General features: G+C 69.3%; 60 protein-coding genes (2 of these 60 running past the window's edge). 34 read left to right on the forward strand and 26 right to left on the reverse strand.

The features are described 5' to 3' along the window. On the forward strand, window positions 1-169 hold the final stretch of the coding sequence (locus ACTWQN_RS06630) for a glutathione-independent formaldehyde dehydrogenase (RefSeq protein WP_443202419.1). The gene continues 965 nt to the left of window position 1, outside the view; the window shows 169 of its 1,134 coding nt (coding positions 966-1,134); its start codon lies beyond the left edge, outside the window; its stop codon occupies window positions 167-169. A gap of 59 nt (window positions 170-228) precedes the next feature. Here ACTWQN_RS06630 and ACTWQN_RS06635 read toward each other — a convergent pair whose 3' ends face one another. Next, window positions 229-780, reverse strand: a complete 552-nt coding sequence (locus tag ACTWQN_RS06635; protein WP_443202420.1) for an SDR family NAD(P)-dependent oxidoreductase — start codon at window positions 778-780, stop codon at window positions 229-231. 28 nt (window positions 781-808) lie between these two features. On the opposite strand from ACTWQN_RS06635, the gene ACTWQN_RS06640 reads away from it, so the two are divergent. Beyond that, window positions 809-886, forward strand: a complete 78-nt coding sequence (locus tag ACTWQN_RS06640; protein ID WP_443202509.1) for a TetR/AcrR family transcriptional regulator C-terminal domain-containing protein — start codon at window positions 809-811, stop codon at window positions 884-886. Window positions 887-1,071: 185 nt separating this feature from the next. Further along, the gene (gene upp / locus ACTWQN_RS06645; RefSeq protein WP_443202421.1) at window positions 1,072-1,695 is read left to right on the forward strand and encodes a uracil phosphoribosyltransferase; all 624 of its coding nucleotides are present in this window, start codon (window positions 1,072-1,074) and stop codon (window positions 1,693-1,695) included. 252 nt (window positions 1,696-1,947) lie between these two features. On the opposite strand, the gene ACTWQN_RS06650 is transcribed toward upp, so the two are convergent. After that, on the reverse strand, window positions 1,948-2,538 hold the full coding sequence (locus ACTWQN_RS06650) for a TetR/AcrR family transcriptional regulator (protein WP_443202422.1): 591 nt from the start codon (window positions 2,536-2,538) through the stop codon (window positions 1,948-1,950). 54 nt (window positions 2,539-2,592) lie between these two features. Here ACTWQN_RS06650 and ACTWQN_RS06655 point away from each other — a divergent pair, with 54 nt between their 5' ends. The 3 genes from ACTWQN_RS06655 to ACTWQN_RS06665 all read left to right on the forward strand — a co-directional run bounded on the left by ACTWQN_RS06655 (window position 2,593) and on the right by ACTWQN_RS06665 (window position 4,479). Further along, window positions 2,593-2,799 carry a type II toxin-antitoxin system VapB family antitoxin gene (locus ACTWQN_RS06655; RefSeq protein ID WP_443202423.1) on the forward strand — a complete coding sequence of 69 codons (207 nt, stop codon included), beginning with the start codon at window positions 2,593-2,595 and terminating at the stop codon, window positions 2,797-2,799. A gap of 14 nt (window positions 2,800-2,813) precedes the next feature. After that, window positions 2,814-3,194 (forward strand): type II toxin-antitoxin system death-on-curing family toxin, encoded by a 381-nt coding sequence (locus ACTWQN_RS06660; RefSeq protein ID WP_443202424.1) that lies wholly within the window; start codon window positions 2,814-2,816, stop codon window positions 3,192-3,194. 112 nt (window positions 3,195-3,306) lie between these two features. Then, window positions 3,307-4,479, forward strand: a complete 1,173-nt coding sequence (locus ACTWQN_RS06665; protein WP_443202425.1) for a glycosyltransferase family 2 protein — start codon at window positions 3,307-3,309, stop codon at window positions 4,477-4,479. 113 nt (window positions 4,480-4,592) lie between these two features. Here ACTWQN_RS06665 and ACTWQN_RS06670 read toward each other — a convergent pair whose 3' ends face one another. The 5 genes from ACTWQN_RS06670 to ACTWQN_RS06690 form a co-directional block, all read right to left on the reverse strand. Then, complete coding sequence (locus tag ACTWQN_RS06670; RefSeq protein ID WP_443202426.1) at window positions 4,593-4,931, reverse strand: hypothetical protein; 339 nt, start codon at window positions 4,929-4,931, stop codon at window positions 4,593-4,595. Between the two features lie 339 nt (window positions 4,932-5,270). Further along, a complete protein-coding gene (locus ACTWQN_RS06675; RefSeq protein ID WP_443202427.1) occupies window positions 5,271-5,723 on the reverse strand; it encodes a flavodoxin family protein in 453 nt (150 codons plus the stop codon). Window positions 5,724-5,725: 2 nt separating this feature from the next. Further along, the gene (locus tag ACTWQN_RS06680) at window positions 5,726-7,363 is read right to left on the reverse strand and encodes a phospho-sugar mutase (RefSeq protein ID WP_443202428.1); all 1,638 of its coding nucleotides are present in this window, start codon (window positions 7,361-7,363) and stop codon (window positions 5,726-5,728) included. 177 nt (window positions 7,364-7,540) lie between these two features. After that, window positions 7,541-8,350, reverse strand: coding sequence for a purine-nucleoside phosphorylase (locus ACTWQN_RS06685; protein WP_443202429.1), 810 nt, complete (start codon window positions 8,348-8,350; stop codon window positions 7,541-7,543). 41 nt (window positions 8,351-8,391) lie between these two features. Continuing rightward, the gene (locus ACTWQN_RS06690) at window positions 8,392-8,817 is read right to left on the reverse strand and encodes a nuclear transport factor 2 family protein (protein WP_443202430.1); all 426 of its coding nucleotides are present in this window, start codon (window positions 8,815-8,817) and stop codon (window positions 8,392-8,394) included. 101 nt (window positions 8,818-8,918) lie between these two features. On the opposite strand from ACTWQN_RS06690, the gene ACTWQN_RS06695 reads away from it, so the two are divergent. Continuing rightward, the gene (locus ACTWQN_RS06695; RefSeq protein WP_443202431.1) at window positions 8,919-9,500 is read left to right on the forward strand and encodes a TetR/AcrR family transcriptional regulator; all 582 of its coding nucleotides are present in this window, start codon (window positions 8,919-8,921) and stop codon (window positions 9,498-9,500) included. Between the two features lie 4 nt (window positions 9,501-9,504). Here the strand turns inward: ACTWQN_RS06695 and ACTWQN_RS06700 are convergent, their stop codons facing one another. Next, window positions 9,505-11,184, reverse strand: coding sequence for a serine/threonine-protein kinase (locus tag ACTWQN_RS06700; RefSeq protein ID WP_443202432.1), 1,680 nt, complete (start codon window positions 11,182-11,184; stop codon window positions 9,505-9,507). 448 nt (window positions 11,185-11,632) lie between these two features. On the opposite strand from ACTWQN_RS06700, the gene mbhE reads away from it, so the two are divergent. The 11 genes from mbhE (at window position 11,633) to ACTWQN_RS06755 (ending at window position 22,141) form a co-directional block, all read left to right on the forward strand. Then, entirely contained in the window at window positions 11,633-13,993 is a 2,361-nt protein-coding gene (gene mbhE / locus ACTWQN_RS06705) for a hydrogen gas-evolving membrane-bound hydrogenase subunit E (protein ID WP_443202433.1), read from the forward strand. Continuing rightward, entirely contained in the window at window positions 13,990-14,535 is a 546-nt protein-coding gene (locus ACTWQN_RS06710) for an MnhB domain-containing protein (RefSeq protein ID WP_443202434.1), read from the forward strand. Before mbhE ends, ACTWQN_RS06710 begins: the two co-directional genes overlap by 4 nt. Continuing rightward, on the forward strand, window positions 14,532-14,948 hold the full coding sequence (locus tag ACTWQN_RS06715) for a Na(+)/H(+) antiporter subunit C (protein ID WP_443202435.1): 417 nt from the start codon (window positions 14,532-14,534) through the stop codon (window positions 14,946-14,948). The genes ACTWQN_RS06710 and ACTWQN_RS06715 overlap by 4 nt, the downstream gene beginning before the upstream one ends. Further along, a complete protein-coding gene (locus ACTWQN_RS06720; protein WP_443202436.1) occupies window positions 14,945-16,480 on the forward strand; it encodes a Na+/H+ antiporter subunit D in 1,536 nt (511 codons plus the stop codon). Before ACTWQN_RS06715 ends, ACTWQN_RS06720 begins: the two co-directional genes overlap by 4 nt. 1 nt (window position 16,481) lies before the next feature. Then, window positions 16,482-17,018: a Na+/H+ antiporter subunit E gene (locus tag ACTWQN_RS06725; protein ID WP_443202510.1), complete on the forward strand. Its 537-nt coding sequence runs from the start codon at window positions 16,482-16,484 to the stop codon at window positions 17,016-17,018. 2 nt (window positions 17,019-17,020) lie between these two features. Continuing rightward, on the forward strand, window positions 17,021-17,287 hold the full coding sequence (locus ACTWQN_RS06730) for an MrpF/PhaF family protein (RefSeq protein ID WP_443202437.1): 267 nt from the start codon (window positions 17,021-17,023) through the stop codon (window positions 17,285-17,287). Continuing rightward, window positions 17,284-17,631, forward strand: coding sequence for a monovalent cation/H(+) antiporter subunit G (gene mnhG / locus ACTWQN_RS06735; protein ID WP_443202438.1), 348 nt, complete (start codon window positions 17,284-17,286; stop codon window positions 17,629-17,631). The genes ACTWQN_RS06730 and mnhG overlap by 4 nt, the downstream gene beginning before the upstream one ends. Before the next feature lie 199 nt (window positions 17,632-17,830). Further along, complete coding sequence (locus tag ACTWQN_RS06740) at window positions 17,831-18,094, forward strand: hypothetical protein (protein WP_443202439.1); 264 nt, start codon at window positions 17,831-17,833, stop codon at window positions 18,092-18,094. Between the two features lie 480 nt (window positions 18,095-18,574). Next, window positions 18,575-19,834: a M20 family metallopeptidase gene (locus tag ACTWQN_RS06745; protein ID WP_443202440.1), complete on the forward strand. Its 1,260-nt coding sequence runs from the start codon at window positions 18,575-18,577 to the stop codon at window positions 19,832-19,834. 228 nt (window positions 19,835-20,062) lie between these two features. Continuing rightward, a complete protein-coding gene (locus ACTWQN_RS06750; RefSeq protein ID WP_443202511.1) occupies window positions 20,063-21,307 on the forward strand; it encodes an amidohydrolase in 1,245 nt (414 codons plus the stop codon). Window positions 21,308-21,469: 162 nt separating this feature from the next. Then, entirely contained in the window at window positions 21,470-22,141 is a 672-nt protein-coding gene (locus ACTWQN_RS06755; RefSeq protein WP_443202441.1) for a hypothetical protein, read from the forward strand. An 11-nt stretch (window positions 22,142-22,152) separates the two neighbouring features. Here the strand turns inward: ACTWQN_RS06755 and ACTWQN_RS06760 are convergent, their stop codons facing one another. Next, window positions 22,153-23,628: an FGGY family carbohydrate kinase gene (locus ACTWQN_RS06760; RefSeq protein WP_443202442.1), complete on the reverse strand. Its 1,476-nt coding sequence runs from the start codon at window positions 23,626-23,628 to the stop codon at window positions 22,153-22,155. Between the two features lie 158 nt (window positions 23,629-23,786). On the opposite strand from ACTWQN_RS06760, the gene ACTWQN_RS06765 reads away from it, so the two are divergent. After that, the gene (locus ACTWQN_RS06765; RefSeq protein ID WP_443202443.1) at window positions 23,787-24,500 is read left to right on the forward strand and encodes an HAD family hydrolase; all 714 of its coding nucleotides are present in this window, start codon (window positions 23,787-23,789) and stop codon (window positions 24,498-24,500) included. A 34-nt stretch (window positions 24,501-24,534) separates the two neighbouring features. Beyond that, entirely contained in the window at window positions 24,535-25,968 is a 1,434-nt protein-coding gene (locus ACTWQN_RS06770; protein WP_443202444.1) for an FGGY-family carbohydrate kinase, read from the forward strand. A 20-nt stretch (window positions 25,969-25,988) separates the two neighbouring features. Here ACTWQN_RS06770 and ACTWQN_RS06775 read toward each other — a convergent pair whose 3' ends face one another. Continuing rightward, a complete protein-coding gene (locus ACTWQN_RS06775) occupies window positions 25,989-26,786 on the reverse strand; it encodes a nuclear transport factor 2 family protein (protein WP_443202445.1) in 798 nt (265 codons plus the stop codon). Window positions 26,787-26,850: 64 nt separating this feature from the next. On the opposite strand from ACTWQN_RS06775, the gene ACTWQN_RS06780 reads away from it, so the two are divergent. Then, the gene (locus ACTWQN_RS06780; protein WP_443202446.1) at window positions 26,851-27,840 is read left to right on the forward strand and encodes a helix-turn-helix transcriptional regulator; all 990 of its coding nucleotides are present in this window, start codon (window positions 26,851-26,853) and stop codon (window positions 27,838-27,840) included. Window positions 27,841-27,843: 3 nt separating this feature from the next. Here the strand turns inward: ACTWQN_RS06780 and ACTWQN_RS06785 are convergent, their stop codons facing one another. Beyond that, window positions 27,844-28,632, reverse strand: a complete 789-nt coding sequence (locus tag ACTWQN_RS06785; protein WP_443202447.1) for a DeoR/GlpR family DNA-binding transcription regulator — start codon at window positions 28,630-28,632, stop codon at window positions 27,844-27,846. A gap of 81 nt (window positions 28,633-28,713) precedes the next feature. Further along, on the reverse strand, window positions 28,714-29,166 hold the full coding sequence (locus ACTWQN_RS06790) for a gamma-glutamylcyclotransferase (RefSeq protein WP_242184557.1): 453 nt from the start codon (window positions 29,164-29,166) through the stop codon (window positions 28,714-28,716). Window positions 29,167-29,489: 323 nt separating this feature from the next. Here ACTWQN_RS06790 and ACTWQN_RS06795 point away from each other — a divergent pair, with 323 nt between their 5' ends. From ACTWQN_RS06795 to ACTWQN_RS06805, 3 genes are all read left to right on the forward strand, one after another. After that, entirely contained in the window at window positions 29,490-30,893 is a 1,404-nt protein-coding gene (locus ACTWQN_RS06795; protein WP_443202448.1) for an NAD(P)H-quinone dehydrogenase, read from the forward strand. Between the two features lie 158 nt (window positions 30,894-31,051). Continuing rightward, window positions 31,052-31,459 (forward strand): thiol-disulfide oxidoreductase DCC family protein, encoded by a 408-nt coding sequence (locus tag ACTWQN_RS06800; protein WP_443202449.1) that lies wholly within the window; start codon window positions 31,052-31,054, stop codon window positions 31,457-31,459. A 225-nt stretch (window positions 31,460-31,684) separates the two neighbouring features. Beyond that, the gene (locus tag ACTWQN_RS06805) at window positions 31,685-32,713 is read left to right on the forward strand and encodes a tetratricopeptide repeat protein (RefSeq protein ID WP_443202450.1); all 1,029 of its coding nucleotides are present in this window, start codon (window positions 31,685-31,687) and stop codon (window positions 32,711-32,713) included. A gap of 25 nt (window positions 32,714-32,738) precedes the next feature. Here the strand turns inward: ACTWQN_RS06805 and ACTWQN_RS06810 are convergent, their stop codons facing one another. Next, complete coding sequence (locus tag ACTWQN_RS06810; RefSeq protein WP_443202451.1) at window positions 32,739-33,104, reverse strand: flavin reductase family protein; 366 nt, start codon at window positions 33,102-33,104, stop codon at window positions 32,739-32,741. 132 nt (window positions 33,105-33,236) lie between these two features. Next, entirely contained in the window at window positions 33,237-33,398 is a 162-nt protein-coding gene (locus ACTWQN_RS06815; RefSeq protein ID WP_443202452.1) for a hypothetical protein, read from the reverse strand. Window positions 33,399-33,921: 523 nt separating this feature from the next. Between ACTWQN_RS06815 and ACTWQN_RS06820 the strand changes: the two genes are divergently transcribed. After that, window positions 33,922-35,097, forward strand: coding sequence for a macrolide family glycosyltransferase (locus ACTWQN_RS06820; protein ID WP_443202512.1), 1,176 nt, complete (start codon window positions 33,922-33,924; stop codon window positions 35,095-35,097). Window positions 35,098-35,247: 150 nt separating this feature from the next. On the opposite strand, the gene ACTWQN_RS06825 is transcribed toward ACTWQN_RS06820, so the two are convergent. The 3 genes from ACTWQN_RS06825 to ACTWQN_RS06835 all read right to left on the reverse strand — a co-directional run bounded on the left by ACTWQN_RS06825 (window position 35,248) and on the right by ACTWQN_RS06835 (window position 37,453). Beyond that, the gene (locus tag ACTWQN_RS06825) at window positions 35,248-35,652 is read right to left on the reverse strand and encodes a protein-tyrosine phosphatase family protein (RefSeq protein WP_443202513.1); all 405 of its coding nucleotides are present in this window, start codon (window positions 35,650-35,652) and stop codon (window positions 35,248-35,250) included. Window positions 35,653-35,792: 140 nt separating this feature from the next. Further along, window positions 35,793-37,079: an amidohydrolase family protein gene (locus ACTWQN_RS06830; protein WP_443202453.1), complete on the reverse strand. Its 1,287-nt coding sequence runs from the start codon at window positions 37,077-37,079 to the stop codon at window positions 35,793-35,795. Next, window positions 37,076-37,453 carry a MerR family transcriptional regulator gene (locus ACTWQN_RS06835; RefSeq protein WP_443202454.1) on the reverse strand — a complete coding sequence of 126 codons (378 nt, stop codon included), beginning with the start codon at window positions 37,451-37,453 and terminating at the stop codon, window positions 37,076-37,078. Before ACTWQN_RS06835 ends, ACTWQN_RS06830 begins: the two co-directional genes overlap by 4 nt. Before the next feature lie 212 nt (window positions 37,454-37,665). On the opposite strand from ACTWQN_RS06835, the gene ACTWQN_RS06840 reads away from it, so the two are divergent. The 7 genes from ACTWQN_RS06840 (at window position 37,666) to ACTWQN_RS06870 (ending at window position 43,873) form a co-directional block, all read left to right on the forward strand. Next, window positions 37,666-38,988, forward strand: a complete 1,323-nt coding sequence (locus tag ACTWQN_RS06840) for an L-fuconate dehydratase (protein ID WP_443202455.1) — start codon at window positions 37,666-37,668, stop codon at window positions 38,986-38,988. Next, window positions 38,985-39,734 (forward strand): SDR family NAD(P)-dependent oxidoreductase, encoded by a 750-nt coding sequence (locus tag ACTWQN_RS06845; RefSeq protein ID WP_443202456.1) that lies wholly within the window; start codon window positions 38,985-38,987, stop codon window positions 39,732-39,734. The genes ACTWQN_RS06840 and ACTWQN_RS06845 overlap by 4 nt, the downstream gene beginning before the upstream one ends. A gap of 14 nt (window positions 39,735-39,748) precedes the next feature. Continuing rightward, a complete protein-coding gene (locus ACTWQN_RS06850; protein WP_443202457.1) occupies window positions 39,749-40,075 on the forward strand; it encodes an L-rhamnose mutarotase in 327 nt (108 codons plus the stop codon). Beyond that, entirely contained in the window at window positions 40,072-41,061 is a 990-nt protein-coding gene (locus tag ACTWQN_RS06855) for an aldo/keto reductase (protein ID WP_443202458.1), read from the forward strand. Before ACTWQN_RS06850 ends, ACTWQN_RS06855 begins: the two co-directional genes overlap by 4 nt. A 206-nt stretch (window positions 41,062-41,267) precedes the next feature. After that, on the forward strand, window positions 41,268-42,032 hold the full coding sequence (locus ACTWQN_RS06860; protein WP_443202459.1) for an arginase family protein: 765 nt from the start codon (window positions 41,268-41,270) through the stop codon (window positions 42,030-42,032). Window positions 42,033-42,635: 603 nt separating this feature from the next. Next, window positions 42,636-42,914: a DUF302 domain-containing protein gene (locus ACTWQN_RS06865; protein ID WP_504230361.1), complete on the forward strand. Its 279-nt coding sequence runs from the start codon at window positions 42,636-42,638 to the stop codon at window positions 42,912-42,914. A 326-nt stretch (window positions 42,915-43,240) separates the two neighbouring features. Beyond that, window positions 43,241-43,873 carry a maleylpyruvate isomerase N-terminal domain-containing protein gene (locus tag ACTWQN_RS06870; RefSeq protein ID WP_443202461.1) on the forward strand — a complete coding sequence of 211 codons (633 nt, stop codon included), beginning with the start codon at window positions 43,241-43,243 and terminating at the stop codon, window positions 43,871-43,873. Window positions 43,874-44,037: 164 nt separating this feature from the next. Here the strand turns inward: ACTWQN_RS06870 and ACTWQN_RS06875 are convergent, their stop codons facing one another. From ACTWQN_RS06875 to ACTWQN_RS06885, 3 genes are all read right to left on the reverse strand, one after another. Next, a complete protein-coding gene (locus tag ACTWQN_RS06875) occupies window positions 44,038-44,982 on the reverse strand; it encodes a nucleoside hydrolase (RefSeq protein WP_443202462.1) in 945 nt (314 codons plus the stop codon). A gap of 288 nt (window positions 44,983-45,270) precedes the next feature. Then, window positions 45,271-46,776, reverse strand: a complete 1,506-nt coding sequence (gene glpK / locus ACTWQN_RS06880) for a glycerol kinase GlpK (protein ID WP_443202463.1) — start codon at window positions 46,774-46,776, stop codon at window positions 45,271-45,273. 33 nt (window positions 46,777-46,809) lie between these two features. Next, complete coding sequence (locus tag ACTWQN_RS06885; protein ID WP_443202464.1) at window positions 46,810-47,559, reverse strand: MIP/aquaporin family protein; 750 nt, start codon at window positions 47,557-47,559, stop codon at window positions 46,810-46,812. Between the two features lie 335 nt (window positions 47,560-47,894). Here ACTWQN_RS06885 and ACTWQN_RS06890 point away from each other — a divergent pair, with 335 nt between their 5' ends. Together ACTWQN_RS06890 and glpD are read left to right on the forward strand one after the other, a co-directional pair. Further along, entirely contained in the window at window positions 47,895-48,722 is an 828-nt protein-coding gene (locus tag ACTWQN_RS06890; protein WP_443202465.1) for a DeoR/GlpR family DNA-binding transcription regulator, read from the forward strand. 91 nt (window positions 48,723-48,813) lie between these two features. Then, complete coding sequence (gene glpD, locus ACTWQN_RS06895) at window positions 48,814-50,556, forward strand: glycerol-3-phosphate dehydrogenase (RefSeq protein WP_443202466.1); 1,743 nt, start codon at window positions 48,814-48,816, stop codon at window positions 50,554-50,556. Between the two features lie 355 nt (window positions 50,557-50,911). On the opposite strand, the gene ACTWQN_RS06900 is transcribed toward glpD, so the two are convergent. The 6 genes from ACTWQN_RS06900 to ACTWQN_RS06925 all read right to left on the reverse strand — a co-directional run. Beyond that, on the reverse strand, window positions 50,912-51,709 hold the full coding sequence (locus ACTWQN_RS06900) for an ESX secretion-associated protein EspG (protein WP_443202467.1): 798 nt from the start codon (window positions 51,707-51,709) through the stop codon (window positions 50,912-50,914). Further along, on the reverse strand, window positions 51,706-52,563 hold the full coding sequence (locus ACTWQN_RS06905; RefSeq protein WP_443202468.1) for a PPE domain-containing protein: 858 nt from the start codon (window positions 52,561-52,563) through the stop codon (window positions 51,706-51,708). The genes ACTWQN_RS06900 and ACTWQN_RS06905 overlap by 4 nt, the downstream gene beginning before the upstream one ends. Before the next feature lie 5 nt (window positions 52,564-52,568). Continuing rightward, entirely contained in the window at window positions 52,569-52,943 is a 375-nt protein-coding gene (locus tag ACTWQN_RS06910) for a hypothetical protein (protein WP_443202469.1), read from the reverse strand. Between the two features lie 291 nt (window positions 52,944-53,234). After that, the gene (locus ACTWQN_RS06915) at window positions 53,235-53,906 is read right to left on the reverse strand and encodes a DUF3558 domain-containing protein (protein ID WP_443202470.1); all 672 of its coding nucleotides are present in this window, start codon (window positions 53,904-53,906) and stop codon (window positions 53,235-53,237) included. A 46-nt stretch (window positions 53,907-53,952) separates the two neighbouring features. Further along, window positions 53,953-54,327 (reverse strand): DUF1707 SHOCT-like domain-containing protein, encoded by a 375-nt coding sequence (locus ACTWQN_RS06920; protein ID WP_443202471.1) that lies wholly within the window; start codon window positions 54,325-54,327, stop codon window positions 53,953-53,955. Between the two features lie 129 nt (window positions 54,328-54,456). Continuing rightward, window positions 54,457-54,820, reverse strand: partial view of a dicarboxylate/amino acid:cation symporter gene (locus tag ACTWQN_RS06925; protein WP_443202472.1) — the 3' portion only. The gene runs 968 nt beyond the window's last position; 364 of the gene's 1,332 nt are visible here — the last part of the coding sequence; its start codon lies off the right edge, out of view — the gene reads right to left on this strand; its stop codon occupies window positions 54,457-54,459.

The raw sequence follows: 54,820 nt of genomic DNA on the forward strand, positions 1-54,820 counted from the left end.
GGCCAACGTGAAGAAGTACAACCGGCAGCTGCGGGACATGATCATCGCGGGCCGGGCCAAGCCCAGCTTCGTCGTCTCCCACGAGCTGTCCCTGACCGAGGCGCCCGACGCCTACCGCAAGTTCGACCAACGAATCGAGGGCTACACCAAGGTCGTCCTGCACCCGTAGCGCAACTACGCCACTGGCGGCCACCGCGGCGCCCTTCGCCGCCCGGCCCAAACCCGTGATCAGGCCGAAGGCGCCGTTTCGGCGAGAACGGCGAGTTCCGCTGCCACCGCGGCGAGCTTGTCGCGGAGGCGGGCGACGGCATCCGTGCCCAGCGGCAAGCGCAACGGTGGATTTTTCCGTGCCGCGACGGCGACGATCTGGGCGGCGGCCCACGCCGGGTCACCGCCCGGTTCGTCGTCGTCATAATCGGCGAGAATTTCGCCCACCTGGTGGTAGTCGTCGATGGAACGGCTCGCCTGTTCTGAGCTGGCCGACGCGAAGTCGGTCTGGAACACCCCGGGTTCGACGATCGTGACCGTGATCCCGAAGGGCGTGAGTTCTTCACGCAACGCTTCGGCCAGTCCCTCGACCGCGAACTTGCTCGCCGCGTAGACGCCGAATCCCGCCCCAGCGGCGAACCCACCCATCGAACTCATCATCAGCACGTGACCGGACCGCTGTGCGCGCATCACCGGCAGCACCATGTTCGTTACCGACAACACCCCGAAAACATTGGTATCGAACAGTGTCCGCGCCTCGTCCGCGGAGGTTTCCTCGACGGCACCGAACAACCCACGACAGGCATTGTTGCCCGCGCTGATGTCCGGCGATGCCGACGAACGCTTCGAGTTCGGCTTGGACCTCCTAGTCCGAGGCATCGCCGCCCACACGCCGTAGCTCCCCGTTCGAGGGAGAGGTGAAGGGCACCTTCTACCAACTAACTTGGCGAAAGGTGCCCTTCACCTCGCCCGCATCGGGTGAGCGGGGCGGTGCTGCGGGGCGGGGCCGGGGCGGGCATTCGGGGTGCTGTGTTGAGCAGGGGTAACGTGTTGTGCGGGGTTCGGCCGTTACTGTTGTCGGTCATGGATGTTCGGGTCGTGGACCACCCCCTGGCGAAGGCAAGACTGTCCACAATGCGCGATGCGCGCACCAACAGCGCCGCATTCCGGGCCGCATTGCAGGAACTCACGCTGATGCTCATCTACGAGGCCACCTGGAACGCCGAGGTGGCGGTGGAGCCGATCCACACGCCGGTGGCGCGCACCAACGGCTACCGGCTGGCGAACCCACCGCTGCTGGTGCCGGTGCTGCGGGCCGGTCTGGGCATGGCGGATCAGGCGCACCGGCTCATCCCGGAGGCCCAGATGGGCTTCGTCGGGCTGGCCCGCGACGAGGAGACCCTGCGACCCACGCCGTACATGGAATCGCTACCGGCCGACCTGGCCGGGCGGCCGGTTTTCGTGCTGGACCCGATGCTGGCCACCGGCGGCTCGATGCTGCACACCATCAGCCTGCTGACCGAGCGGGGTGCCAGCGACGTCACCGCGATCTGCACGCTGGCGGCTCCGGAGGGAGTGCGGCGGCTGGAGGAGTCCGGGCTGCCGGTGCGGGTGGTCACCGCGAGCGTCGACGAGCGGCTCAACGAGTCGGGGTTCATCGTGCCCGGCCTCGGCGATGCGGGAGATCGCGAGTACGGCGCGGTGTGAGCCGCCCGCAGCAGCATTTTGCGGCCGAACAGGCGCTACCTGGTCTAGACCTGGTTGGAATATGGTCTATACCACGTTGACCCCGGTCACCGGAAAGATCCAGGAGTCGCCATGTCCACTCGAAGGCGCCGGTTCCCGTTCCGGCTGCTCGCCTCGCTCAATCGATCAGTCGTGAGTGGTTGTGGCTGTTAGGACGACCAGGGTCACTCACGACCGCGCTGGCCCCGAGTAGCCAACCCCCGTCGCTCGGGGTCAGCGCCTCCAACCCGCGATGGTGTTGCGCAGCGCCCGCTCGTAGCGCGCCCCGCGATCGTCATCGGTAGGTGCCGAGCCGTTGAGCTCCAGCGAAACCAGGCCGTGCACCAGTGCCCAGGCGGCGAAGACGACCTCGGCCGGATCGGTGTCGACCACCTCACCGCCCGCGATCGCCCGCTCGACGGTCTCCTGCAGCGGCAGGATGCTGCGCAGCGCCTGCTCCCGCGCTTGGTCGTCCGGGGTGAAGTCGGGGACCGCCTGACCGAACATGATCGAGTAGAAGTGCCGGTTGGCCAGCGCGCTGTCCCGGTAGGCGAGGCCCAGCGCGGTCAGGTCCTGCATCGGATCGCCGGTTCGCGCCACCCGCTCCATCCGGTCGCACAGCCGCCGGAATCCCTCCACGTACAGCTCGCGGACCAGTCCCGGTTTGCCGCCGAACAGCGAGTACACCGCGGTGGTCGAGGTGCCCACGTCCGCGGCGAGGCGGCGCAGGCTCAACCCCTCTGGACCGTGCGCGGACAGCAACTCCCCGGCTCGGTCGAGCAGGCGGATGCGGAGGGCTTCGTCGTGCACTCGCGGTCTCGCCATCGACTGAAAGTATCGTCTTTTACCGAGTGGTATCAGCGCGATACCATCTAGCGCATGGCCATGACCTTGCGCCTCACCGAAGAAGAGAACCACCGGCTCGCCGAACTCGCGGCGGCCGAAGGTCGGTCCAAGCAGGAGGTCGTGCGCAGCGCGCTGGCCGAACGCTGGGCGCGTCAGCAGCGGGAACAACAGTTGGACGACGTCATGCGGCGGGTGCTGCCGCGATATCGGGGATTGTTGGACAAGCTCGGCCCAGCATGATCGACTATTGACCGGTGACCGTTTATCTCGACACGTCCGACCTGCTCCTGCTCGCCACCGCGGTGGCCGACGGCGACCTGATGGTGCGGGACAGCGGACTGCTGGACGCGGCGGCGTACCGACCGCGCGCGGAGGTTCTCGGCGTACCGGCCTACGAGACCCTGTGGCTGAAGTCCGCCGCGTTGCTGGACTCGATCGTGCGAACCCGCCCGCTGTCCGAGGGCAACTGGCGGCTGGGCTGGGTGGCCGCGGTGGCGATGTGCGACGTCAACGGCTGGTGGGTGGAAGCCGATGACGACGCGGCGCTGGTGCTGGTCCGCGAGGTCGGCCGCGACCAGCGGGAACTGCCCGAAGTGGCGGACCGCCTGGAGCGCTGGGCCAAACCGAAGGTCTGACGGCCGCCACCAGGCACGCGAACTGCTGCGCACGTCCGCTTTGCGCAGAGTTCAAAACGAATTCGTGCTGCCGAACGGCATCGTTGCGGTCGCGTCGTGGCACGCTGTGGCGGTGGTTTCACCGCGAGAAGGCATCAGCTGGACATCGATGCTGCTCGGTGTTGCGGCCATCGGTGTGCTGATCCGCAGCGCGCGCACCGTTGCGCAGACGCGGACCATCGTCCCGCTGCGCGAGCCGCAACCCGCCGCAGTCCTGCCGCCGAAGGTCACCGTGGTCGTACCGGCCCGCAACGAGGCCGCCGTACTGGCCGGGTGCCTGCGTGCGATCAGTGCGCAAACCCATGGCGCACAAGGAGATTGGCTGCTGCGCGTGGTGGTCGTGGACGACGGCTCGATGGATCGGACCGGGGAGATCGCCCGCGCGCACGCCGCGGCGGATCCGCGCGTGACGGTCGTCCGGGTGGATGCGCCGCGACCGGGCTGGAGCGGCAAGGTGCACGCCATGCACGTCGGGGTGGAGGAGGCCGGGCCGCCGGAGGCGGGCGAATGGTTGCTGTTCGTCGACGCCGACACGGTGCTGGCTCCCGACCTGCTCAGCAGGCTGCTGGCCACCGCGGAAGCAGTCGACGCGGACCTGGTCTCGACGCCCGGCGGCCCACCGCCCCGGCGCTCCGCGTCCTGGCCGCTGCTGATGCCGCCGGGGCTGCAGCTGATCGGGGAGAACGCCGCGCCGGACGGTCGTGGGCGCAAGGCCTTCGCGATCGGCCACTGCATCCTGCTGCGCCGTTCGCACTACGACAAGGTCGGTGGCTGGGCCGCCTTCGCCGCGCGGCGCAACGAAGACGTGGCGATCGCCACCGCGGTGCGGGACCACGGCGGCAGCACCCGCACCGTGGACGGGCTCGACCACATCTCGACCAGCGGCATGGATCCGTTCCGCCAGGGCTGGGCGTCGTTCCGGAAGAGCTTCGTGGCCGGTACCCGAGGCTCGGTACCGCTGCTGACCGGGATCGGACTCGGACAGATCGCGATGTCGGTGGCCGCGCCGATCGCGGTCGCGGTCGGCTGGCGCCAGCGCCGCCCGGTGCTGACCGCGGTCGGACTCCTCGGCTGGTCGGCGCAGAGCGCGGCGCACGCCCGAACGGCGAAGTTCATGCGCGCGAACCCGTGGTTGGCGCCGTTGGCGCCGGTCAGCGGCACGTTGTTCGGGGTGCTCCTGCTCGACGGCGCGGGCCGCGCGATGCGCGGTGCGACGAGTTGGAAAGGTCGCCGGACCAGGTTCTGAAGCGCCAGCGCGACAGTGGCCCGTCCGGCGTTCGGACGGGCCACCGCGTTCAAATCGTTCGGATCTACGGTCTGCCAGGGTTGTTTCAGGTCATCGTCCTGGTGGCTCAGTCCTCAGCCGACGGCGCCGCTTTGTTGGAGTCTCCGCAAGGCAATAGGTGCGCCCGCTAGATCTTCTTCGTTGCAGAGCAACTTCACGTCGTAGTAGGGGGCGCCTTCGCGGTCGTCATAGTCCAGGTGGACTGCGATGACATCGATGGGTTCACCCAGCCAGCGCTGGGCTTCGCGGAGCCATTGGGCGGACCGCTCCAAGGCGGTCGGCAGGTCGTCGTCGCGGAACTCGACAGGTCGGTACGGCACGCCCTGAACCTGATCGTGCGGACCGGAGGGTTGTGGGAGATCCACGGATAGGCCGGATTCGTCGAGTTCGAGTCGGATCGCTTCCTCACTCACTGTCGCAGGGTAACCCCTCCGGCCTGTCAAATGCTGCCGGAGGGCCTGCACAGTTGTTGTTAATTGCCCTGTCGCGGCGGCTGGTGGGAGCGGGCCGATTACGCTATGCGCAACAAGTGCAAGGCGCCCTGGACATCGCACGTTGATGAGGGAAGGCGGGCTTTGTCCAGGGCACCCCGTGTCGTCAAGGGGCGCGCCCCGACGACACGATCAGGTTACTCCGGCGGCCCCGATCAAGATCAACTGGGGTTCGCCGTTTTGGCGTGCGCGCCGCGAGCGCTTCGGCACGCGCTGGAACCGAGCCATGATCACCGCACTTGACCAGCGGGAATGAGGCGGTCAGGGCATCAGTCCGGCCGCGACGGTGGCGCCGAGCTCCCAGCAGGCCTCCAGTGCGTCCTTGTCCGGCTGGCCGAGCACGGTGACCGGTTCGGCGACGAGCTGCCACGACAGGCCGGTCGTGATCGCCCGGATCGCCCGCACCGCGCCCTCCACGCCCTCGTTGCCGTGCACGTAGCAGCCGTACGGCCGACCGGCGGTCGAATCCAGGCACGGGTAGTAGATGGTGTCGAAGAAGTGCTTGAGCGCGCCGCTGATGTAGCCGAGGTTCGCCGGGGTGCCCAGGAGGTAGCCATCGGCTTCGAGGACATCGGTGGCCGTGGCGCTCAACGCCGCTCGCCGCACCACTTCGACGCCCTCGATCTCGTCGGTCGTCGCGCCCGCGACGACCTGCTCGAACATCGCCTGCATGCCCGGCGACGGGGTGTGGTGCACGATCAGCAGCCGCGGCATCGTCAGTCCCCTCGCACGAGTTCGGAAACCGACCGCTCCAGCGCGGCCAGCCGATCCGCGGCCCGCCGCTTCACCGCCGCCAGCGAGAGATCGCCCACCTGCTCCACGACCTGCAGGTAGCACTTGAGCTTGGGTTCGGTCCCGGACGGGCGGATGACGACCCGCAGCCCACCCGCTCCGGTGATCACCAGCGCATCGGTATCCGGCAGCAGATCCGCAATGTCCACAGTGGTCCCAGCCAACTGGGCGGGCGGCTGCTCGCGCAGTCGGCTCATGATCCGCGGGATCGCGCTCAGATCCGTGACGCGCACCGAGACCTGGCCGGTCCGGTGCAGGCCGTGCACGGTGGACAGTTCGTCGAGCAGTTCCGGCAGGCCGCGTCCGGCCGCCTTCGCGGTGGCGGCCAGATCGCTGCTCAGCACGGCGGCGGAAATGCCGTCCTTGTCGCGCACCCGATCCGGGTCGACGCAGTGCCCGAGCGCCTCCTCGTAGGCGTAGACCAAGCCGGTCCCGGCACCGTCCCCGGCGCGCACCAGCCACTTGAAACCGGTCAGCGTCTCGGCGTAGCGGACCCCGAACTCGGCGGCGATCGAACGCAGCATGGTGGCCGACACGATCGTCGTCGCCACCAGCGGATCCGGTGTGGCGGACCGATCCAGGGTGGACAGGACGTGCTGGGCGAGCAGCACGCCGGTCTCGTCGCCGCGCAGCATCCGCCAGCTGCCGTGCTCGGGCACACCGAGCGCGCACCGGTCGGCGTCCGGGTCCAACGCGATGGCCAGATCCGCGTCGATCTCGGCGGCCAGTTCCAGCAGCGCGTCGGTCGTGCCCGGCTCCTCCGGGTTCGGGAAGCCGACGGTGGGGAAATCCGGATCCGGTTTGGCTTGGGAGGAAACGAGGTGCACGTCGGCGAAACCCGCGCGGTGCAGTGCGTGCAGCAGCGTTTGCGCCCCGACACCGTGCAGCGCGGTCGCCGCGATCCGCAGCGAGCGCGCGTCGCCACGAGGCAGGGTGACAACGCGCGCCAGGTAGTCCTCCAGCGCGGACTCGTAGGTCGACCAGCCTTCCTCGCGTGGCACCGAATTCGCCGCCGGTGTCGCGGCGATCGCCGCCTCGATCTCGGTGTCGGCCGGGCTCACCAGCTGAATGCCGCCCCGCAGGTACAGCTTGTAGCCGTTGTCCTGCGCTGGGTTGTGCGAAGCGGTGATCTGGATACCGGCGACCGCCCGCAGCGCGCGGGCGGCGTGCGCGAGCACCGGCGTCGGCAGCGGCTCGGGCAGCATCCGCACGTCGAAACCGGCTGCCACCAGCACTCCGGCGGCGTCGGCGGCGAAAACCTCCGAGCCGTGCCGCGCATCGCGGCCGACCACCACGACACCGCCGCCGTGACCGTGCTCGATCAGCCAAGCCGCCACACCAGCGGTGGTGCGCACGACCACCGCGCGGTTCATCCCGTTCGCCCCCGCGCCCACCGGGGCGCGCAGACCCGCGGTGCCGAACCGCGGCATGCCGGACATCTGGTCGGCCAGCGCCGGGTCGTCGGCGTCGAGCAGTTGCCGCAGCTCGGCCTGGGTTCGCGGGTCGATGTCATCGGCGATCCACTGCCGGGTGGCTGCGCGCAACCGATCATCCAAGGCCATGCCGCCTCCTGCCGCACGGCGAGCGGAATTGGCTGCCACAGCGACCAAATCCACTCACGCCGCCCCCCGTGCCTTGCGGGACACCGGCACCCGGTTTCTTGCGGGACACCCGCACCCGGTGTCTTGCGGGACACCCGCACCCGGGCGCGGCGTCGCGAGCGGCGGAGAAATTGTCACTCACGCCGCCTCCACCAGGGACCGCAGCAGTTTGCCCATCCGGCTGGCCGAAGCGCGACCGGCGTCCAGCACTTCCTGGTGGTTCAACGGTTGTCCGCTCAACCCGGCGGCCAAGTTCGTCACCAGCGACAGCCCGAACACCTCGGCACCTTCGGCGCGGGCCGCGATGGCCTCCAGCACCGTCGACATCCCGACCAGATCGACGCCGAGTCCGCGCAGCATCCGGATCTCCGCCGGGGTCTCGAAGTGCGGACCGGGCAGCCCCGCGTAGACACCTTCCTCCAGCGACGAATCGATGCCCCGGGCCAGTTCCCGCAGCCGTGGCGAGTACAGGTCGGTGAGGTCCACGAAGTTCGCGCCGACCAGCGGTGAGCGCGCGGTCATGTTGACGTGGTCGCTGATCAGCACCGGCTGGCCGACCTGCATGCCTGCCCGCAACCCACCGGCGGCGTTGGTGAGCACCACCGTGCGGCACCCGGCGGCGACGGCGGTCCGCACGCCGTGCGCCACCGGCTCGATGCCCTTGCCCTCGTACAGGTGCGTCCGCCCGAGCATGACCAGCACCTGCTTGTCGCCCACCGGCACGGACCAGATCTTGCCGCTGTGCCCGAGCGCGCCCGGTGCGGCGAAGCCAGGCAGGTCGGACATGCTCAGCTCGGTGGTCGGTCGGCCGATTTCCTCGGCGGCGGGCTGCCAACCGGAACCGAGCACCACGGCCAGGTCGTGGCGCGGGGTGCCGGTGACCTCGGCGAGCTTGGCGGCTGCCGCGTTCGCGGCGGCGGAGGGGTCGGAAGTAGTGGTAGGCGTCACGGCCGGGCAGCTTAGTCCGTGCCGAGCCGCCCAGCGCTGATTCAGCCGCGCAGGAGCGCGTCGACGTCGCCCCGGGCCCTGGCGAAGGCGAGGTGGTCGACGTAGTCGCGCGAGGCGACGATCTGACCGTCGCGCACCCGCAGCACGAACACGCAGGGCACGGCGAACGCGGCCCCGTCGTGCGCGGTGCCGTGGTACTCGAACTCGGCGACGATCACCTCGGGGTCGGTGGTCTGGTGCACCACGACGTCGCGGGCCTGGATGTCCGGTGAGGTTCGGGTCAGGCCAGCGCGGAAGTGCGCCGCCAGCTGCTCCCGACCGCGCAACGTCGGACCGCCGCGCGGGCTCATCGGGTGCTGCACCACGGCGTCCGCCGCGTAGAGGTTCGGCAGGTTCTCGACCTGCCGGTTGATCACGCCGTGCAGGAGTTCTTCGAACACTTCGGTCGGGGTGGGGGCGTTTGGCACGGCTGTCTCCTGCACGCTTGGTGGAGCACTGGGAACCTAATCGGAGTGACAACTCCGAATATATGGAGTCGTCACTCCGGTTGTCAACCGAGCGGGGAGCCGTGACCACACCGCAGCCAGCACCGGACCGTCCGCTGCGCGCCGACGCGCGCCGCAACCGGGAGCGCATCCTCGACGTCGCCGACGCGGTCTTCGGTGAAGCGGGGCAGGCCGCGTCCACCGAGGAGATCGCCCGCCGCGCCGGGGTCGGCATCGGTACCGTGTTCCGGCACTTCCCGACCAAAGAAGCGCTGCTGGAAGCGGTTCTCGTGGGGCGGTTGACGCGGTTGCGCGACCGCGCCGCGCAGCGGCTCGACGCGCGTGATCCAGGTCAGGCGTTCTTCGACTTCTTCACGCTGATGGTGCGCGATGCACCGGCGAAGATCGCCATCGCCGGTGCCCTGGCGGACGGCGGCGTGAACGTGCGAACCGCCGCCCACGCCGCGCACCAGGAGCTGCGGTCGGCCTTCGGTCAACTCCTGGCGCGGGCGCAAGCCGCCGAGGCGGTCCGGCGGGACGTCGACCTGCCCGAGGTCTACGCGCTGCTGATCGGCACTTCCCGCGCCGCGGCGGAAGCCGACCTGGACGAGCAGGTGATCAGCCGGACGCTGCGGATCGTGTTCGACGGACTGCGCGCCCGCTGATCGCTCACAAGCCGGTTTTCAGACTCCGCTGCACCGGGTCGAGGAGCTCATCGCTGCTCGCCGCCTCGTCGATCGGCACCGTGACGCGCACGATCCACAGGTCGTCACCGCGCCTGATCAGCTCCGCCGTGGTGCTGCGCCGCCGCGGCGGACCGGCTTTCCCGGTCAGGTTGAACTCGATGGTCGTGTACTTCATCCGCCGGTTGGCGCCGTCGGTGAAGCTGGGAGTCACCTGGACATCGCCCTTGCCGCCAGCGGCGAACCCGGGCAGTGCGGCCTCGTAGTCCGCCAGCTGGTGGCCCTCGCGGAAGAACTCGCCGTAGCGCTGCACCGCGATCTCCGTCGCACCGTCCGGCGACACGAACGACACCACCGAACTGTTGGCGATGTCGGTGCGTTCGCTGTGGAACAGCCGCCAACCGGCATCGTTGGGCGCCAGGATGCTGAAGTTGCCGCCGTCGGGTGCGGAGGTGTGCTTCGCGTTGTCCTTGAGCTCGACCAGGTGCGGTTGCTCGCCGGTCTCGGTGGTCGACCTCGGCGGCTCCGGCAGCAGCGACTTACCGGCGATCAGCCGGGTCGCGGCGAAACCGCCGACCAGCGTGGCGGCGAAGAGCACGACCGCGGCGACCCCCAGCGCGAGCACCGCCCACGGCGACCGGCGGCGCGGTTGCGGCGCCTCCCGCAACACGAACGGCGGCAGGCCGGGATCACGGGCCAGCGGCGTCGAAGCCAACTCGTACCCGGGCTGCTGGACGGGTGGCAGCGCATCGCGCTTGCGCACCTTCACCGTCGGCGCATCCGGGTCCAGCAACATCGAGAACGGGCGGGCACCGGGCTCGGGCAGCAGGTGCTGGATCCGGCGGCGCACGTCGGTCAGCGTCATCCGCTGCGTCGGATCCTTGACCATCAGGCCCCTGATGATCTCGCCGATCGGGCCGGGCCGGGTGACCACCGGCACGGGACCGCGCACCACCTCGGTGACGGTGGCCAGCGGATCGTCGGCCACGTCGTAGGGCGGGCGCCCCTCGGCCGCGGCGAAGATCGTCGCGCCCAGCCCCCACAGGTCCGCGGCGGAGGTGACCGCTTCACCCCCGGCAACCTCCGGCGCGATGAACGCCGGGGTGCCGAGCAGGATGCCGGTGCTGGTGATGGTGTGCTCGGCGATGTTGCGGGAGATGCCGAAGTCGCTGACCTTGATCCGGCCGTCGTCGCCGATCAGCACGTTGCCGGGCTTGACGTCGCGGTGCACGATGCCGGCCCGGTGCGCAGCCTCCAGCCCGGCGGCGACGCCGTCGGCGATCATCGCCAACTGGTGGTCGTCGAGCGCGCCGTGCTCGCCGAGGATCGTGGCGAGGCTCTGCGACGGCACCAGTTCCATCACCACGAACGGTTCGCCGGCTTCCCGCGCCACGTCGTAGAGCGTCACGACGTTGGGGTGCGACAGGACGGCGATGGCGCGGGCCTCCCGGAGCGCGCGCTCGCGCATCTCGGCGGCCTCCTCCTCCGGCATGCCAGGCGGCAGCTTGACCTCCTTGACCGCCACCGGTCGTCGCAGGAGCTCGTCGATGCCGGACCACACGGTGCCCATCGCACCGCCGCCGAGCTCGCGTTCCAGGCGGTACCGGTCGCCGATCAGCCGACCGGCGCCCGCGAGGGTGTCGTTGCTATCCGTGGGCACAGCCATATTTTCCATGGTCGGTCCGCCTCGCGAGGTTGAACCGAACAGGATCGTTGCCCAGCTGGGACGATTGCCGATACCGCCGAATCGCGCACCCGAGGTGCCCGCAGACGGCGTTACCAGAAGTGAACTATCCCACCCGGACAGTTGCGGATCCGCGGCTCGCGGTGCGGCCAAGGTCATTTCGTCGCAACGAAAAACGGCCTCCGAGCGGCCAATACGCGATCAGCGCTGGATTGGCCGCGAGTGGTGCGTTTCGGATAAGTTGGGCGCCGATCGGACCTCGCTGGACATCGGTGGCCCGAGCCTTCCTCAAGCCGATATTCGCAGCGGTGGCAGCGCGGCGGCACTTCGCCGGTAGCGGTGCGCCCGCCGTGGCGGCGGCGAACAATCCCGGTGTTCGGGTGTCGGCGGGTCCGCGTGACCACGGCCAGTCGGCGTCGAGGAGGTGCCTTTGTTCGCGTTCGTCATCGTGCACCTGCTGGTGGCTCTCGTACTGCCGTTCCTCGCCCGGCGCAGCACCCGCGCGGCCTTCCTGACCGCGGCGGTTCCCCCCGCCGCGGCGCTGGCCTGGGTGCTGGCGCAGGCCCGGCCCGTGCTGGCCGGGCAGGTGATCAGCGAAACGGTGGCGTGGGCGCCGCTGCTCGGACTGGAGTTCAGCTTCCGGCTCGACCCGCTCGCGCTGCTGATGACCGTGCTGGTGGCGGGCATCGGTGCGCTGGTGCTGATCTACTCCGACGCCTACTTCAGCCGCGGCAGCGGTGCCGCGAGGCGCTCCGCGCCGCTGCTGCTGGCCTTCGCGGGCGCGATGCTGGGGCTGGTCCTCGCCGACGATCTGATCACCGTCTACGTCTTCTGGGAACTGACCACGATCTGCTCGTTCCTGCTCGTCGGGCAGGCCGGGATCAGCCGCGAGTCGCGGCGGTCCGCGCTGCAGGCGCTGATGATCACCAGCCTGGGCGGCCTGGTGATGCTGCTGGGTTTCGTGGTGCTCGGCGAGTCCGCGGGCACCTACCGGATCTCCGAACTGATCGCGAACCCGCCCGGCGGCGCACCGGTGGCGGTGGCCGCGGTGTTGATCCTCATCGGCGCGTTCACCAAATCCGCCCAGCTGCCGTTCCACAACTGGCTCCCGGCTGCGATGGTGGCGCCGACCCCGATCAGCGCCTACCTGCACGCCGCGTCGATGGTCAAGGCCGGTGTGTTCCTGGTGGCTCGGCTGGGGCCGGTGTTCCCGGGGGTGCCGCAGTGGTGGCTGCCCGCCGTGCTGTTCGGCCTGGCGACCATGCTGCTCGGCGGCTGGCGGGCACTGCACGAATTCGATCTGAAGAAGCTGCTCGCCTATGGCACGGTCAGCCAACTCGGCTTCCTGATGGTGCTCTTCGGCACCGGCACGTACACCGCCGCGGTCGCCGGAGCCACGATGTTGTTGGCACACGGCATGTTCAAGGCGACGCTGTTCCTGGTCGTCGGCATCATCGACCACCAGACGGGCACCCGTGACATCCGCGAGCTTTCCGGGTTGGGCCGCCGGATGCCTTGGTTGGCGGTGATCGCCGTCGCGGGCGCGGCGTCGATGGCCGGGTTGCCGCCGATGCTCGGCTTCCTCGGCAAGGAGGCTGCGTTCAGCGCGTTCCTGGACGCCCAGCAGTCCGGTCTGCTGGTCGACGCGGTGCTGGTGGTCGGCTCGATGCTGACCGTCGCCTACAGCCTGCGGGTGCTGTGGGGCGCCTTCGCGGACAAACCCGATTTGGCCGCGACCAGGGCGAAACCAGCCGGTGTCGAGGCGCTGGTGCCGACCGCGCTGCCCGCGATCGTGGGCATCGTGCTGGGCGTCGGCTACCCGATCGCCGATGAGCTCGCGAGCGCCTACGCGAGCGCCTTCCCGGTCGGTCGCGACCCCTACCACCTGGAACTCTGGCATGGCTGGACGCTGCCGCTGCTGCTGTCGGCGATCGCGGTGGCCGGTGGTGTCGCGCTGCACCTGGGCCGAGCGCGCGTGACCGCGCTGTGGCACCGGCTGCCGCGGTTGCTCGACGCCCAGCGCGGTTACGAGCGGATCATGGCGCTGCTGGAGCGGGTCGCGGTCGGTGTCACCGGTCGCCTGCAGGTGGGATCGCTGCCGACCTACCTCGGCATCATCCTGCTGACCGTGCTGCTGATCCCCGGTTCGGCGCTGGTGATGCGGGCCAGCGTGCCCGCGGACGTGCGCGCCTACGACAACCTGTTGCAGATCCCGCTGGGCATCGTGGTGGTGGTCGCGGCGATCGCGGTGCTGCGCGCGCGGCGGCGGCTGACCGCGGTGCTGCTGGTCGGTGTCGTCGGCTACGGCATCGGCGGTCTGTTCATCTTGGACGGTGGGCCCGACCTGGCGCTGGCGCAGTTCCTGGTCGAGACGTTGACGCTGGTGGCGTTCGTGCTCGTGCTGCGCCGACTTCCGGTGCGCTTCAACCAGACCGACACCGCGAAGGCGCTGCGGGTGCCCAAGGCGATCATCGCCGGTGCGGCCGGGGTGTTCATCGCGCTGGCCGCGGTCATCTTCAGCGCCGCCCGGCAGGCGCCGTCGGAGGCGAGCGCGGAATTCATCGCCAACGCCGAACAGGGCGCCGGAGCGACCAATGTGGTCAACGCGATCATCGTCGACTTCCGCGCCTTCGACACCGTCGGCGAGATCGCGGTGCTCGCCGTCGCGGCGACCGGTGTCGCCAGTCTGATCTTGGCCGCCCGGCACGAACGCCGGAGGCGCAGCACCCGGGTGACACCGCCGATACGCGTCAAGGCGTTGACCAAGCAGCAGGAGGAGGTGCGCGAATGACCCCGCCGACCCAACCCCGGCCGTCCTGGACCACCTGGGACGCCCCGACCGAGCGCTGGCTGCTGTCCGGGTTCCGCCGGGGCGGCATGCCGCGCTCCGTGCTGCTGGAACTGGCCGCCCGGATCGTGTTCCCGACCGTGCTGGTGCTGTCCATCTACCTGCTGTTCGCCGGTCACGACCGGGCCGGTGGCGGCTTCAGCGGTGGTCTGGTGGCCGGGCAGGCGTTCGTGCTGCGCTACCTGGCCGGTGGCCGGATGGACGACAGCGCGATCGTGTCCATGCGCCCGCCGGTGCTCATCGGACTGGGCCTGATCATCGCGACGGGTTCGGCGTTCGTGCCGCTGCTCTTCGGCGGCCAACTCCTGGAGACCGCGATCTACAAGCTCACCGTGCCACCGCTCGGCGAGATCAAGTTCGTCACGAGCGTGTTGCTGGACAGCGGGGTGTACCTGCTGATCGTGGGCGTGGTGCTCGACCTGCTGCGCACCCTCGGCTCGGGCGTCGAAGCCGACGCCGCCGCAGCGGCCAGGGGGCAGCGATGACCATCAACCTGACGATGGCGATCGTGCTCGCCGTGCTGTACTCGGTCGGCTTCTACCTGCTGATGCAGCGCTCGTTGATGCGGATCCTGCTGGGCATCGTGATCCTCGGGCACGGCTCGAACCTGCTGCTGCAGACCGCCGGAGGCCCGCCCGGTCGGGCCGCGATGATCGGCACCACCTCGCCGGGCGAGATGGTCGACCCGCTGCCGCAGGCCATGGCGCTCACCGCGATCGTCATCACCTTCGCCCTGACCACCTTCCTGCTGGCGCTGGCGTACCGGTCGTGGACGCTGCTCGGCCACGACGAGGTCCGCGACGACGTGGAGGACCGGCGCATCCAACGGCTGGAACGCCGACTTGCCGAGTCCGAAGAGGACAGCACCGAGGAACTGGCGAAGGAGGCCACGTCGTGACGGTCTTGGTGGCCCTGCCCGTGCTGCTGCCGCTGACCGCCGCCGGATTGTCGTTGGCGCTGGGGCGGTTCGCCGACCTGCAGCGCGTCCTCGGGCTCATCGTGCTCGGCGCGATCATCGCCGATGCGGCGGTGCTGCTCTACGTCGCGGACCGCGACGGCCCGGTGGTGCTGCAGATGGGCGGCTGGCCCGCGCCGTTCGGCATCACCCTGGTCGCCGACCGGCTTTCCGCGCTGCTGCTGGTGGTTTCCTCGGTGGTGACCTTCGCGGTGCTGATCTACTCGATCGGCCAGCGCATCACCGACTACGGCCGGGAACGCTCCAGCACCACGTTCCACCCGATGTACCTGATGCTGTGCGCGGGCGTCTCGCTGGCCTACCTCACCGGCGACCTGTTCAACCTGTTCGTCGCCTTCGAGATCATGCTGAGCTCGTCGTACGTGCTGATCACGCGGCGCACCACGGCCACCCGGGTGCACGCGGGCATGACCTACACGATCGTCAGCCTGGCCTCCTCGCTGCTGTTCATCACGATGATCGCGCTGGTGTACGCCTCCACCGGCACGGTCAACCTGGCCGACCTCGGCGAGAAGGTGCACCAACTGCCGGACGGGCTGCAGATCGCGCTGGCGCTGCTGGTGGTGATCGTGTTCGGGGTGAAGGCCGCGATGGTGCCGCTGCACTTCTGGCTCCCGGACAGCTACCCGACCGCGCCCGCGCCGGTGACCGCGGTGTTCGCCGGACTGCTGACCAAGGTCGGCATCTACGCGCTGATCCGCACCCAGACACTGGTGTTCAGCCACTCCGAGAGCTGGCGGTTGATGCTGGGCATCGCGCTGATCACCATGATCGTCGGCGCGCTGGGCGCGCTGGCCCAGAACGACCTGAACCGGCTGCTGTCGTTCCTGCTGGTCAGCCACATCGGGTACATGCTCTTCGGCCTCGGCGTCTACGACGTGGCCGGGCTGACCGGGGTGATCCTCTACGTGGTGCACCACATCACCGTGCAGGCCACGCTGTTCCTGGTCAGCGGGTTGATCACGCGGCACACCGGCACGGTCGCGCTGACGCGGATGGGCGGGTTGGCCAAGGCCGCGCCGCTGATCGCGGTGCTGTTCGCGCTGCCCGCGCTGAGCCTGGCCGGAGTGCCGCCGTTCTCCGGCTTCGTCGCCAAGCTGGCGCTGCTGCAGGCCGGTGTCGGCGCGGACACCTGGACCGCCTACGCGGTGACCGGTGGGGCGGTGCTGACCAGCCTGCTGACCCTGTACGCGATGGCGCGGGTGTGGACCCGAGCGTTCTGGGGCCAGGTCAAGGTTCCGGAACCGGACCCGGATCCGACCGACGAACTGGTCGTCGGCACCGCCACGTCGAGTCGACCGATGGTCGCCGCGACCGGGGTGCTGGTGGCCGCGAGCGTGGTGATCGCGGTGGTCGCCGGTCCGCTGGCCGCCGTCAGCGGCCGGGCGGCCAGCGACCTGATGCACGGCGAGACCTACCGCAGCGCGGTGTTGGGAGGTGCCGCCGGTGAATGAGATGGGCCGACGTCGTCGGTTGCTGCGACGACTGCCGCTGGTGGCCTGGCTGACCCTGGTGTGGGTGATGCTGTGGGGCCGCTTCGACCTCGGCACGCTGCTGTTCGGCCTGTTGGTGGCGCTGCTGGTGACCACCTTGTTCCCGCTCCCGACGATCAACACCGGCATCGTGGTGCGACCGCTGCGGTTCGCGTTGCTGATCGGCTACCTGGCCTGGGACTTGGTGATCTCCACCCTGCGGGTGTCCTGGCAGGCGGTGCGGCACGGGCCGAACGCGAAGTCGGGCATCGTCGCGGTGACGCTGCGGACCGACTCCGACCACCTCACCGCGATGGTCGCCAACGCGGTGTCGCTGGCGCCGGGCAAGTTCGTGCTGCAGATCGACCGGGCCAACCGGATCTGCTACGTCTACGCGCTCGGCATGCGACCCGACGACGCCGAATCGGTGCGGCGCGACGTGCTGGCCCTGGAGAAGCGGGTGGTGCGGGCGGTCGGGTCGACGGCCGAGGTGGCGCTGGTGACCGGACGGGAGGGGTGAACATGGCCTGGGTTTTCCTGGTGACCTTCGGTCTGCTGTGCGTGGCGGGCCTGCTGGTGGTCATCCGGTTGCTGCGCGGTCGCAGCACCTTGGACCGGATCGTGTCGGTGGACGTGTTCGTCACCCTGGTGGTCGCCGCGACCTGCGTCGGCATGGGTTGGCAGGGCGACGGGTCGAACATCGCGCTGCTGGCCGCGTTCGCGTTGCTGGCCTTCATCGGTTCGGTCAGCGCGGCGCGGTTGATCGAGAAGAAGGAGCCGTACCGATGAGCTGGCTGGACCTGTTCTCCGCGGTGTGCCTGCTCGGTGGCGCGCTGTCCTGCCTGCTCGGGGCCATCGGGTTGCTGAGCTTCCCGGACGTGGCCGCCCGGTTGCAGGCGGCGACCAAGCCGCAGACCCTGGGGCTGATCTTGATCCTGATCGGCACCGCGGTGCGGTTGGACTTCGGCTACGCCTGCGCGCTGATCCTGGTGGGCCTGTTCCAGATGCTCACCGCGCCGGTGTTGGCGCAGCTCGTCGGCCGCGCCGCGTACCGCACGGACAACATCGCGCGGGACACGTTGGTGATCGATGAGCTCGGTGACCGCATCGACCGGGACAGGCTGGTGCGCTGACTTCTAGCACTGGGCTGACTTCTGGCACTGGGCTGACTTCTGGCACTGGGCCGATTGCACTGGTCTGACGGCACTGGGCCGATCCGGCGGAACTCGAAGTTCCTGGTCACTCTCAGCGCCGAATATGATCAAATGGACCGGTACGAGTGACCACCGAAGTGTCGTCGACGGACGCGGCGCAGAGAGGTGTGGAGCCAACATGTGGCGGACCGGCCGCGTGCTCGCAGGCCTTGCGATCGCGTTATTCCTCCTGCTGACGCCGCCAGCCGCGGCCAGCGGAACAGCGGACACCTCGATCGCGGTGGTGGCGCAGCAACCGACCCCGAACCCGCCCGCGCAGCCGCCGGTCGACGAGCGGCAACGCTTCGCGATCGGCATCGCGGGAGTGGTGCTGATCGGTTTGGTCCTGTTATCCCGCAAGGCGAGAAAGAAGCCGGTCTTCTTTGTCAAGCGCAAAAAGTAGGAGCCCAAGTAAAACCGGCGGCATGGTCGGTTCTTTGCGAAATTATTTCGGTGCCAATTCTCGCCATGGACTAGACCTAGCGCCGAACCTGTGGGATTTTCACAACTGACTGCGTGCGCGAACCGCTCCTCCTCAGGAGGAATGACGACGTCAGCGCACCTGCGATGGGGCAGCAGGCCCTCACAGACGTGGGCTGGCACCGGGAAGCCCCCCGACCGGTGCCAGCCCACACCCTTGTCCGGCGAACGCTCTCGACGATGGTGTTGGCCCGCCTGCGGGCAAAGGGAGAGCACGTCAGAGCTTGTCGACCCGGGCAATTCCTCGGTTGCGGAATTAGGTGCGATGCGCATCGGCGGAACTCGATTTCTTCGGTTCCGCTGAATGGACACCACCCGTTCGTCGCAGTGCGTCGACCGGTGGACTCCCGATCGTGCAGCGCCCGACGCGCCCCCGATGCCGATGATGCAGGATGGGGCGCAAATGAGTGCCACCCCGTTCGTGCCCCGTGAGGACAACCTTTTCGCCGCAGCGCGCGCCCAGTGCCGCGCCTCGGTGCAGCGGCACGAGCCGGAGTTGGTCGAGCTTTCCCGCAGCATCCACGCCCAGCCGGAGCTGTCGTTCGCCGAACACCGCAGCGCAGCCAAGGTCGCGGAATTGCTGGCCCGGCACGGTTTCACGGTCCGAACACCGGTCGCCGGCCTCGACACGGCACTCGTCGCCGAATCGGGTGCCGGTGAACTGGTCGTCGGGATCTGCGCGGAATACGACGCGCTGCCCGAGGTCGGGCACGCCTGCGGGCACAACGTCATCGCCGCGGCCGGAGTCGGTGCCGCGCTCGCGCTGGCGGAGATCGCCGCGGACGTGGGCATCACGGTGCGGCTGATCGGCACCCCGGCCGAGGAAACCGGCGGCGGCAAGGTGCTGATGCTGCGGCGCGGCGCCTTCGACGACGTCGCGCTGGCGATGATGGTGCACCCGGGTCCGGAAGAGATCTGCCGCCCGACCTCGCTGGCGATCACCGACCTCGAAGTCCGCTACACCGGGCGTGCCGCGCACGCCGCCTCGGCTCCGCAGCTGGGCCGCAACGCCGCCGACGCCCTGACCGTCGCGCAGGTCGCCATCGGCCTGTTGCGGCAGCACCTGGAACCCCGGCAGATGGTGCACGGTATTGTTACCGCAGGTGGCGCGGCGCCGAACATCGTCCCCGCGCACACTGCGGCGGTCTACAACCTGCGTGCTGCCGAAGCGCGCTCCCTGCAGCGCCTGGAGAACCGAATCCGGGCCTGCTTCGAGGCGGGTGCGACGGCAACCGGATGTGAGCACGACGTCGTGCAGATCTCCCCGGTCTACGCGGAGCTGAACCCCGACGGCTGGCTGTCGGAGGTGTACCGCCGCGCGATCACCGAGCTCGGGCGTGAACCGCTCGACCGGGACGAAGAGCTGGGCCGGGTCATCGGCAGCACCGACATGGGCAACGTGACCCAAGTCCTGCCCGCGATCCATCCGATGATCGCGGTGGACTGCGGCGACGCGGTCAACCACCAGGCGGAGTTCGCCGCTGCCTGCGCGAGCCCATCCGCGGACCGCGCGGTGCTCGACGGGGCAGTGGCGATGGCCTGGACCGCAGTCGCAGCCGCATTGGACGGCGCGCAGCGCGATCGCCTGCTGGCGGCGGCGCGCGACCGTTCCGGTCGGAGTTCGTCGGAAGAGTTCTGCACCCCGGGAAGGCCGCATGAGTGACGTTTTCGCTTCCCGCTCATGCCACCGACCAGGTGCGGATGTCCCGCAAGACGCTGGAGGCGTGGCGTGACCGTAGTGGATTCTCGTGGCTCGGATCCGAGCCAATCCTCGAACGGTGGTTCGGCGGTGGAAGACGCGGACTGGGATGCGGCAGAGCGTTCCGCGGTAGCCCAGGGCGCCCTCGTCGCGGCAGGTGTGGACGGGCCGAGCGCGCCCATCGGCAGCACCATGTCCAGCGTGGGGTCCAGTATCGGGTCCGGTGTGGAATCTGCGGTGGCAGATCCCGGCGCCGGTCGCGGACCGTCCTGGTTGGATGCCTGGTTGGACGCGAACGCGCATCGGGTGGTGGCCTGGCGACGGCACATCCACGCGTATCCAGAACTCTCCCGCGCCGAACACGAGACCACCGCGTTCCTCGCCGAGCGGCTGACCAGAGTCGGTCTTCGGCCGCGCGTCCTACCGGTGGGCACCGGGCTGTTCTGCGACATCGACGGTGACGGACGGCCGGGCCAGCGCACCGTGGCGCTGCGGGCCGACATAGACGCACTGCCGCTGAGCGAAACCACCGCGCTGCCCTACGCGTCCACAGTGGACGGAGTTGCGCACGCCTGCGGGCACGACGCGCACACCACGATCGTGCTTGGCGCGGCGCTGGCGCTGGCCGCCGCGCCGAGCCTGCCCGGCCGGGTGCGGCTGATCTTCCAACCGGCCGAGGAAGTGATGCCCGGCGGCGCCCTGGACGTGCTGGCGGCCGGTGTGCTCGACGGCGTGGACCGGATCTTCGGGCTGCACTGCGACCCGCGGCTGCCGGTCGGCCAGATCGGCACTCGGGTCGGGCCCATCACCTCGGCCAGCGATCTGCTGGAACTCCGGCTGACCTCGCCCGGCGGGCACACCTCGCGCCCGCATCTGACCGCTGACCTGGTGCACGCATTGGGCACCGTCATCACCGGCCTGCCGACGCTGCTGTCGCGCCGGGTCGATCCGCGCACCGGAACGGTGCTGACCTGGGGCGCGGTGCACGCGGGCGAGGCGCCGAACGCCATCCCGCAGGACGGGGTGCTCACCGGGACGCTGCGCACCGGCGATCGCGGCACCTGGGCGAAGCTGGAGCCGCTGGTGCACGAGCTGGTGCACAGCCTGCTGTCGCCGCTCGGTGTCGGATTCGACCTGCAACACCGGCGCGGTGTGCCGCCGGTGGTCAACGACGCGGCGAGCACCGAACTGTTCCGGGCCGGGATCGCAGCCGGGGTCGGCGAAGCGGCCCTGACCAGCACCACGCAGTCCTCCGGCGGTGAGGACTTCGGCTGGTACCTGGAGCACGTGCCGGGTTCGTTCGCGCGGTTGGGTGTGCATTCCGGGGCGGGCCGGGTCAAGGACCTGCACCAGCCGACGTTCTCGCTGGACGAGCGGGCCCTGTTCGTCGGCATCCGCGCGATGGTGCATACCGCCCTGGCCAGCTTGCAGCGCTGAGCCGCCGGTCGCGGGTGCTCCGCTGGTCAGGCGCCCAGGAGTCCGGTATGCCCGCGGGTGGGCGTACCGGCCTCGGGCTGGCGCCCAGTTTGGATTCCACTCGATTGAGGTGTATCCACCGGCGGCTGTATCTGTTCGCGGGGTTGCCGTCTCTATAAGGGCATGACCGCGAACATCATCTGTCCGGAAGGGCCGCCGCCGGTGGCCGCCCAACACGCCGATTCGAGCGGCTGGCCGCACCCATCGCTGCACGGCGCGATGACGAGCGGCGACGCCGAGCGGCTGCTCGGTCGCGCCGAGCTCGCCGCGGGCCTGGCCGAGGACCAGTGGGTCGAACCCTGGTTCGGGGTTGTCGTCCCGGCCACCCGCGTCCATGATCCGCTGACCCGCGCGGCGGCAGCGCTGCTGCGCGCCGGGCCGTACTCGGTGTTGTCCGGCGCGACCGCCGCGGCGATCCACGGCTGCGACTCCGCCGCCGACGACGTCGTGCACGTGACGATTCCCTACCACCGCGAACTGCGTTCCCAGCCGGATCTCGCCATCCACCAGGCGTGGATCAGGGAATGCGATGTCGTCGAACTGGACGGCCTGCGCACCCAGGCGTTGGACGTCGCCATCACCGAACTGCTGTGCACCGGCCCGAACCGACCTGCCCTGGACTGCCTGGAACAGGCCCTCGCGCAGCTCGGCGAGACCGCCGATCAGTTCCGCGCGCTCGTCGGTGAGCGGCTCGCCCGCCGCCGAGACCGCCGGGGCACGCGGCAGGCCGCCGCGCTGCTGCAACTGGCCTGGTCGAAACCGCGGGACGGCGAGCTGGTCGGAGGTGCGCGATGAGCCTCCGAACGTCACTTCGCCCGCTGGAACCAGCCCGCGCTCTGGGCGGACTCGCGAATCCTGACGAACCGCCCGTAGGCGTCGTCGTAGTACTCGCGATTGGCCTCGATGGGCGGCAGCGGATCCGAAGTCGCGACCAGTTCGCGGGCCACTTCGCTGATGTCGCGGCCCGCCAGCAGTGCCTGCGCGGTCACCGCCGCACCCCTGGCACCGGCCTGCTCGTCGGTGGTGCGGACGACCGGCAGCCCCGTCACGTCTGCGATCACCTGCCGCCACAGCGGGTTCGCCGAACCCCCGCCGGTGACCCGCAGTTCGCTGGGCTGGGCGGTGCTGGCCCGCAGGCAGTCCCGGATCACCATGGCCAGCCCCTCCAGGCAGGCCCGAGCGATCTCGGCCGGACCGTGCTCCAGGCTCAGCCCGTGCAGGCTCCCCCGGGCGGCTGGGTCGTAGAACGGCGCGCGTTCCCCGCCGAGCGAGAGGTACGGCAGCATCAACAGCCCGTTGCTGCCCGGCTCGGCCTGTTCGGCGAGTTCGGTGAGGTCTTCCGGGTTGGGCAGTCCGAGCATCCGGCAGGTCCACTCGACGACCTCGGTACCCGCCAGCGTCGCGCTGGCCAGCATCCAGCGGCCGGGCATCGGGGTGCGCAGCGACATCCCGACCGGGGTGCGCTGCAGCTTGGGGCTGTCACTGATCACCTCGGTGCAGATGGTGGTGCCGAGGATCGTGCACGCCTGGCCGGGCTCGGTCACCCCGGCGCCGATGGCCGTGGAGATCACGTCGTAGGAACCCAACACCACCGGGGTGCCTTCCGGAACGCCCAGCCGCTCGGCGGCCGGGGCGAGCAGCGGCGCGATCCGCTGCTCGCCGTCGACGGCTTCGGGCAGCAGTCGTCCTGCCCAGCCCAGGCCGAGTTCGGTGAGCACCGTGTCGGAGTACTGACCGGTCCGCGCATCGAGGAAGGGGTTCGAGGCCTCCGAGACGTCCCAGGCCAGGCGCCCGGTCAAGCAGTGGAACAGCCAACCGCCGCAGGTCAGCACCTTCGCGGCAGCGTCGATTCGGGCTGGTTCGTGTTCCGCGAGCCAGCTGAGCTGCGCGTGCGGCAGCCCGGCGAAGCCGACCGAACCGTTGATCTTGAACAGGTCGGCGAGCAGCCCGGAGTCCGCCCAGTTCGCGGCGATCGACGAGGCTCGGGCGTCGTTCCAGAGCAGTGCGGGACCGGTCGGGCGACCGGCGGTGTCGACGAGCCAGCACCCGTCGCCCTGCGCGGTGATGGCCAACGCGGACACCTCGGCGCCCAGTCGGCTGACCAGTTCGGCGACCGTATCCGCGACGGCCGACCACACGTCGAGCATGTACTGCTCGGCCCAACCGGGCCGGGGGTGCTCGACCCGGGTCGGGCGGCTGGCGACGGCGAGTTCGGTGCCGTCCGCCGCGTAGCCGACGCTCTTCACCACGGAGGTCCCGGCGTCGATGCCGATGGTGATCACGGGCGTTCCCTCCTGATCCCGCCTGGCTGGTCGGCGCGATCGATCCGACCAAGCAATATCACAGCATCGAGTGTTAAAAATTTCAAGATAGCTGTTATGTTTGAGCTGGGATGTGACATCACGGTCCCGGTTGCGGACCACCACCGGAAGGACGCGACGTGCCCGCCCAATCCCGCTCCGACTCGGGAGCCGACCGGATCGACCTCGTGCTGCTCGATGTCGGCGGCCCCATCTACGACGACGCGGCCTACCGCGACGCGCTGCTGCGAGCCGTCCGCGAGCTGGCCGCCGAAGACGGCCGAAGCGTCGACGAGGCCGAATTCCAGCAGGTCTACGACGAGCGTCGCCAAGCCCAGGGCGGGTCCCTGCGCACCGCGATCGCCGAGCGGTTCCTGACCGTGAACGACCGGCAACGGCTCTCCGAGCGGGCCGAGCGTTATTGGGAGTACCCACCATCGGCGCTGCACGCCGACGTGCTGCCGACCCTGCGGCAGCTCGCCGGACGCTACAAACTCGCGATCGTGGCCAACCAGCGGGCGGTGGTGGTGGACGCGCTGCGGCGGGACGGCGTGGCCGACTACATCGACGTCTGGGCGGTCTCGGAGGTGGTCGGCGCGGAGAAGCCGGATCCGCGGATCTTCCAGCACGCGCTGCGGGAAGCGGGCGTCGGGCCGACGAACGCGGTGCACGTCGGCAACCGGCTCGACACCGACGTGCGCGGCGCCCGGCGCGTCGGCCTGCGCACGGTGTGGGTGCTGCGCGGCGAAGCGCCGCCCGAACCGACGCCGGAGCAGCTCGCCGAGCCGGATGTCTCGGTGTTCTCGCTGGCCGAGCTGCCCACCGCGCTGGAGAAGTTGCAGGAGGGTGCATGAGCGAACGGCTTGCGAAGGTTTCGGAGGCTGGCCGATGAGCGGGCTCGTCGCTGGTGTCGATGTCGCGACCGCGAACGTCCGGGTGCAGATCCATGATCCGGCGGGAGCACCGGTGGCGGCGGCGTCCCGGCCGCTGCCACCACCGGTGCGCTCGACGGGTGGCCGCTCCGAACAGGACGCCAGTGCTTGGTGGCCAGCGGTTCGGGACTGCCTGGCCGAATGCACAGCGGCCCTGGGGACGCGCAGCAGCGAAGTGGGATCACTGGCGATCTCTGCGACGTCGGGCACCGTCGTCGTGGTCGACGCGAACGGTGAACCGCTCGCCGCAGCGCTGATGTACGACGACCGGCGCGCCGAAGCCGAGGCGCGAACCGCGGTCCAGGTGGGCGCGCCGCGCTGGCAGCGCACCGGCATCACGCCGTCGGCGGGCTCCGGACTGGCCCGGATCGGTTGGTTGGCGCGGCACCTCCCGGACGGCGCCGCGCTGGTGTGCCACACCCCGGATCTCCTCGCCTGGAAGCTCGTCGGACACCCGGTCGCCACCGACTCCAGCCATGCGCTCAAGAGCGGCTACGACGCGGTGGACGGCGAGTGGGCGACCGAGGTCTTCGACGCCCTCGGCGTACCGGATCGACTGCTACCGGAGGTCGTGCGACCGACCGCGGTGCTGGGCGCGGTCAGCGCCACGGCCGCGGCGGAGACCGGTCTGCCGGTCGGCTGCGAGGTGCGCGCCGGTATGACCGATGGCTGCGCCGGTCAGCTGGCGTGCGGCGCCGTCGACGTCGGACAGTTCGTGACCGTCCTCGGAACAACGCTGGTGCTGAAGGGAGTCGCCAAGCGGCTCGTGCACGATCCGGCTGGCGCGGTGTACAGCCACCTGCATCCAGACGGCATGTGGCTGCCGGGCGGTGCCGCCAACATCGGCGGTTCCGCACTGTCCGATGTGGACACCGCAGAGCTGCCGCGGCTGGACGCCGCGGCCACCGAGCGGGGCCCCGCCAGCGTGGTCAACTACCCGCTGCGCGGCGAGGGGGAGCGGTTCCCGTTCCTCGCCGAGCACGCCACGCAGTTCGTGCTCGGCGAGCCCCAAGACCGGATCGACGAATACCGCTCCCGCCTCGAAGGCGTCGCCTTCTGCGAACGACTCGCGCTGGAACGGCTGGCCCAGCTGGGTGCGCCCGCTGATGGCCCGGTGCGCACCGCAGGAGGCGGGGCCCGCAGCGTCGACTGGTGCCGAATCCGGGCCTCGGTGCTGGACCGGCCGGTGCTGCGCGTCCAGGGGGCGGGCACGGCACTGGGCGCCGCCCTGCTGGCAGCCAGTGGCTCGATCCACCCGGACCTGAGCACAGCCGCGGCCGCGATGGTGCCGAGCGGCGAACTCGTCGAACCGGCGCGCCCGGAGGTGTCCCAGCTGAACGACAGCTACCAGCGCTTCCTGACCGAGCTGCGCACCCGGGGCTGGATCTAGGAGCCGCGAATCGCGACCGATCAACCGGTGAGGGCCCCCGCGACCGTGAGGCTGTCTTCGTAGACGGCGTAACGGGTGATCAGGCCAGCTTCGACGGTGAGATGCAGCGCGCACAGTGCCGTGTACGGCTTGCCGGTGGCCTTCACGGTCTGGCGGATATCGCCGAGCACGACCGCGTCCGCGCCCTCGACGAGGATGCGGGACGCCGACCCGGCCGACTGTTCGGGAATGTGGCTGGCGGCTATCGCGCGGAAGTGGTCGGCGACATCGGCGCGGGTCGAACGGGGCCGGATCCAGGGCACCGCCGGGTGGCCGCCGGTCGGCCAGTCCAACTGCCAGTCGACGTGCTCGGCGAACAGGTCGGCGATCCGGTCCGGATCACCTTCGGCCAACCGGTGGAGGAAGTCCCGCACCACAGCACGGGTGACCGCGCTCCGGTCCCCGGCAGGCGGTTGCACGGTGAACTGGTAATCGGACCGGATGAGCCCGTCCTCGCCGAGGGTCGCGAAAACGCGTCCGGACCAGACGATGTCGCCGCCGGAGGCCGGGGCCATGTGCGTGGTGAAGATGACCGTGTCGTGGTGGCCGGTCGCGTCGTCGCCGGGCCGAAAGGCGAAACCCGCGGCACGCACGAGTTCATCGTGGGCCTGGGTGATCCGGGCTTCGATCGCGTCGTGGCCCTGGTGCCGCGCCGATTCGGTGAGCTCAACGCCCTCCGCGGCCCACAGTGCGCCGATGGCACGGCGGCGGGCCACCGGATCGGGCTCGTTCCACACCGCGACGTAGCGGTTGACGAACTGATCGATGTCGATGTTCATGGCCCGAACGCTAAGGCTCGTTGCCTGACATCTTCCGTCAGTGGATCGCGGCAGACTTGCGGCCATGCGCGCGAGCCGGTTGGTATCGATCCTGTTGCTGCTGCAGACCCGGCAGCAGATGACGGCGCAGGAGTTGGCCGAGGCGCTCGAAGTGTCCGTGCGCACCGTCTACCGGGACGTGGAGTCCCTCAGCGCCGCTGGCGTGCCGCTGTACGGCGAGCCAGGGCACCGCGGCGGGTATCGGCTGCTCGGCGGTTTCCGCACCAGGTTGACAGGGTTGACCGCCGAGGAGGCCGAATCGCTGTTCCTCACCAGCCTGCCCACGGCCGCCGCCGACCTCGGGTTGGGCGCTGTGGTGACCGCCGCGCAGCTCAAGCTCATGGCCGCCCTGCCCGACGAACTCCGCGACCGAGCGGGACGGATCGCGCAGCGGTTCCACCTGGACGCCCCCGCTTGGTACCGCGACGCTGATCATGTGCCGCACCTGAGCGCGGTCGCGGAAGCGGTGTGGGGCAACCGCGCCATGCGGATGCGCTACCTGCGCTGGGCGCAACCCCACGAAACGACCCGGACCGTGGCGCCGTACGGGCTGGTCCTAAAAGCGGGCCACTGGTACCTGGTAGCCGGAGCGGCCGAGCAGATCCGCGCGTACCGCGTTTCCCGGATCATCGACCTGCACGTCCTAGACGAGCAGATCGACCGGCCGGACGGATTCGACCTGGCCGACTACTGGCAGAGCTACCTGGCGCACTTCGACGCGCGCCGCCACCAGCGCACAGCGACGATCCGCCTGTCCCCCAGTGGCTTCGACCGGCTTCCCCACGTGATGGAGACGGCTGTGGCCGAGCGGGCTCGGCAAACCGCGGCATCCCCGGATCCCGACGGCTGGATCCGGGTCACGATCCCCATCGAGTCCGTTGATCAAGCCCTTCCCGAGCTGCTCAAACTCGGTGCCGACGCGGAAATCCTCGCGCCCGCCGAACTCCGCGAACACCTCGCCCGCACGCTCGACGCCCTCAACCGCATCTACCGCACGCACCCCGGGACGGACTGACCGTCAGCACTCGGCGACTTCCAGCGCCACACCGGAATTCCGGAGCTCGTCGCGCAGCGGCTTCGGGGTCCCGGCATCGACCACGACGACGTCGAACTCGGTCAGCGGTGCCAGTTCGTGCACCGCCCGCCGGTCGAACTTGGCGTGGTCCAGCAGCAGCACCCGCTTGCCCGCGGTCTCCATCAGCGCGCGTTTGACCTGGATCGTCTCCTGCGAACGGTGCAGGCAGTGCCCGCCGACCACCGCGGTGGTGGACATGAACAGCACGTCGGAGCGCATCGTGCGAGCCATGTTGGCGGTGTGCAGGCCGAGGAACGCGTCGTAGGAGGCCTGGTAGTCGCCGCCGAGGCCGATCAGGTGCAGGCCCGGTTCGCCGCTGAGCAGGTTGATCACGGACAGGAAGTTGGTCATGACGGTCAACGGCCCCCGCGAGGCCAGCAGCTCGGCGACGGCCAGCGCACTGGTGCTGTCGTCGAGCGCCACGACCTGGCCGGGGGAAACGAAGCGCACCGCGTACTTTGCGATGTTTGCCTTCTCCTCGGCGGCATCGGCGATCCTGGCCCGCACCGAGGTCTCCAGGAGGGCGGTCGGCGTCGATGTCGCGCCACCGCGCACCTTGCGCAGCCACCCCTGCTTTTCGAGGACGTCCAGATCGCGGTGGATCGTCATGCCGCTGACCCCGTGCTCGGTGGCGAGCCCATCGATGTGAACGAAACCGCTGGCCAGCACCTTTTGGCGGATCTGCTCGCGCCGTTGCTGCCGACTCAGCGGCGCGTTGGCGGCCTCGGCCATGGACTGTCCCAACCTCGCGTGTGCAACCGAAGTGATTATCACACGCCAAGCGTGATGTTCGAACCAGATATCACGCGCGAGTCAGGGGCCGACGTTGTGGCACGGGCGTTTGCGCAGCTTCTCGACGTAGTCCTCAGGTGCCCCGGCCGCCTCGGCAGCATCGGCCATCACACCGAGATAACGCGCCGACGGCAGTCCGCCCTCGTAGGCGTCCAGCACGTACAACCACGCCAGCACCGCTCCGTCCAACGTCTGCACCCGCAGCCGGAGCTTCTTGTGCATGCCCAGCTCGCCGCCTTCCCAGCTGTCGAGCTGCCGCTCGTCCTCCGGGCTGACGTCGTAGAGCACCGTGAAAACCTGGGAACCGGGCTGCTCGACGATGGTGGCCAGGGCACCTTCCCAGCCGTAGTCCTCCCCGCCGAAGGTCAACCGCCAGTCCACCAGCCAGCCCGTTCCCGCCATCGGGGAATGCGGGGCGCGCTTCATCATCTGGGCCGGATCCATGTTGGACCCGTACGCGGCGTACAGAGGCACGCCCAACAGGGTAGCGATCGACAGCCCGAGTGGCGGAGCGGACCGCGTCACGAATGTGGGTACGGCGGCGGCAACGGCAAGGGATTCCCGGCCCACGATCTTGGTCACGGCACGGCGGTGGTGCCGTGATCGATGTCGAAGCCGGATCCGCGACCGACGAGGCGGCGCTGCCGTCGGAGGAGGCATGACGCTCGCCGCCGAGCGGATCCGGATCGCCGATGCCGAGGTCGACTGGCGTTGGTACCACCCGAATTGCCCGGACTCCGCGCAGCGTACGGTGAGTTCGGCGCCCACAAGGCGGCGGATCTGGGGAGGAGCGCGAATTGACCCGCATCGTGATCATGGGAGGCGGCCCTGCGGGCTACGAAGCAGCCTTGGTCGCCGCTTCGAACGGGGCGGACGTCAGCTTGATCGAGCCGGAGGGACTCGGCGGCGCATGCGTGCTCTACGACTGCGTGCCGTCGAAGACCTTCATCGCGTCGGCGGGTGCTCGGTCCGCGTTCCGCGATGCCCAGGAACTCGGCATCCGCACCAAGACCGAGAACTCCGACGTCGACGTCGCGGTGGTGCACGGCCGGGTCAAGGGCCTAGCGCTGGCGCAGTCCGCCGACATCCGGTCCAGGGTCCGCCGCGAGGGCGTGAAGATCCTGCCGGGCCGAGCGCGGTTCACCAACCCCACCAAGGGCATGGCCGTGCACCACGTCGGGGTCGATCTCGCCGACGGTGGTTTCGAGGAGTTGGCCGCGGACGTCGTGCTGATCGCCACCGGTGCCACGCCGCGGATCCTCAAGGGCGCCGAACCCGACGGGGATCGGATCCTGACCTGGCGGCAGCTCTACGACCTGTCCGAACTGCCGGAACACCTGGCTGTGATCGGCTCCGGCGTCACCGGCGTGGAGTTCGCCTCCGCCTACACCGAGATGGGCGTGAAGGTCACCATGATCTCCAGCCGCGACCGCGTGCTGCCGCACGAGGACGCGGACGCCGCGGCGGTGCTGGAGGAGGTGTTCGCCGAGCGCGGCACCGAGGTGGTCAAGCACGCGCGGGCGGAGAAGGTGCAGCGCACCGACACCGGGGTGCTGATCGACCTGGCCGACGGCCGCCAGGTGGAGGCCAGCCACGCCCTGATGACCGTTGGTTCGGTGCCCAACACCGCCGACATCGGCCTGGACCGGGTGGGCATCGAGGTCGACCGCAACGGCTACATCCAGGTCGACCGGGTGTCGCGGACCAGCGTGCCGGGGGTCTACGCGGCCGGTGACTGCACCGGTCTGCTGCTGCTGGCCTCGGTGGCGGGCATGCAGGGCCGCATCGCGATGTGGCACGCGCTCGGCGAAGGTGTCGCCCCGATCAAGCTGAAGACCGTGGCGGCCAACGTCTTCACCCACCCCGAGATCGCCACCGTCGGCATCAGCCAGCAGGCGATCGACTGCGGCGACGTGCCCGCGCGGACCGTGACGATGCAGTTGGCCACCAACCCGCGGGCGAAGATGGAAGGCCTGCGACGCGGCTTCCTCAAAGTCTTCTGCCGCCCGCAGACCGGCGTGGTGGTCGGTGGTGTCGTGGTGGCGCCGAACGCCAGCGAGCTGATCCTGCCGATCGCGCTCGCCGTGCAGAACCAGGTGACCGTGGACAACCTGGCGAACACGTTCTCGGTGTACCCGTCGCTGTCGGGCTCGCTGACCGAGGCCGGCCGCCTTTTGATGCGGCACGACGACCTGGACTGAGCTGGCGGCCGATCGGCCCGAACGCCGCGGCGCGATCGGCCTTCCGCTGGGCGGCCACCGACGGCCACCTGCTTTGCCGGTGGCCGGTCGGGTTTGCGACCGTTGCCGGTGGGAGCACCCGTCATCGGCGGGTCCGGCGGAAAGGGGTGATGGCCACCATGACCGATCTGCCTGTGCTGATCTACGACGGTGACTGCGGGTTCTGCACGCGCAGCGTGCGGTTGGCGGAGCGGTTGCCGGTGCGCATGCGCATCCTGGCGTGGCAGGAAGCCGATCTGGCATCGTTTCGGACCACCGAGGACCGCGCCCGGCACGAGGTGCTGTGGATCGCCCGCTCCGGTCGGGTGTTCGGCGGCGCGGCCGCGGTGGCGGAACTGCTCAGGAATTGCCGGATGCCGTGGCCGGTGCTCGGATGGCTGATGTCGGCCCCGGTGCTGAGGTTGCTGGCCGAGTGGGCGTACCGGCTGGTCGCGGCGAACCGGTTCCGGCTGCCCGGCGCGACCCCAGCATGCCAGTTGCCGCCCGAGGAACGGCCGGGCCGTTCGGATCGTTCCGGACCACTGTAGATCTCGGCCGAAAGTACGAGGAACGAGTCTTGTCTTCCTGACCGATCGGCCGATTTGAGCTGCCATTTCGGCTGAGCCGCCAACCCCTTGCCGAGCCATAACTTGGACGTCGTCGGGGGTCCGAACAGGTCAGGCCCTCCGCTTTAGGGGATCGGCGGAGGGCCTGACCCATTCACCGAAATTGGTGCGTCTTGGGCACCAACGCGGCGCGAAAGGTGGCTTGAGATGTACGGCAAGGCGTTCGCCCCGGAGTACCAGGGGCAGCTTCGGGACATGTCGGTGAACACGGCGTACGAGGACGTGCTGGCGGCGGCGCGGGAGCGCGAGCTCCGCGCGGTGCAGGAGGGCACCGAACTGGAGTTGGCACAGGCCCGGTTGGCGGTCGCGGAGGCATGTCGGCGACTCGGCAAGCTCGACGAGGCCGAAATGGCGTGGCGCGGGAGCTACCGGGCGGCCCGCAGCGCGGGCGAGCGGGGTGCGATGGCGTGGGCGCTGTGGAGCGGGGGCACCCTGGCCCGGCAGCGCGGGCAGCTGACCGCGGCGGTGCGCTGGCTCCGTTCCGGGCGTGACCTCGCCCGCCAGGCTGGCGATCAGCTCGCCTTCGGCTACTCGCTGGCCGGAATCGCCGAAACGCTGCGGATTCGCGGAGACCACGAGGAAGCGCGTGAACTGCACGAGCAGCTGCTGGCCGAAGCCCGCCAGCGCGGCGAGTGCAGGCACACGGTGTGGGCGCTGGAAGGGCTTGCTCAGCTGGACCGCAATGTCGGCGATCTGCGCTCGGCGTGGCGGCGGTTCGCGGAGGCCGCCGAGATCGCCGAGGACGGCGGGGACGAACGCGGGCTGGCTTGGGCGTTGCGAGGGCTGGCCGATGTCTTGTCGTTGCGCGGGGAGCACGACGAGGCGTTGCGACTGCTGTCGCGAGCCGAGCAGATCTGCCGCCGGATGGACATGCCCAGCGCCCTGGCCTACAACCGCAAGATGCGCGGCAATGTCCTGTACCGCGCGTGCTGGTACGACGAGGCCGCGCGCACGTACCGGGACGCGCGGAAGATGTTCCGGTCCATCAACGAGCCGCGCGGTGCGGCGCTGGCCGAGTTGGGCTTGTTGAAGAGCCTCGACAAGCTGGGCCGCCCACGACCAGTCATCGAGAGTGAACTGCACGCCCTGCTGGCCACATTGGACAGTCGGGAACTGCGGCACACCAGGCGGATGGTGGAGGAGGCGATCGCCGAGATGACGGAGTTCGCCGCCTGAGCCCCACCGAAGCACCGCTGTGCGATCAGGAGATCCCGGCGTTGGCTCCCGTGGCTGGTGCGGTTTGGGAGCGGAAGCTGTGTCCCAGCTCGGGGCCGAGCCCGAAGTAGTGCCGGAAGTTGTAGATCAGCGGACTCCACGCCGTTGGATCGATGTGCTGGGTACCGGGCACGACGATCCGGGGAACGCAATGAACTCGCAGCACCTGGGCCTCGATGATGCGGAAGCTGTTGGTGACATCGGCTTGCACGCGTGTCGCCCGAGCTTCCAGCTGAACCGGGCATTCGGCGACTCGGGGCGGGCGGACCAGTTCAGAGGGCTGGGGGCGCAGTCCGGCGGCACCGAACTTGTCCGGCTCGAAGCGAAACGTGCCGCGCTTGTGCTCCGGCACCGGATCACGGCCGGTCAGTGGCGCCAACCGCTCGACCGCGGACCATTGTCGATGTTGTTGCTCGGCGCCATGGTCTCCATGAGCCGAAACCGTAAGGAGGTGTTGTTTCGGTGCCTGCCGAACTGTTGTGGACTACGCGTTGAGTTTTGCCGCCGCTGCGAGGAGTTCGACACCGGCCTTGCTGCCGATCGGTTCTCCGTGGCCGAAGCACGCCACCTCGGTGTCGAGCTCGGCCAGGCGGTGGAACGACTCGATCGCTCGCGCACGATCCCTGTTGAACGTGCCGAGCATCACTTCGCCGACGTTGGCGATGGTGTCCCCGGGTGGTGTCCCCGGTGAACAGAATTCGGTTCTTTGACAAATAAACAGCGATGCTCCACGCCCGCCTCGGCCAGGGCAGATCCGGACCGGACCAGCGGGCGCCGCGTTCGTCGCTGGCGAACGTGATTCCTGCGCGACCGGTCACACCAGGGGAAAACGACGCGACATCCGTCGTCGGGGTGCGTTAGCCTTCCCGCATGGCCAACGTGCAGTTCTACTTCTGATCAGGCCGCTTCCAACGCGGCAGCGGCAGGCGGCTTCCTCCGCCTGTTTCGTGGCGCCTCGATGCGTACCCAGATTCCCGTTCTGGGATTTGCCCGCTCCCGAATTCGAGTTCTGAGCACCAGCCGTCAGCTTCCCGGCGGTCCGTGTTCCGTGCTCGGTGCCGTCGCGGGTTCGGTACGGCTGCTGAGGCGCGGCAAGTCAAGTGAACACTGTTTCCGCGTCCCTCGCTGCGCCGAGGGCGTTTCTGATCAGGAGTAGAACCATGGCCGAAATGGCCCAGAACAGCTACCGCACCCGGCCCGCGCACATCGCGTTCGTGTCCATCCCGGCGCACGGGCACATCAACCCGGGACTCGGGCTGGTCACCGAGTTGGTTCGCCGCGGGCACCGCGTCACCTACGCCACGACCGACGACTTCGCCGCGCAGGTGGCGGAGGCCGGTGCCATCCCGGTCCGCTACACCTCCCTGCTGCCGGGACCGTCGGCAGCGACGCAGGAGTGGCCGGAAGAGGAGGTCGCGGCTCAGACGATGTTCCTGGAGGAGACCATGGCCGTGCTGCCGCAGCTCGAACGGGCGTACGCGGCGGACCGGCCCGATCTCATCGTCTACGACGTCGCGGCCTTCCCGGGGCTCGTGCTCGCCGAGAAGTGGCAGCTGCCCCACATCCAGTTGTCCCCGACGCACGTCTACGCGGCGGGGATCGAGGAGGCTTTCGAGATCGAGCTGACTCCGGAGAAGCTCGCGGTGCGGGCCCGGTACGACGAGTACTTCGCCCAGCAGGGGGTCGAGCTGACCTTCCAGGACGTGGCGGTGCCACGGCGCGGCATCGTGACCATTCCGCGGACGTTTCAGTACAGCGGTGACCGGGCCGCCGACTCGTTCACCTTCGTCGGACCGATGTTGACCGAGCGGGCGTTCCAGGGGGACTGGCAGCCACCGGATTCCCGTCCGGTGCTGGTGATCTCGCTCGGCTCGGCTTACAACGACCGGTTGGCGTTCTACCGCAAGTCGCTGCGTGCGTTCGCCGACCTGGACTGGCACGTGGTGATGTCGGTCGGGCGCTCGATCGATCCGGCGGAACTCGGCGACGTTCCGCCGAATTTCGAGGTGCACCAGTGGATTCCGCAGTTGCGCGTGTTGTCGCGGGCGAGCGCATTCATCACGCACGCGGGCATGGGCGGCACGATGGAAGGCCTCTACCACGGGGTGCCGATGATCGCGGTGCCGCAGGCGGCCGAGCAGTTCCTGAACGCCGCCCGGATCGAGGAACTGGGGCTGGGTACCCAGGTGGACGGCGAAACGGTCACGCCGGAGCAACTCCGCGCCGCATTGGAGAAGGTCACCAGGGATGAGCGGATTCTGCTGCGGCTGAAGGAGATGCGGCAGGAGATCCGCGAATCCGGTGGCCTGCGGCGCGCGGTCGAAGTCCTCGAAGCCCTGCTGTAGGAGACCCCTGCTGTAGGAGATCGCTGTCGAGGTGGGCTGCCGGGCCAGTCGGGCAGCTCACCCTTCGGCAGAGATCGGCTGGTGCCGCGGCCGGGACGGCTCACCGGGTTGGCGCGGTGACCGCGCTGATCTTGCAGACGAGTCGGGCGATTACCGGAAGCGGGCGACGAAGCGGCGTTGCCAGGGCGTCTCCACGGCGCGTGGCGCGTAATGCTTCCGGACGTAGGCGACCGCCTCGTGGTTGGGCACCCCGTCCAGCACGGCGAGGCAGGCCAGCGCCGTGCCGGTTCGGCCGTACCCGCCACCGCAGGCGATCTCCACGCGTTCGGTTTCGGCACGCGCCCACGCCTCGCGCAGCGCAGCCCCGGCAGCAGTCCGGTCGGACGGCAACCAGAAGTCCGGCCAGCGAAGCCAGCGAGCCTCCCAAGAGACCGGGGACGGCTCGCGCCCCAGCAGGTACAACGCGAACGCGGGTTCGGGCCCGGCCGGGAGCGGGCGCCTGAGCCCCCGGCCGCGCACCAGCCGACCCGAAGGCAGTCGCAGCACGCCGACCATCTCGGGATCCCAAACAGCGGTCACGGCGCGAGCCTAGCGCTGTCGTCCCCAGGCTGATGCGTGGCCGCGTCGGGGCGGTTCGCTGAGGCCGAACTCGGTTGTCTGCCAGCGCAATCCGGGCGAACCCTTCGGTACCCGCGCTACCGGAGGTGAACGCTCGCGGCTGCCGCGAGTCGTCGAGCCCGCGCCAGGTCGCCGACCAACCTGCCGTCTCGTTTGACGACCTGACCAGCGACCAGCACCGTGTCGACGTTCCCGGCGTGCGCGGCGAGCACTACCGCCTCGGTCGGGGCGGTCAGCGGCACCAGGTTCACGTCGTCGGCCCGCAGCAGCACGATATCGGCGGCCTTGCCTGCGACCAGCGAGCCGATCCGGTCCGACAGGCCGACGGCGGCAGCGCCGTGCGCGGTGGCCCAGCACAAAACATCCCTTGTGGACAGTTCGCGGCCGTGCCAGGCGCGGTGCGCCGCCACCGCCATCCGCATTTGCGTGAACATGTCAGCCGCTGCGGCGGTCTCGCTGTCCACGCTGAGGGTCGGTGCGAGCCCTGCGGCCAGCAGCCTTTCGATCGTCGGCAGGCCGAGGCCGGGCATGGTCAACTCGATCTGCGGGGCGAGGGAAACGCTGACGCCGTGGTCGGCCGCCAGCTTGAGCTCCCCGTCGTGGCACCGGGAGGCGTGCACGAGTGTGAGATCTGGGCCCAGCAGCCCGGCACCGTGCAGCTGATCGACGTCATTGTCGCCCAAGACGTGCATGGTGATCCGGAGCCCGAGTTCGCGCGCCAGTTCGAAATCGGCGGTGGTGACCTCCGGAATCGTGCTGCGTGGTCCCCGGGCGCCCATGGCCAGCGTGACCAGACCGTCGTCGCCGGGAATCCGCTCACGCAGGCGGCGCAGGTCCGCCGGATGCGGCTCGGTGCTGTTCGACATCCATCGCTGTGCGTCGGTGCACGGCCAGCCGTGCGCGTAGACGGCGCGGATCCCGGCGTCACGCAGCGCGTCGAGGCCAGCATCGGCGTGCTCCGGGGTGTTCTGCACGTGGGCCCAGTCCACGAGGGTCGTCACGCCGCTGTCCAGCGCCCCCAACGCGCCGAGCAGCGTGCCCGCGTACACGTCCTCCGGCCGCATGCGCGGGCCGAGGCGGAGGAAGATCTCCTCGAAGTAGTCCTGGAAACTCCAGTCCGCGCCCCGCTGCCGCAGGACCGACTGCCAGGTGTGGCGGTGGGTGTCCACGAGACCCGGCAGCACGATCTTGCCGGTCGCGTCGACGACCTCCGCGTCGACCGCTGCCAGATCTGGTCCGATGGCGGCGATCCGGCCGTCCTCGACGAGCAGGTCGCCCCGCTGCGGGACATCACCCTGGCCGCCTGGGACCGCCTGGCCTAGGCCGATGAGCAGGCCGCCTCGGAGCAACATTCGTTCGGTCATCGCTTGCCTTCCGCAACCGTCAGCTTCGCGAACCTGTCGAGTTTCTCCGCCATGAGTTCCAGGCAGGCGTCGATCGCGGTGCGCTGGTGCAGCAGCCGGGCCTGGTGTTCCAGCAGGATCTCCCGGCGCCGGTCGATGGTGTGCTCACCAGCGCGCAGCAGGTCCAGGAACTCCCGCAGGGTGCGGATGGTCATCCCGGTCTGCCGCATCCGGATCACGAACACCGCCTGGGCGAGCGTCTGTTCGCCGTAGAGCCGCCGCCCACCGGCGTCCCGCTCGACCGGCCCCAGCAATCCCATGCGCTCGTAGTAGCGCAGCGCGTTCGCGCTCACCCCGCAGTGTTCGGCGGCTTCGCTCACCTGCAACAAGTCCACGTGCCCAAGGTAGGAGTTCGCGCGTGGGCGAAGTCAACTTCAGCCATCACCGGGGCCGCTGCGACCCGGTGACCAGGACGTCCTGCACGGCGGCGCCCTCGACCCCCGAACGCAGGTGATCTTGGAATTCGGCGCGGTGGTCGCTATACCTGTGAAGGGGTACACCCGTTGCTGGGAGGTCCGGTGGACGTGCAGGAAGCGAGGTGGGCCTGATGGTTGCGACGATCACCGGCCTGCGGACCTACGACATCCGATTCCCCACCTCTCGCGAGCTGGACGGCTCGGACGCGATGAATCCGGATCCGGATTACTCGGCGTCCTACGTGGTGCTCGACACGGATGCGGGCGACGGCCTCGAAGGCCACGGCTTCGCCTTCACCATCGGTCGCGGCAACGACGTGCAGACCGCCGCGATTCGCGCCCTGGAGGCCTTCGTGGTCGGTCGGCCGGTTCGGGAAACCTTGGACGACCTCGGCGGCGTGTGGCGGGAGTTGGTGCACGATTCGCAACTGCGCTGGCTGGGGCCGGAAAAGGGCGTGGTGCACATGGCGATCGCAGCCGTGATCAACGCGCTGTGGGATCTGAAGGCCAAACGGGCGGACAGGCCGCTGTGGCAGCTGTTGGCAGAGCTGGCACCGGAGCAGATCGTCGATCTCGTCGACTTCCGGTACCTCAGCGACGCCCTGACCCGGAGCGAGGCGCTGGAGATCCTGCGCAGGGCCGAGCCGGGGAAGGCAGCGCGTGCGGCAGCCCTCCGGGACCGCGGCTACCCGGCGTACACCACCACGCCTGGCTGGCTCGGATACTCCGACGACAAGCTGCGGCGCCTCTGCCGGGAGGCCGTCGAACAGGGGTTTCGGCAGATCAAGCTCAAGGTCGGGGCGGATCTGGCCGACGACATCCGGCGGATGCGGATCGCCCGCGAGACGGTCGGCCCGGACATCCGGATCGCTGTCGACGCCAACCAGCGCTGGGATGTGGACGCCGCGATCGCCTGGATCCGCGAGCTGGCACCGTTCGACCCGTGGTGGGTGGAGGAGCCGACCAGCCCGGACGACGTGCTCGGTCACGCGGCCATCGCGAAGGCGATCGCGCCGGTCCGGGTCGCCACCGGCGAGCACGTGGCGAACCGGGTGGTGTTCAAACAGCTGTTGCAGGCCGGTGCCCTGTCGTACCTGCAGTTGGACGCGGCGCGGGTGGCCGGGGTCAACGAGAACGTGGCGATCCTGCTGCTGGCGGCGAAGTTCGGTGTTCCGGTGTGCCCGCACGCTGGCGGCGTCGGCCTGTGCGAACTGGTGCAACACCTGGCCATGTTCGACTTCGTCGCGGTGTCGGCGTCGATGGACGACCGGATCATCGAATACGTCGACCACCTGCACGAGCACTTCGTCGATCCGGTGACGCTTCGCGGCGGCCGTTACCTGGCGCCGGGCCGTCCCGGGTTCTCGGCACAGCTGCGGCCGGAGACGCTGGTCGACTACGCATATCCCGACGGACCGGTGTGGACGTCGATCGCCGAGGAGCCGGACGCATGAGTGATTTCGCTGGTCGGACCGCCGTCGTCACCGGGGCGGGTTCGGGCATCGGGCTCGCGGTGGCCACCGAGTTGGCTGCCCGCGGTGCCTCGGTGGCGGCCCTCGACCTCGATCCGTCCCGCGTACCAGTGCAGGTGCTCGGACTGTGCTGCGACGTGACCGACGAGGACTCGGTGTCCGCATCGGTGGAGCAGGTCGTGCAGCGCTTCGGCGGCGTCGACATCTTGGTCAACAATGCCGGGATCGGCGCCCAGGGCACGGTCGAGACCAACACCTACGACGAGTGGCGCCGGGTCTTCGACGTCAACGTCCTGGGCATCGTGCGCACGACACGAGCGTGCTTGCCGCACCTGCGCGGATCCCCGGCCGCGGCGATCGTGAACACCTGCTCGATCGCGGCCACCGCGGGCCTGCCCAACCGGGCGCTCTACAGCGCGAGCAAGGGCGCGGTGCTGTCGCTGACCTTGGCGATGGCCGCCGACCACGTTGCCGAAGGGATCCGAGTCAACTGCGTCAACCCGGGCACCGTGGACACCCCCTGGGTACGTCGGCTGCTCGCGGCGGCTGACGATCCCGATGCCGAGCTGCGGGCGTTGCGGGCCCGCCAGCCCACCGGCCGACTTGTGTCGGCGGACGAAGTCGCGGCGGCGATCGCCTACCTCGCCGGTCCAGCTGCCGGGGCGACGACCGGCACCAGCCTCGCGGTGGACGGCGGCATGCAGGGCCTGCGCCTGCGGAAGAGCTGAACGGAGACTGGAAGATGCAGCGAATCGTCTTGCACACCAAGCTCAAACCCGGCAGGGAAGCCGAGTACGAGCGGGTGCACGCGGTGATCCCGGCGGAGCTGGACGCGGCGCTGCGCGCAGCGGGCGTGCACAGCTGGCGGATCTGGCGCGACGGCCCGGATCTCTTCCACGTGGTGGAGGTCGAGGATTACCAGGCGATGCGGCACGCGCTGCGCGACCATCCGGCGAACATCGCCTGGCAGGCGGAGATGTCCGAACTGCTGGCCGTCGAGGACGACTATTCGGGCACGGACGCCGGACTGAAGCAGGTGTGGGAGTTACCGAGCGGGCGGAGCGCATGAAGTTCGGTCGGCTGGGCGGATCCGAGGTCTCGGTCTCGGGACTCGGGTTCGGCGGTGCGGTGATCGGCAACCTCTACCACGCGGTGGATGAGGACACCGCGCTCGCCGCGGTGGCTGCGGCATGGGATGCGGGGATCCGCTACTTCGACACCGCCCCGCACTACGGGCTCGGGCTGGCCGAACGGCGACTCGGCCGGGCGCTCGTCGGGCGGTCGCGGGCCGAACTGGTGGTGTCCACCAAGGTCGGCAGGCTGCTGGTGCCCAGCCCGCAGCGTGCGGCGTTGCGCGATGACGCGGGCTTCGACGTGCCAGCTGATCAGGAAAGGGTTTGGGACTTCAGCGCGGATGGGGTGCGGCGGTCGCTGGAGGCCAGCCTGCGTCGGCTCGGCATGGACCGCATCGACCTCGTGCTGATCCACGACCCGGACGACCACTGGGAACAGGCCGTCGAAGAGGCGTATCCGGCACTGCACGAGCTGCGGTCGCAAGGCGTGATCGGTGCGATCGGGGTCGGCATGAACCAGTGGCAGATGCTGGAGCGGTTCGTCACCGAGACGGACGTGGACGCCGTGCTGCTCGCCGGGCGGTACACGCTTCTCGATCAGTCCGCAGTGGACACCATGTTGCCGATGTGCTTGCGGCGCAACGTATCGGTGCTCGCGGCCGGAGTCTTCAACGGCGGCGTGCTGGCCACCGACGAGCCGGGACCGGACGCGAGGTACGACTACACCCCGGCCCCGCCGGTACTGCGGGCGCGGGTGGCGCGGATGGTCGAGGTGATCCACCGGCACGGTGCGAGCCTGCCGCAGGTCGCGATGGCTTTCGCCGCAGCACATCCGGCGGTCACGAGTGTCGTGGTGGGCGCCCGGTCCGCCGACGAGGTGCGCGGCAACGCCGAACTGTTCGATCGACCGGTACCGGTCACGCTGTGGAGCGAGCTGGTGGCCGCGGGCCTGCTGCGCGCCGACCTGCCGCTGCCGACCTGACGCAGCTGCGGCACCGGGGATGATGCTGTCCTATCGCGCGCGAGGCGCGCACCGGCGCGATGTGCCGGTGTCGACGGGTCGAACAGAGGTGACCGGTCACGCGGCGTGAACCTTCGCCGAGTGGGCTGTGGAATCCGCCGACGACTTCCGCTGAACGGCCCGAAAATCCAGTCGCAACGGCGTCCGGCAGCGCTTAATGTCGAGGGGTGACCGTTGTTCTGGTGCCCTACCACCTCGACGAGCGGCTGCCGGAGCTCGGCATTCCGCTGCCGCACGTCGACACGACGGTGACGATGCCGCTGCCGGACGGCGATGTGTGGCAGCGCCTCGGCGCGCTGTACACCGCGGTGTCGGAGGAAGTCGCGCAGGTCGTGGGCCGAAGCGAGCTGCCAGCGGTGGTTTCCGGGGATTGCATGGTCTCGCTCGCCGTCCTCGCCGGGCTGCAGCGGGCGGGCACCGATGCGTCGATCGTCTGGTTCGACGCGCACGGCGATGTGCAGACCCTGGAGACGACGGAATCCGGTTACGTCGGCGGAATGCCGCTGCGCATCATGGTCGGCTACCGCCCGGAACTGCTCGCTGACCAGCTCGGCCTGCGCCAGCTGCCGGAACATCGAGCACTGCTGGTGGATGCCCGTGACCTCGACGGTGCTGAAGTCGAGTACCTGGCGGGCGCCGACATCGCCCGGTGCGAGGTGGACCAGATCTCCACGGCTGTCCTCCCGGACGGCCCGCTCGTGCTGCACATCGACCTGGACGTGGTCGACGCGGCAGAACTGTCCGGCCTGCGCTTCCCGGTCGCCGAAGGCCCGTCAGCTTCAACGGTGCTCACGGCCGCCCGGCAAGTCCTGGCCACCGGCCGGGTCCACGCCCTCGACATCGCCTGCACCTGGTACCCGGAGAAACCCGACAACGGCGGGAAAGCCCAGATCCTGGCCGACCTGCTGGCAGCGACCAGCGCGGTGCACTAGCGAACCTGTTGTCCCACAACGGCTTCCACCGACGACCGCCAAGGCCCTGAGCACCAGACGTTCCCGCTGCGGCTCGGGAATACGAATTCTCCGCTGTGCAGTGGGCTTGACCTGAGTGCTCGGTGAAACCAAACCGCCACGACGCGACGAGTCGCCCCTCGACCGGCGCGCGGCGGTGCCATAGGCCGGGTGGTGCGATCGGCACGCACCACCCGGCCCAGAACCACCCGCCGAGAATGCGAACGGCCCAGGAAACGGCCGGTCGGTTGGCCCTGTTCCGGAGCGTGTTCCAACCTTCGCCAGAACGTGGTTCGAGCAGACACGCCAAACGGGCCCCATCGGGATTCCCGGTGGGGCCTAGCGAGTGTCGCTAAGACGCCTTCGGCGTCGCGGATCGGTCAAGAACCACGAGCCGGAAGCTACTAGGCCGCCACCACGCACAGCGACTGAATTTCGAACGACCCGGAAGGCATGCCGCGGGGTGCGGCATGAGTGATCTCGTTGCGCCAGGCGGAATCTACCCGCACTGCGGGCTCCCCGGTCCGGACCTGGCATCCTCCTGTGGACCCTGCGTCGAGTGGTGACAACAGCGGACTCGTCACGGTGGCGAGCCGCTTTTCCGTTCGCGAGACGATCGACCGCGTGGTCGAGGCCGCAACCTCGGCTGCGCTCTTCGTCTTCAGCCGGATCGACCACGCGGACAACGCCGCCAAAGCCGGGCTGGAGCTACGCCCGACCGAACTCGTGATCTTCGGCAATCCCCACGGCGGGACTCCGCTCATGCAGGAGCGCCAGACCACCGGAATCGACCTCCCGGTCAAAGTCCTCGCCTGGCAAGACGAGAACGGTGCGGTCTGGTTGACCTACAACAGCGCTGCCTGACTGTCGCGTAGGCACGGCTTGGAAGCGAGCGAGAACGCGGCCAAGGCGATCGAGGCTGGTCTCGCCTCGATCGGCCAGCAGGTTGCGCGTACTGACTAGGACCCTCGCTCGTCCAGCCGCCCGCGCGCCGCGTCGCGGAGAATCGGACGGATCAGGTGCGGCAGCACCGTTTTCGAAAGCGGTCGAACCGTTCATGCCCGGTGGGTTCTCGACGATGGCGCGGGGCGGCTCGATCGAATGGTGTCGGTGGCCACATGTTGCGTACGGTTCGGCCCTCTCGTACTTGACTTGCGGCGAGGAATCACGAGTCGTTGAAGGGCTGAGGAATGACCGCGATCAGAGATGCTTACCTGGAGGCAGCAGCGTCGGTGACAACGCTGCTCGGGGATCCGGCAGTCGCCGCCGCGTGGGACCGGCCGAGTGTCCTGAAGGAGTTCACCGTTCACGGGCTCGCAGGTCACCTGGCGACGCAGGTCTTCTACGTGTCCCGGGCAATTGCCGCCGAAGCACCGGACGGGGAGCCGCTGTCGCTCGCCGAGGTCTACGCGAGGTCGGAAGCGTTCCACGTCGGTATCGACGCGGAGATCAACGTCCGCATCCGGCAAGGCGGCGAGGACGCGGCGGCAGGTGGCGCGGACGCGTTGGCCGGGGAAGTCGCCGCAGTGGTAGATCAGCAGCGTGCGGCGCTGCCAACCGAGCCAGCGGATCGAGTCATCTCCCGTGCCGGAAGGCCGCTGCGTCTCGATGACTTCTTGCTGACGCGCATGATGGAGATCGCCGTGCACTCGGATGACCTGGCGCTGAGCGCGGAGATCGCGACGCCACCGCTTCCACCGCAGGTCATCGAGCCGGTCCTCGCTCTGCTCACCCAGCTCGCCGTGGGCCGACATGGGCAAACGGCCGTGCTGCGGGCGCTGAGCCGCGCCGAACGTGCCCCCGCAACGATCGCGGCTATCTGACCGGCGCGGCCCGCCTCGTCCGCGGCTGTCCGAATTCGGCCCGGGAAACGCCCCGGGCCGAATCGACTGGGCAGGCCTCGTGCTCAGCCCTGCTGGCCGAGCACCACAAGATGGGTGGTGTCCTGGCTGGAATCCATCGTGAAAACGCCCGCCCCGCTCGTCTTCTACCGGTGGGCGAAGACGTTGGTGAGGAGTTCGATGAGCTGGGCTGCGTCGGCGTCGAAAGCGATGTGCGCGTTCGGCGCGTCCGTGCTGTCGGGGCGGGTGTCCACGACCGTGCGGCCGATCGTCAGCGGGCTGTCCGTCTCAACGGTCACGGGTAGGTGGCGGATGGTGATGATGTCCGGCTCGACGAGGTAGGCAGTGCACACCACGTCGTGGACCGGTGCGGCGCCCGCTGCGGTCGTCTCGTAGGCGTCGATTCGACGTCCGATGAAACGTGCGGCCGCAATTCCGGCCGGAGTGCCCAATTCCTCGAATCGCTCGCACGCGGCCCGTGGGATCAGTGCCCGGTGGGTGGCGTCCAGCGGCACGAGGGTGAGTCGTTCGAAGCCTGCGGAGAAGACCATGCTCGCGGCTTCGGGGTCTGCCCAGATGTTGAACTCCGCTGACGCGGTCACGTTCGTCGTGGCGTGCCCGCCGCCCATCACGACCAGTTCCTCAACCGCCTCAGTCATGGTGGGGTCGAGTGCGAGCGCGGTGGCGACATTGCTCAGCGGCCCCACGGCTACCAGCGTGATCGGCTCGGTTGTCGAGCGCAGGGTTTCGAGAAGGTACTCGACGGCCCCACGTGCCTGGGGCGCGCTGCGGGCGTCCGGAATGGGCAGCGCACTGCCGTGCGGATCCTTGTCGGTGTCCTGATCGAAGTGCCGTGAACCGGGGAAGCTCATGCGAGCGATCGGCCGCGACAGGCCGGGGTAGACCGGGATGTCGGATCGTTCGATCCAGTCCAGGACGCGCAGGGTGTTGTCCGTGGTGTTCGCCAACGGGACGTTGCCGTTGACCGTGGTGACCCCGAGGAGGTCGATGTCGGGATGCAGTGCGGCGAACATGATCGCCACGGCATCGTCAGTCCCTGTGTCGACGTCGAGGATGACTTTGCGTCCCATCGAGATACCTCCGTGCCGTGCGGTCTCGCGCGAGCAGGCATGACCCTAGTTGCCAGCCGCTTTCCCGGTGAGGTGCCAAACGGCGTACGCGGGGCGTGAGCGCTCGCGGGTTTACCAACGGTCTTTCGTGAGTCGCGGTGCTTTCATGAGTCGTGGCGTGCCGGGCTTGGCAAGGTGCTCGCAGCGCGGCGGCGTGACCTGCTCGCGTCTTGATGCGCGCAAAGTTCAGGTCACGCCGCCCGAGCGGCGTTGCGGGCGCCCAACACCGGATCCGACCGGTAGGGGGTTTCAGGAAACCCAGTCGAAGGTCTTGGTGACTGCCTTCTGCCACTGCTGGTACTGCTTTTCGCGGAGTTCCACCGGCATGGCCGGATCCCACTGCTTGTCCTTGGCCCAGTTCGAGCGGATGTCCTCCTCGCTGGTCCAGAACCCGACCGCGAGCCCGGCGGCGTAGGCCGCGCCGAGGGCGGTGGTCTCGGCGACCACCGGGCGGATCACCGGGACGCCGAGGATGTCGGCCTGGAACTGCATCAGCAGCTCGTTGACCACCATGCCGCCGTCGACCTTCAGCGACTTCAACGGCACCCCGGAGTCGGCGTTCATCGCCTCGATCACCTCGCGGGTCTGGAACGCGGTGGCCTCCAGCACCGCGCGGGCCAGGTGGCCGCGGTTGACGTACCGGGTCAGGCCGACGATGGCGCCGCGCGCGTCGGAACGCCAATGCGGGGCGAACAGGCCGGAGAACGCGGGCACGAAGTACGCGCCGCCGTTGTCGTCGACGGTGCGGGCGACCTGCTCGATCTCCGGTGCGGTCCCGATCATGCCGAGGTTGTCGCGCAGCCACTGCACCAGCGATCCGGTGACCGCGATGGAGCCTTCCAGGCAGTACACCGTGTCGTTGCCGCCGATCTTGTAGCCGACGGTGGTGAGCAGGCCGTTCTGGCTGATCACCCGCTCAGTTCCGGTGTTGAGCAGCACGAAGTTGCCGGTGCCGTAGGTGTTCTTGGCCTCGCCCGGCGACAGGCACGCCTGGCCGAACGTGGCGGCCTGCTGGTCGCCGAGGATGCCCGCGATCGGAATCCCGGCGAACACCCCGCGTTCCCGGAACTTGCCGTAGACCTCCGACGAGGACCGGATCTCGGGCAGCATCGCGATCGGCACCCCGATCTCGGCGCAGATGTCGGCGTCCCACTCCAGCCGCTCCAGATCCATCAGCAGCGTGCGGGAGGCGTTCGTCGGATCGGTGATGTGCAGACCGCCGTCCGGGCCGCCGGTGGAGTTCCACAGCACCCAGGTGTCCATGTTGCCGAACAGCAACTCGCCCCGTTCGGCGCGGCTGCGGACACCGTCCACATTGTCCAGGATCCACTTGATCTTCGGCCCGGAGAAGTAGGTCGCCAGCGGCAGACCGGTCTTGCTCTGGTACCTGTTCTGGCCGCCTTCGCCGGAGGCCAGCGAGTTGACGATCTCGTCGGTGCGGGTGTCCTGCCAGACGATCGCGTTGTACACCGGCTTGCCGGTGGCCTTCTCCCACACCACGGTGGTTTCCCGCTGGTTGGTGATGCCGCAGGCGGCGATGTCCGAGGAAACCAGGTCGGCCTTGGCCAGCGCTCCCGCGCACACCTGCCGGGTGTTGGTCCAGATCTCGGTCGGGTCGTGCTCGACCCAGCCCGCCTTCGGGAAGATCTGCCGGTGCTCCATCTGGTCGACCGCGACAACCCGGCCGGAATGGTCGAAGATCATGCACCGCGTCGAGGTCGTTCCCTGGTCGATGGCGGCAACGTACGAGGTCATTCTCGTCTCACCTTCCTATGTGGAGCCAACAGGTCAGCTGCTGGGCAGCGCCAGCGCCAACAAGCCCGCCAGCACGCCGCCGATGATCGGGCCAGCGATCGGAACCCACGAATAACCCCACTCCGCCGAGCCCTTGCCGCGGATCGGCAGGATCGCGTAGGCGATGCGCGGCCCGAGGTCACGTGCCGGGTTGATGGCGTACCCGGTCGGACCACCGAGCGAGTTGCCGATGCCGATCACGATGAAGGAGACCGCGGCGTAGCCGAGCGCGGCGTTGCCGAAGTTGGGAACACCGGGCGTTTCTCCGACGCCGGCCTGCGGGCTGAGGATGATCCAGAAGACCAGCACGAAGGTGCCGATGATCTCGGTGACCAGGTTCCACGGCGCGTTGGGCACGGTAGGACCGGTGCAGAAGATGCCGCGCGTGTTGGCCGGTTCGTCGTGGGTGTCGAACTGCAGCTTGTACGCGGCCCAGCACAGCACCGCGCCCAAGGTACCGCCGATGATCTGCGCGATGATGTAGACCGGAACCTCTGACCAGGGGGTCTGGCCGTTGACCGCGAGGCCGAGGGTCACCGCTGGGTTGATGTGCGCGTTGGAGGGGGCCGCAACGCTCGCCCCGGCGAAAACCGCGAAGCCCCAACCGAAGTTGATGAGCAGCCAACCGCCTTTGTGACCGAGCGAATTTCGGAGGGTCACGTTCGCGACGACGCCGCACCCCAGCAGGGTGAGCATTGCCGTCCCCATCAACTCCCAGAGGAAGATCTCGCCAAGACTGGTCATACCGCGTTCCCCTCGTCATGCCGCCGTTGGCACTGGCGGGATTGTGTTGACTGTCCGACATGGAGCGAGTCGCGACGGTACTGCCGCATGGCAACACGTGTCCATGCCTGCCGCCACTCGTAGGCAACTTGTTGGTCTGTACCGACTAAAGAGAGTGCGCGGATTGGTTTGCGTGGCGGTGCGGGCCCGGTCCGGCAGCCCGTGCCCCGGGCTTCGTCGCGCATCGAGATCACACTAAACTTGTGAAAACAATCATTGCAAGAACACTGCGATGATGTTTTCATCGATCTATCTGATGATCTGGGCCGCGACGAGCGGGGATGGGGAGAACGACGATGTCCGCTCGACGCCCGTCGGAGAAGCAGCAGGACCGGCGGCGCAAGATCACCGAGCTGGTCATGGCGGAAGGCACCCTGCGCATCGACGACCTCGTCGAGACCGTCGGAGCCAGCGCGATGACCGTGTACCGGGATCTCGCCGACCTGGAGTCGCAAGGCCTGGTGCACCGCAACCGCGGCCACGTCTCGGCGGCCTCGTCACTGCTCTACGAGGCCGCGTCGGAGTACCGGTTGCTGCAGAACAAGGAAGAAAAGGAAGAAATCGCCCGCGCTGCGGCAGAACTGATCGAGCCGGGGCAGGCGCTGCTGCTCGACGACTCGACGACCGGCGTGTACCTGGCCCGCCTGCTGCCGGAACGCGCACCGCTGACAGTGGTCACCAACCATCGCGGCGTGTTCGGCGAACTCGCGGCAGCACCCGGCATCAGCCTGATTTGCGTCGGCGGCGACTACCTGGCTTGGGCGGATGCGTTCGTCGGCGGGATGGCGCTGGAGGCGTTGCGAAACCTGCGGGTCGACCTGGCGATCATGTCGGTCTCCGCGGTGACCGACGGGATTTGCTGCTACCCGCAGCAGGAAATGGTGCAGATCAAGAAGGCCATGCTGGCCTCGGCGCGGCGCCGAGTGCTCTACGTTGACCACACGAAGTTCCGCCGACGAGCACTGCACGCGGTGGCGGCGGTCGAGGACTTCGACGTGGTGATCGTGGATTCGCAGACGGCGCGCGCCGATGTAGAGGTGCTCCGCGACCGCGGCGCGCGGGTCGAACAGGCAGGAAATGCCCGCAGCGCTGCGCCGAGCACGGACAGTGCAGGTCGGGCATGATGACCACCGCAGGACGGACTGGCGCCGAGTCCGGTTCCGCGTCGGCGAGGTGGTCAGCGGTGGGACACGATTCGAGCGAGGAGGACGCCTGGTGTCCAAGGACAAAACCGAAACCGAGAGCCGGCGCAAGGGCACGCTTGGGCCTACCGAACGAGCGGAGAACTGGCGGCGGCTCGGCTCGGACGAATTCGACATCGTGGTGATCGGCGGCGGCGTGACCGGTTCCGGAGCGGCGCTGGACGCCGCCACCCGCGGGCTGCGGGTGGCCCTGGTGGAGGCGCGCGACCTGGCCGCTGGCACGTCCAGCCGCTCCAGCAAGCTGTTCCACGGCGGACTGCGCTACCTCGAACAACTGGAATTCTCCTTGGTCCGCGAGGCACTCCGAGAACGCGAACTGATGCTCACCCGGCTCGCGCCGCACCTGGTGAAGCCGGTTCCGTTCCTCTACCCGCTGACCCACCGGTTCTGGGAACGTCCGTACACCGCGGCAGGCCTGTTCCTCTACGACACGATGGGCGGCGCCCGCTCGGTGCCGGGGCAGAAGCACCTCAGCCGCGCTGGTGCGCTGCGGATGGTGCCTGCGTTGAAGCGGAGCTCGATGATCGGCGGCATCCGCTACTACGACGCCCAGTCCGACGATGCCCGGCACACCATGACGGTGGCCCGCACCGCCGCGCGGTACGGGGCCGTGATCATGACGTCCACCCAGGTCAACGGTTTCCTGCGGGAAGCCGACCGGATCGCCGGGGTTCGGGTGCGCGATGTGGAGACCGGCGAGGAGACCGAGATCCGCGCGCAGGCCGTGATCAACGCGACCGGGGTGTGGACCGACGAACTGCAGAAGCTCTCCGGCGGCCGCGGCCGATTCCGGGTCCGGGCCAGCAAGGGCGTGCACATCGTGGTGCCGCGCGACCGCATCGTCGCCGAGTCCGGAATGATCCTGCGCACCGAGAAGTCGGTGCTGTTCGTCATCCCGTGGGGCAGCCACTGGATCATCGGCACCACCGACACCGACTGGCACCTCGACCTGGCGCATCCGGCGGCGACCAAATCCGACATCGACTACCTGCTGAAACACGTCAATTCGGTGCTGGCCACCCCGCTGACCAACGACGACATCGAAGGCGTGTACGCCGGGCTGCGGCCGCTGCTGGCCGGGGAGAGCGAGGAAACCTCCAAGCTCTCCCGCGAGCACGCGGTCGCGCGGGTCGCGCCGGGGCTGGTGGCGATCGCGGGCGGCAAGTACACGACGTACCGGGTCATGGCGGCCGACGCCGTGGACGCCATCGCGCCGGACATCACCGGACGGATGGCGTCGTCGATCACCGACCGGGTTCCGCTGCTCGGGGCCGACGGCTACCACGCGCTGGTCAACCAGGCCGATCAGTTGGCCGCCGCGCATGGCGTGCACCCGTACCGGATCCGGCACCTGCTGGACCGCTACGGCTCGGAGATCCACGACGTGCTCGCGCTCAGCGATGAGCGGCCCGAACTGCTCAAGCCGATCCCGGCGGCACCGAACTATCTGCAGGCCGAAGTGGTTTACGCGTGCAGCCACGAAGGTGCCCTGCACCTGGAGGACGTGCTCACCCGGCGCACCCGGATCTCCATCGAATACCCGCACCGCGGCGTGGACTGCGCGGAACCGGTCGCGCGGTTGATGGCCAAGGTGCTCGGGTGGGACGACGCGCAGGTGTCCCGCGAGATCGAGGTCTACACCAAGCGCGTCGATGCGGAGCGGGATTCGCAGACCCAGCCGGACGACCAGGCGGCCGACGCGAAGCGCTCAGCGGCACCGGAAGCCAGGGACCGGCTCATCGAACCGGTGGTGTGAGCGCCTGTCCTCAACCCGTTTTGCTTTGCGGTGCGGGTGGCAGACCTGGCGATTTCGCGCGAAATCGTCCACCTCGCCCGAGGTGGACGGCCCGACACGACCACTTCAAAGACAGGCACTCAGACACCGTCTTGTCTCCGGCACCCCCGACTCATGTATGTCCGATACACCACGTCGTGGCAGGCCTCGCAGAGAACGCAGTGGGCAGGGAAGTGGGCAGAGAAGTGGGCAGGGAAGTGGGCAGAGTCTGGGAACCCGCGGCGGTGCCGGTTGCGAGAGTGGGCTAAGCGGCTTCGCCGCTGCAAGAGATTGAGGGGTCGTGAGTGCGAAAACCGGCCAGAGCCCGCTTTCGCACTCACGACCCGGCCGCAACCCCGGCGAGCAGTTCCTCGACGTGTCCGATCAGCCGCCGGGTGTCGACCGGTGCGATGGTGCTCCACACGTCGCCGGACGGCGATTCCCGCCGCAACTGGGCATAACGGCCGTGCGCGGTGTCGAAGAACCCGACCACGTGATCGGCTCGGACGCGGCGCCCCGACCGGTCTCGGGCGGCCGTGCCGAACTGCCCGCGCGCCGTCACCCCGGCGACCATGCTCGTCAGCGTTTCGGCGTCGTCCGGCCGAATTCCACGGCGCTGCAACGTACTGTGCAACTGCTCCGCGTTGTCCCCGGCTTCTTCGGCGGCTCGGTCCAGATCACCGCTGCGCACCGACACCGAACGGCCCGGACCGGGCGGTAGCGGCGGCAGCACCGAGACCGCTTCGCGCGGCAACCCGCTCGCCGCCGCCGGTCGAAGGGCCAGGGCGTCGCGATCCTTGACGGCCAACACCGCCTGCTCGGAACCGGTTTCGGCAGCCGCGAGCACCCGCACGCTGCGCTGCAACCAGATTCGCCCGTCGACCTCGCGGCCCGGCCTGGCCAACAGCCGCAGCATCCACTCCAGCTCCGGATCGAGGCTGGTCGGGCGGCCCAGGTCGCGGGCAGCCAGCGACCGCCACGCCGATTCCACCAACTTGGTGCGTTCGGTGTGGGTGCGCCCCGGCGAGGGGACCTTGAGCACCAGCGGCATGGCGTCCAGCCCGAGGTGCTCGACGAGCACATCGAATTCCAGCGCCGACAGGCTGACCTGACGGCTGGATCCGGTGACCGTCATCGCCCCGGCTCGCCGCCGATCACCGGACGGGAGAGGGTTTGCGGCTCGTCGAAGAACCCGCCCGGTCGACCGACCTCCTCGGTCACCTTCCGGTCCACCGCGTCGTCGCGGTCCCGCCGGGCCCGCTTGCCCGTCGGAGCACTGCCCGAGCCGCCGCGCGCCGCGCCGGTCGCGCCCGGCCGTCCCGGGCGGTGCTCGGTGGCCCGCGCCGGAAGCGGCGCCGGTGTCGAAACCCGCGCCGCGGGTGCGGATGTGGCCCCCCAGCTGATGGTCACGTTCTGCTGACCCGCGGACGCACCGGAGCCGCCCAGGACCGGCGCGTCGACGACCACCTGCGGCGGCGGGGTGAACGACGCCAGCGATGTGGTGTTGGCCTGCGTCGACGCCTCGTAGGTGCGCATCACGTCGAAGGCCCGCTGCTCGGCGGCGTGCTGCTTGGCTTCTTGCAGCTCGTAGTCGGTCTGCCCGCCGAAGAGGTGGGTCAGCAGCGTTTCCGCGGTGCCCGGTTCCTCGGTGGTCACCTGCACCGGCGGCGGCATGTCCCGGCGGGCCTTGCTGATGAATTCCGCCTGCTGCTCGGCCCTTTCCCGCATCACGGTGGCGGCCTGCTGGGCTTGCGCCGCCCAATTGCCCAGCGGTCGCAACCCGTCGTGCGCGCTGTCCGCGGCCACGCCCTGCCAACCGGCCATCGCCGAGGACACCGCCGAAGCGAGTCCGGCGTCGATTTCGCCGAGTGCACGGGTGAGTTCGCTCCAGCGCCGGACGCTGTCGGTCGAGCCGTCCGGCCCGGGGCCCTCGTGGATCTGCGCGAACAGTTCTGGGTGGCGGTATCCCTGCCAACGGTGATCGCTCATCGGGATCAGCAGCCTCCACCGAATCCTGCGGCGCTGTCGCCGTCGATCCGTTCGTACTGCCGGTTGGCCAGCTGCAGCGACTCGGCGGCCGCTTGCAGTTGGTCCCGATAACCGCACAGGGCGTTCAGCGCGTCCTCGCCGCCGCCGAGGGAGCGTCGGTTGAACTCCTCGGCCGCGTCGGCGCTGATCGGATCACCGGCCCAGGGCCGGATGCGCAATTCGGTGATGGCGTGCTCGATCTGCAGGCCGACCGCATCAAGCGATTCCTGCAACGCGTTGACCAGCCTCGGGATCGCGGCAGGCTCGATCTGCACCGAGCCTCCGGTCATCCCGGGCAGGGCCTCGGTCGAGCTGTCGCCCCACGGAGCGGTGAGCGGCACGTTTTCCCCTCCCACAGGTAAGGGCCCAGGTCGCGGGTGCGGGCCCCTGTGCCTGAACGCCCGGATGTGCGGGGCCGCGCCGCCCCGATCGGGAGTTCGCGGGCACCCGACTGCTGCGGGGCACCCGAGCGCTCAAGCTGCCAAACGTCCGCCGAACACTGTAGTCACCAATCGTCACTCTGGGGAGTGCTCCATACGCGGTGAGTATCATCACCCGATCACGGTGCGTTGTTGCGCTGCGTGAACTTCGACTGTCCTCGAACCGTCTTCCGCAGCGGTGCACGGTGCCGGTTAGGGCGTCCCCTGCTCCTGCGGTTCGCTGCTGGATTGGGACGTCTCCGCCGACGAGGTCTCCGGCGCGGCCAGCGTCGCGAGGGCATCCTCGGCGACCCGCTGGGCCCCGGCGCAGAGCTGGTCGACCGGCGGTGGCGGCTGGCCGCCGTCATCGCGGTAGAGCACGTCGAGGTGCTGGCCGGTGGCGACGTCCACCGCGACGTTGCAGGACAGGTCAAGCCCCGGCGTCTTGATCACCAGCGCGGGGAAGCCGCCGATGACCACTGGCGAGGCCTCCACCTGCGCGGTGTCGTCGGTCCACACCCCCATGCCCTCGGTGGTGATCAACGCCAACCGGGCGCCGACCTTCGCCGTGGTGTTGCGGTAGCTGCAGGTCGCCGCGTCGCCGAAGCCCGCCTCGGAGTCGGGCAGCGGGTCGCGGTCGAAACCGAGCTGCTCCCGCTGATCGGCGGTGAGCAGCTCGCACGGGTCCACACCGTCGAGGCCGAGCTCGAACGGCCTCGGCGGCAACGGCGGCGGAGCGCTCGTGGTGGGCAGTGGTGGAGGCGGCGGCGCCGCGGTGTCCGACGCCGGCTCCGACTGCCACAGGCCGCACCCGGTGAGGCTGAGCGTGCCAGCGGTCAGCAACACGCCAAGCCGTCGGGCCTCGGTGATCCGAGAGCTGTGCATGACCTCACCGTAACGAAGCGTGGTCGCAAACCGCGGTAGGTAGCGGTCAGCGTCGCCAGGTGAACCAGATGAGGGCCACCAACGGGAGCATCAGCGCCAACCCCAACTGCCGCGCGACCACGATCAGGAAGATGATCAGCGCCGCCGCGCAGATCGCCAGCACGATCTTCCCGGCAGCCGGGTTCGGGCGAGCCGCCGGAGCGGTCGGGACCGGTGGATTGCTCGGCCTGGGCTCGGGCAGATCGTCGAACAGCGCGTCCAGTTCGGAGCTGTACCGGGCGGCGGCGGCCTGCTGGCAGCGCTCGTCGTACTCGCCGACGTCCAGGCGTCCGGCGGAGAAGTGCTCACCGAGCAGCCGCATCGCGCGCTCCCGCTCGGGATCGCCGATGCGGAGATCCTTGCCCCGTCGACCGTTGTCCACACCGCCATCCTACGGTCGGCCGACCCACGATCGGGCCGCTGAAGTGCCGACATGAACGGCCCACCGATTTCGCGGGAATCCAGCATTCATCCGGGTGAACGCCGAACTCCCGCGAAATCGGATGGCTGGTCAGGCCTTGGCCAGCGAGCTGTCGTCGACCAGCAGCGGGGTGCTCGGCTCGGCGAGCACGTCGTCGTCGAGCAGACCCTCGCTCCGGGCCACCATGACTGGGACGACGATCTGGCCCGCGACGTTGGTGGAAGTGCGCATCATGTCCATGATCGGGTCCACCGCGTAGGCGATGGCGATGCCGGTGGCGACCGCCTCGGGCGGGAAGCCCAGCGCGCCGACGGTCAGCGTCAGCATGGTGAACCAGCCGGTGACCCCGGCCGTGGCGATCGAGCCGAAGACCGCGACGGCGACGATCGTCAGGTACTGCACCGGGCCGAGGTGGATGCCGAAGAGGTTCGCGATGAAGATCGAGCCGACGGCC

Source organism: Saccharopolyspora antiqui (assembly GCF_052246905.1).
Classification (GTDB): Bacteria; Actinomycetota; Actinomycetes; order Mycobacteriales; family Pseudonocardiaceae; genus Saccharopolyspora.

What these genes read in the sequence shown, in the direction of transcription:
- ACTWQN_RS06640 (WP_443202509.1), top strand. Translation starts at nt 809, where the DNA reads ATGTCCGGCGATGCCGACGAACGCTTCGAGTTCGGCTTGGACCTCCTA.
- upp (WP_443202421.1), top strand. Translation starts at nt 1,072, where the DNA reads ATGGATGTTCGGGTCGTGGACCACCCCCTGGCGAAGGCAAGACTGTCC.
- ACTWQN_RS06650 (WP_443202422.1), bottom strand. Translation starts at nt 2,538, where the DNA reads ATGGCGAGACCGCGAGTGCACGACGAAGCCCTCCGCATCCGCCTGCTC.
- ACTWQN_RS06655 (WP_443202423.1), top strand. Translation starts at nt 2,593, where the DNA reads ATGGCCATGACCTTGCGCCTCACCGAAGAAGAGAACCACCGGCTCGCC.
- ACTWQN_RS06675 (WP_443202427.1), bottom strand. Translation starts at nt 5,723, where the DNA reads ATGCCGCGGCTGCTGATCGTGCACCACACCCCGTCGCCGGGCATGCAG.
- ACTWQN_RS06680 (WP_443202428.1), bottom strand. Translation starts at nt 7,363, where the DNA reads ATGGCCTTGGATGATCGGTTGCGCGCAGCCACCCGGCAGTGGATCGCC.
- ACTWQN_RS06700 (WP_443202432.1), bottom strand. Translation starts at nt 11,184, where the DNA reads ATGGCTGTGCCCACGGATAGCAACGACACCCTCGCGGGCGCCGGTCGG.
- ACTWQN_RS06710 (WP_443202434.1), top strand. Translation starts at nt 13,990, where the DNA reads ATGACCCCGCCGACCCAACCCCGGCCGTCCTGGACCACCTGGGACGCC.
- ACTWQN_RS06715 (WP_443202435.1), top strand. Translation starts at nt 14,532, where the DNA reads ATGACCATCAACCTGACGATGGCGATCGTGCTCGCCGTGCTGTACTCG.
- ACTWQN_RS06725 (WP_443202510.1), top strand. Translation starts at nt 16,482, where the DNA reads ATGGGCCGACGTCGTCGGTTGCTGCGACGACTGCCGCTGGTGGCCTGG.
- ACTWQN_RS06730 (WP_443202437.1), top strand. Translation starts at nt 17,021, where the DNA reads ATGGCCTGGGTTTTCCTGGTGACCTTCGGTCTGCTGTGCGTGGCGGGC.
- mnhG (WP_443202438.1), top strand. Translation starts at nt 17,284, where the DNA reads ATGAGCTGGCTGGACCTGTTCTCCGCGGTGTGCCTGCTCGGTGGCGCG.
- ACTWQN_RS06740 (WP_443202439.1), top strand. Translation starts at nt 17,831, where the DNA reads ATGTGGCGGACCGGCCGCGTGCTCGCAGGCCTTGCGATCGCGTTATTC.
- ACTWQN_RS06745 (WP_443202440.1), top strand. Translation starts at nt 18,575, where the DNA reads ATGAGTGCCACCCCGTTCGTGCCCCGTGAGGACAACCTTTTCGCCGCA.
- ACTWQN_RS06750 (WP_443202511.1), top strand. Translation starts at nt 20,063, where the DNA reads ATGTCCAGCGTGGGGTCCAGTATCGGGTCCGGTGTGGAATCTGCGGTG.
- ACTWQN_RS06755 (WP_443202441.1), top strand. Translation starts at nt 21,470, where the DNA reads ATGACCGCGAACATCATCTGTCCGGAAGGGCCGCCGCCGGTGGCCGCC.
- ACTWQN_RS06770 (WP_443202444.1), top strand. Translation starts at nt 24,535, where the DNA reads ATGAGCGGGCTCGTCGCTGGTGTCGATGTCGCGACCGCGAACGTCCGG.
- ACTWQN_RS06775 (WP_443202445.1), bottom strand. Translation starts at nt 26,786, where the DNA reads ATGAACATCGACATCGATCAGTTCGTCAACCGCTACGTCGCGGTGTGG.
- ACTWQN_RS06780 (WP_443202446.1), top strand. Translation starts at nt 26,851, where the DNA reads ATGCGCGCGAGCCGGTTGGTATCGATCCTGTTGCTGCTGCAGACCCGG.
- ACTWQN_RS06785 (WP_443202447.1), bottom strand. Translation starts at nt 28,632, where the DNA reads ATGGCCGAGGCCGCCAACGCGCCGCTGAGTCGGCAGCAACGGCGCGAG.
- ACTWQN_RS06800 (WP_443202449.1), top strand. Translation starts at nt 31,052, where the DNA reads ATGACCGATCTGCCTGTGCTGATCTACGACGGTGACTGCGGGTTCTGC.
- ACTWQN_RS06805 (WP_443202450.1), top strand. Translation starts at nt 31,685, where the DNA reads ATGTACGGCAAGGCGTTCGCCCCGGAGTACCAGGGGCAGCTTCGGGAC.
- ACTWQN_RS06820 (WP_443202512.1), top strand. Translation starts at nt 33,922, where the DNA reads ATGGCCCAGAACAGCTACCGCACCCGGCCCGCGCACATCGCGTTCGTG.
- ACTWQN_RS06825 (WP_443202513.1), bottom strand. Translation starts at nt 35,652, where the DNA reads ATGGTCGGCGTGCTGCGACTGCCTTCGGGTCGGCTGGTGCGCGGCCGG.
- ACTWQN_RS06830 (WP_443202453.1), bottom strand. Translation starts at nt 37,079, where the DNA reads ATGACCGAACGAATGTTGCTCCGAGGCGGCCTGCTCATCGGCCTAGGC.
- ACTWQN_RS06840 (WP_443202455.1), top strand. Translation starts at nt 37,666, where the DNA reads ATGGTTGCGACGATCACCGGCCTGCGGACCTACGACATCCGATTCCCC.
- ACTWQN_RS06845 (WP_443202456.1), top strand. Translation starts at nt 38,985, where the DNA reads ATGAGTGATTTCGCTGGTCGGACCGCCGTCGTCACCGGGGCGGGTTCG.
- ACTWQN_RS06850 (WP_443202457.1), top strand. Translation starts at nt 39,749, where the DNA reads ATGCAGCGAATCGTCTTGCACACCAAGCTCAAACCCGGCAGGGAAGCC.
- ACTWQN_RS06855 (WP_443202458.1), top strand. Translation starts at nt 40,072, where the DNA reads ATGAAGTTCGGTCGGCTGGGCGGATCCGAGGTCTCGGTCTCGGGACTC.
- ACTWQN_RS06870 (WP_443202461.1), top strand. Translation starts at nt 43,241, where the DNA reads ATGACCGCGATCAGAGATGCTTACCTGGAGGCAGCAGCGTCGGTGACA.
- ACTWQN_RS06875 (WP_443202462.1), bottom strand. Translation starts at nt 44,982, where the DNA reads ATGGGACGCAAAGTCATCCTCGACGTCGACACAGGGACTGACGATGCC.
- glpK (WP_443202463.1), bottom strand. Translation starts at nt 46,776, where the DNA reads ATGACCTCGTACGTTGCCGCCATCGACCAGGGAACGACCTCGACGCGG.
- ACTWQN_RS06885 (WP_443202464.1), bottom strand. Translation starts at nt 47,559, where the DNA reads ATGACCAGTCTTGGCGAGATCTTCCTCTGGGAGTTGATGGGGACGGCA.
- ACTWQN_RS06890 (WP_443202465.1), top strand. Translation starts at nt 47,895, where the DNA reads ATGTCCGCTCGACGCCCGTCGGAGAAGCAGCAGGACCGGCGGCGCAAG.
- ACTWQN_RS06900 (WP_443202467.1), bottom strand. Translation starts at nt 51,709, where the DNA reads ATGACGGTCACCGGATCCAGCCGTCAGGTCAGCCTGTCGGCGCTGGAA.
- ACTWQN_RS06905 (WP_443202468.1), bottom strand. Translation starts at nt 52,563, where the DNA reads ATGAGCGATCACCGTTGGCAGGGATACCGCCACCCAGAACTGTTCGCG.
- ACTWQN_RS06915 (WP_443202470.1), bottom strand. Translation starts at nt 53,906, where the DNA reads ATGCACAGCTCTCGGATCACCGAGGCCCGACGGCTTGGCGTGTTGCTG.